At 61.2% G+C, this 57,247-nt stretch carries 49 protein-coding genes (1 of these 49 running past the window's edge); 35 read left to right on the top strand and 14 right to left on the bottom strand.

Features of this window, described 5'->3' with window-relative positions; genetic code table 11:
* The 3 genes in view from tssG to tssE are tightly spaced (at most 2 nt apart) and all read right to left on the bottom strand, a layout consistent with a single transcriptional unit that may run on beyond the window.
* Positions 1-480: the beginning of a type VI secretion system baseplate subunit TssG gene (gene tssG / locus GV068_RS15320; RefSeq protein WP_159699442.1), read on the bottom strand. 615 nt of this gene lie to the left of the window's left edge; only the first 480 of its 1,095 coding nucleotides appear in the window; the start codon lies at positions 478-480; its stop codon lies beyond the left edge, outside the window.
* On the bottom strand, positions 444-2,285 hold the full coding sequence (tssF, locus tag GV068_RS15315; protein ID WP_159699439.1) for a type VI secretion system baseplate subunit TssF: 1,842 nt from the start codon (positions 2,283-2,285) through the stop codon (positions 444-446). Before tssF ends, tssG begins: the two co-directional genes overlap by 37 nt.
* 2 nt (positions 2,286-2,287) lie before the next feature.
* On the bottom strand, positions 2,288-2,788 hold the full coding sequence (tssE, locus tag GV068_RS15310; protein WP_159699436.1) for a type VI secretion system baseplate subunit TssE: 501 nt from the start codon (positions 2,786-2,788) through the stop codon (positions 2,288-2,290).
* A 159-nt stretch (positions 2,789-2,947) separates the two neighbouring features.
* Here tssE and tssK point away from each other — a divergent pair, with 159 nt between their 5' ends.
* The 7 genes from tssK to GV068_RS15275 all read left to right on the top strand — a co-directional run bounded on the left by tssK (position 2,948) and on the right by GV068_RS15275 (position 11,820).
* Positions 2,948-4,288 carry a type VI secretion system baseplate subunit TssK gene (gene tssK / locus GV068_RS15305; protein ID WP_159699433.1) on the top strand — a complete coding sequence of 447 codons (1,341 nt, stop codon included), beginning with the start codon at positions 2,948-2,950 and terminating at the stop codon, positions 4,286-4,288.
* Entirely contained in the window at positions 4,285-7,131 is a 2,847-nt protein-coding gene (locus GV068_RS15300; RefSeq protein ID WP_159699430.1) for a type VI secretion system Vgr family protein, read from the top strand. Before tssK ends, GV068_RS15300 begins: the two co-directional genes overlap by 4 nt.
* A 20-nt stretch (positions 7,132-7,151) precedes the next feature.
* A complete protein-coding gene (locus GV068_RS15295) occupies positions 7,152-8,561 on the top strand; it encodes a hypothetical protein (protein WP_159699427.1) in 1,410 nt (469 codons plus the stop codon).
* Positions 8,548-9,492, top strand: coding sequence for a hypothetical protein (locus GV068_RS15290; RefSeq protein WP_159699424.1), 945 nt, complete (start codon positions 8,548-8,550; stop codon positions 9,490-9,492). The genes GV068_RS15295 and GV068_RS15290 overlap by 14 nt, the downstream gene beginning before the upstream one ends.
* Positions 9,493-9,545: 53 nt before the next feature.
* Entirely contained in the window at positions 9,546-10,067 is a 522-nt protein-coding gene (locus GV068_RS15285; RefSeq protein ID WP_159699421.1) for a hypothetical protein, read from the top strand.
* Between the two features lie 79 nt (positions 10,068-10,146).
* Entirely contained in the window at positions 10,147-10,410 is a 264-nt protein-coding gene (locus tag GV068_RS15280; protein WP_159699418.1) for a PAAR domain-containing protein, read from the top strand.
* A 306-nt stretch (positions 10,411-10,716) separates the two neighbouring features.
* Positions 10,717-11,820, top strand: a complete 1,104-nt coding sequence (locus GV068_RS15275; protein WP_159699415.1) for a hypothetical protein — start codon at positions 10,717-10,719, stop codon at positions 11,818-11,820.
* A gap of 22 nt (positions 11,821-11,842) precedes the next feature.
* Here the strand turns inward: GV068_RS15275 and GV068_RS15270 are convergent, their stop codons facing one another.
* Positions 11,843-13,150 carry a hypothetical protein gene (locus GV068_RS15270; protein ID WP_159699412.1) on the bottom strand — a complete coding sequence of 436 codons (1,308 nt, stop codon included), beginning with the start codon at positions 13,148-13,150 and terminating at the stop codon, positions 11,843-11,845.
* A gap of 4 nt (positions 13,151-13,154) precedes the next feature.
* Positions 13,155-14,246: an NAD/NADP-dependent octopine/nopaline dehydrogenase family protein gene (locus tag GV068_RS15265; RefSeq protein WP_159699409.1), complete on the bottom strand. Its 1,092-nt coding sequence runs from the start codon at positions 14,244-14,246 to the stop codon at positions 13,155-13,157.
* A gap of 505 nt (positions 14,247-14,751) precedes the next feature.
* Between GV068_RS15265 and GV068_RS15260 the strand changes: the two genes are divergently transcribed.
* On the top strand, positions 14,752-15,435 hold the full coding sequence (locus GV068_RS15260; RefSeq protein WP_159699406.1) for a glutathione S-transferase family protein: 684 nt from the start codon (positions 14,752-14,754) through the stop codon (positions 15,433-15,435).
* Between the two features lie 56 nt (positions 15,436-15,491).
* Here GV068_RS15260 and GV068_RS15255 read toward each other — a convergent pair whose 3' ends face one another.
* On the bottom strand, positions 15,492-16,724 hold the full coding sequence (locus GV068_RS15255) for a sensor histidine kinase KdpD (protein ID WP_159699403.1): 1,233 nt from the start codon (positions 16,722-16,724) through the stop codon (positions 15,492-15,494).
* On the bottom strand, positions 16,721-18,274 hold the full coding sequence (locus GV068_RS15250; protein WP_159699400.1) for an ATPase domain-containing protein: 1,554 nt from the start codon (positions 18,272-18,274) through the stop codon (positions 16,721-16,723). The genes GV068_RS15255 and GV068_RS15250 overlap by 4 nt, the downstream gene beginning before the upstream one ends.
* A gap of 554 nt (positions 18,275-18,828) precedes the next feature.
* Between GV068_RS15250 and GV068_RS15245 the strand changes: the two genes are divergently transcribed.
* The 6 genes from GV068_RS15245 (at position 18,829) to GV068_RS15225 (ending at position 25,683) form a co-directional block, all read left to right on the top strand.
* On the top strand, positions 18,829-21,039 hold the full coding sequence (locus GV068_RS15245) for a type VI secretion system Vgr family protein (RefSeq protein WP_308637280.1): 2,211 nt from the start codon (positions 18,829-18,831) through the stop codon (positions 21,037-21,039).
* Between the two features lie 14 nt (positions 21,040-21,053).
* Positions 21,054-21,686, top strand: a complete 633-nt coding sequence (locus tag GV068_RS25425; RefSeq protein ID WP_308637278.1) for a DUF2345 domain-containing protein — start codon at positions 21,054-21,056, stop codon at positions 21,684-21,686.
* 9 nt (positions 21,687-21,695) lie between these two features.
* Positions 21,696-22,562, top strand: coding sequence for a DUF4123 domain-containing protein (locus tag GV068_RS15240; protein WP_159699397.1), 867 nt, complete (start codon positions 21,696-21,698; stop codon positions 22,560-22,562).
* Positions 22,563-22,629: 67 nt separating this feature from the next.
* Entirely contained in the window at positions 22,630-23,049 is a 420-nt protein-coding gene (locus tag GV068_RS15235) for a DUF3304 domain-containing protein (RefSeq protein WP_159699394.1), read from the top strand.
* Between the two features lies 1 nt (position 23,050).
* Positions 23,051-24,691: a DUF2235 domain-containing protein gene (locus tag GV068_RS15230; protein WP_201303295.1), complete on the top strand. Its 1,641-nt coding sequence runs from the start codon at positions 23,051-23,053 to the stop codon at positions 24,689-24,691.
* Positions 24,692-25,020: 329 nt separating this feature from the next.
* On the top strand, positions 25,021-25,683 hold the full coding sequence (locus GV068_RS15225) for a hypothetical protein (protein WP_159699391.1): 663 nt from the start codon (positions 25,021-25,023) through the stop codon (positions 25,681-25,683).
* Between the two features lie 264 nt (positions 25,684-25,947).
* Here the strand turns inward: GV068_RS15225 and glmS are convergent, their stop codons facing one another.
* Positions 25,948-27,777: a glutamine--fructose-6-phosphate transaminase (isomerizing) gene (glmS, locus tag GV068_RS15220; RefSeq protein ID WP_159699388.1), complete on the bottom strand. Its 1,830-nt coding sequence runs from the start codon at positions 27,775-27,777 to the stop codon at positions 25,948-25,950.
* A gap of 160 nt (positions 27,778-27,937) precedes the next feature.
* Here glmS and GV068_RS15215 point away from each other — a divergent pair, with 160 nt between their 5' ends.
* Complete coding sequence (locus GV068_RS15215; RefSeq protein ID WP_159699385.1) at positions 27,938-28,408, top strand: Lrp/AsnC family transcriptional regulator; 471 nt, start codon at positions 27,938-27,940, stop codon at positions 28,406-28,408.
* 113 nt (positions 28,409-28,521) lie between these two features.
* Here the strand turns inward: GV068_RS15215 and glmU are convergent, their stop codons facing one another.
* On the bottom strand, positions 28,522-29,898 hold the full coding sequence (glmU, locus tag GV068_RS15210; protein WP_159699382.1) for a bifunctional UDP-N-acetylglucosamine diphosphorylase/glucosamine-1-phosphate N-acetyltransferase GlmU: 1,377 nt from the start codon (positions 29,896-29,898) through the stop codon (positions 28,522-28,524).
* A gap of 163 nt (positions 29,899-30,061) precedes the next feature.
* Here glmU and GV068_RS15205 point away from each other — a divergent pair, with 163 nt between their 5' ends.
* From GV068_RS15205 to GV068_RS15185, 5 genes are all read left to right on the top strand, one after another.
* Positions 30,062-30,817 (top strand): DUF6279 family lipoprotein, encoded by a 756-nt coding sequence (locus tag GV068_RS15205; protein ID WP_229464223.1) that lies wholly within the window; start codon positions 30,062-30,064, stop codon positions 30,815-30,817.
* Between the two features lie 42 nt (positions 30,818-30,859).
* Entirely contained in the window at positions 30,860-31,501 is a 642-nt protein-coding gene (gene rsmD, locus GV068_RS15200) for a 16S rRNA (guanine(966)-N(2))-methyltransferase RsmD (protein WP_159699376.1), read from the top strand.
* 110 nt (positions 31,502-31,611) lie between these two features.
* Entirely contained in the window at positions 31,612-32,112 is a 501-nt protein-coding gene (gene coaD, locus GV068_RS15195; protein WP_159699373.1) for a pantetheine-phosphate adenylyltransferase, read from the top strand.
* A 22-nt stretch (positions 32,113-32,134) separates the two neighbouring features.
* Complete coding sequence (locus GV068_RS15190; RefSeq protein WP_159699370.1) at positions 32,135-32,395, top strand: YfhL family 4Fe-4S dicluster ferredoxin; 261 nt, start codon at positions 32,135-32,137, stop codon at positions 32,393-32,395.
* 115 nt (positions 32,396-32,510) lie between these two features.
* Positions 32,511-33,062, top strand: coding sequence for a DUF1003 domain-containing protein (locus tag GV068_RS15185; RefSeq protein ID WP_159699367.1), 552 nt, complete (start codon positions 32,511-32,513; stop codon positions 33,060-33,062).
* A 468-nt stretch (positions 33,063-33,530) separates the two neighbouring features.
* Here GV068_RS15185 and GV068_RS15180 read toward each other — a convergent pair whose 3' ends face one another.
* A complete protein-coding gene (locus GV068_RS15180) occupies positions 33,531-33,728 on the bottom strand; it encodes a hypothetical protein (RefSeq protein WP_159699364.1) in 198 nt (65 codons plus the stop codon).
* A gap of 142 nt (positions 33,729-33,870) precedes the next feature.
* On the opposite strand from GV068_RS15180, the gene GV068_RS15175 reads away from it, so the two are divergent.
* Entirely contained in the window at positions 33,871-34,827 is a 957-nt protein-coding gene (locus GV068_RS15175; protein ID WP_159699361.1) for a LysR family transcriptional regulator, read from the top strand.
* A 55-nt stretch (positions 34,828-34,882) separates the two neighbouring features.
* Here GV068_RS15175 and GV068_RS15170 read toward each other — a convergent pair whose 3' ends face one another.
* Positions 34,883-35,338, bottom strand: coding sequence for an Lrp/AsnC ligand binding domain-containing protein (locus GV068_RS15170; protein ID WP_005664065.1), 456 nt, complete (start codon positions 35,336-35,338; stop codon positions 34,883-34,885).
* Positions 35,339-35,554: 216 nt separating this feature from the next.
* Between GV068_RS15170 and putA the strand changes: the two genes are divergently transcribed.
* Both putA and ald read left to right on the top strand, forming a co-directional pair.
* Positions 35,555-39,205 (top strand): trifunctional transcriptional regulator/proline dehydrogenase/L-glutamate gamma-semialdehyde dehydrogenase, encoded by a 3,651-nt coding sequence (gene putA / locus GV068_RS15165; protein WP_159699357.1) that lies wholly within the window; start codon positions 35,555-35,557, stop codon positions 39,203-39,205.
* A 109-nt stretch (positions 39,206-39,314) separates the two neighbouring features.
* Positions 39,315-40,430 carry an alanine dehydrogenase gene (gene ald, locus GV068_RS15160; RefSeq protein WP_159699354.1) on the top strand — a complete coding sequence of 372 codons (1,116 nt, stop codon included), beginning with the start codon at positions 39,315-39,317 and terminating at the stop codon, positions 40,428-40,430.
* Here the strand turns inward: ald and GV068_RS15155 are convergent.
* A complete protein-coding gene (locus GV068_RS15155; RefSeq protein WP_159699351.1) occupies positions 40,400-41,194 on the bottom strand; it encodes a 5'-methylthioadenosine/adenosylhomocysteine nucleosidase in 795 nt (264 codons plus the stop codon). The genes ald and GV068_RS15155 overlap by 31 nt on opposite strands.
* Before the next feature lie 20 nt (positions 41,195-41,214).
* Positions 41,215-41,658 (bottom strand): aminoglycoside 6'-N-acetyltransferase, encoded by a 444-nt coding sequence (gene aac(6'), locus GV068_RS15150; protein WP_159699348.1) that lies wholly within the window; start codon positions 41,656-41,658, stop codon positions 41,215-41,217.
* A gap of 1,431 nt (positions 41,659-43,089) precedes the next feature.
* Between aac(6') and GV068_RS15145 the strand changes: the two genes are divergently transcribed.
* The 7 genes from GV068_RS15145 (at position 43,090) to GV068_RS15115 (ending at position 50,442) form a co-directional block, all read left to right on the top strand.
* Positions 43,090-44,724 carry a GMC family oxidoreductase gene (locus GV068_RS15145; protein ID WP_159699345.1) on the top strand — a complete coding sequence of 545 codons (1,635 nt, stop codon included), beginning with the start codon at positions 43,090-43,092 and terminating at the stop codon, positions 44,722-44,724.
* Between the two features lie 161 nt (positions 44,725-44,885).
* Positions 44,886-45,659, top strand: a complete 774-nt coding sequence (locus tag GV068_RS15140; RefSeq protein WP_159699342.1) for an ABC transporter ATP-binding protein — start codon at positions 44,886-44,888, stop codon at positions 45,657-45,659.
* Complete coding sequence (locus GV068_RS15135) at positions 45,656-46,363, top strand: ABC transporter ATP-binding protein (protein ID WP_159699339.1); 708 nt, start codon at positions 45,656-45,658, stop codon at positions 46,361-46,363. Before GV068_RS15140 ends, GV068_RS15135 begins: the two co-directional genes overlap by 4 nt.
* 34 nt (positions 46,364-46,397) lie before the next feature.
* Entirely contained in the window at positions 46,398-47,600 is a 1,203-nt protein-coding gene (locus GV068_RS15130; RefSeq protein WP_159699335.1) for an ABC transporter substrate-binding protein, read from the top strand.
* 147 nt (positions 47,601-47,747) lie between these two features.
* A complete protein-coding gene (locus GV068_RS15125; protein ID WP_159699332.1) occupies positions 47,748-48,638 on the top strand; it encodes a branched-chain amino acid ABC transporter permease in 891 nt (296 codons plus the stop codon).
* Positions 48,635-49,624, top strand: coding sequence for a branched-chain amino acid ABC transporter permease (locus GV068_RS15120; protein WP_159699329.1), 990 nt, complete (start codon positions 48,635-48,637; stop codon positions 49,622-49,624). The genes GV068_RS15125 and GV068_RS15120 overlap by 4 nt, the downstream gene beginning before the upstream one ends.
* The gene (locus tag GV068_RS15115; protein WP_159699326.1) at positions 49,621-50,442 is read left to right on the top strand and encodes an alpha/beta fold hydrolase; all 822 of its coding nucleotides are present in this window, start codon (positions 49,621-49,623) and stop codon (positions 50,440-50,442) included. Before GV068_RS15120 ends, GV068_RS15115 begins: the two co-directional genes overlap by 4 nt.
* Here the strand turns inward: GV068_RS15115 and GV068_RS15110 are convergent.
* Positions 50,437-51,594 carry an iron-containing alcohol dehydrogenase gene (locus GV068_RS15110; protein WP_159699323.1) on the bottom strand — a complete coding sequence of 386 codons (1,158 nt, stop codon included), beginning with the start codon at positions 51,592-51,594 and terminating at the stop codon, positions 50,437-50,439. The genes GV068_RS15115 and GV068_RS15110 overlap by 6 nt on opposite strands.
* 120 nt (positions 51,595-51,714) lie before the next feature.
* Here GV068_RS15110 and GV068_RS15105 point away from each other — a divergent pair, with 120 nt between their 5' ends.
* The 5 genes from GV068_RS15105 (at position 51,715) to GV068_RS15085 (ending at position 57,023) form a co-directional block, all read left to right on the top strand.
* Positions 51,715-52,485, top strand: a complete 771-nt coding sequence (locus GV068_RS15105; protein WP_159705067.1) for a TSUP family transporter — start codon at positions 51,715-51,717, stop codon at positions 52,483-52,485.
* Positions 52,486-52,674: 189 nt separating this feature from the next.
* Complete coding sequence (gene mnmG / locus GV068_RS15100; RefSeq protein ID WP_159699320.1) at positions 52,675-54,606, top strand: tRNA uridine-5-carboxymethylaminomethyl(34) synthesis enzyme MnmG; 1,932 nt, start codon at positions 52,675-52,677, stop codon at positions 54,604-54,606.
* Entirely contained in the window at positions 54,603-55,250 is a 648-nt protein-coding gene (rsmG, locus tag GV068_RS15095) for a 16S rRNA (guanine(527)-N(7))-methyltransferase RsmG (protein WP_159699317.1), read from the top strand. The genes mnmG and rsmG overlap by 4 nt, the downstream gene beginning before the upstream one ends.
* A 108-nt stretch (positions 55,251-55,358) precedes the next feature.
* A complete protein-coding gene (locus GV068_RS15090) occupies positions 55,359-56,129 on the top strand; it encodes a ParA family protein (protein ID WP_159699314.1) in 771 nt (256 codons plus the stop codon).
* Between the two features lie 21 nt (positions 56,130-56,150).
* A complete protein-coding gene (locus tag GV068_RS15085; protein ID WP_159699311.1) occupies positions 56,151-57,023 on the top strand; it encodes a ParB/RepB/Spo0J family partition protein in 873 nt (290 codons plus the stop codon).
* Positions 57,024-57,247: the final 224 nt, after the last annotated feature.

The following is a 57,247-nucleotide window of genomic DNA, read 5'->3' as shown; positions in this document are numbered from 1 at the left end:
CGCCAGCCGGTACTTGCGCCAGGCCGCATAAAACAGGGCCAGCGAGCGGTTCGAAAAGGTGTCCAGGAAGGCCCGCGCACCTTCCACCTCGGTTTCTCCCTTTTCCAGTGACTGGTGCTCGGCGATGCGCTCCGTGTAGTGCAGCGGCAGCACGCCCTGGCCGCCCAGCAGGCCCATGAAGGCGGGCGTCAGGCGCAGGTACTTGAGCGCCCCATCCTGCAGCGCGGCGGCGAGCGCTTGCGGCTGGGCGCCCAGCTCGCGCGGCTCGGCCTGCACGCTTTCCAACTGGCTGGCCGGGAAGCCCAGCGACACCGAATTCTGGAAGCGCAGGAACTGCGCCACCAGATCATGCGAGGGCTTGCCGCGGCGGCGCAGCCACAGTTCCAGCATGCGCACCGCCTGCACGTACTCGAAGCGGTAGGGCTCGCGGAACAGGCGCTCGATTACAGCAGGCTCAAATCGCCGCTGCGTGGCTGGCATGTGAATAAGTCCTCTCCGGTTTTGCTGGATGCGATCACCAGTTGAGTGAAGCTGTTGGCGTGCACGTACAGGGCCAGGAAACGCTCGACGATCTGGGCGAAGGCGTGGATGCCGCTGCCGACAAACGCCTCCTCGTCGATCGTGAGCCGTACTTCGACCCCGCGCACCAGGCAGGTGAAGGGATTCCCGGCCAGCCAGGCGGTGGTGGGACGCTGCGCGATCGCCTTGATGCCGCCGATCTGGCGCTGCGAGGACGGGGAACGCGGCAGGTCGTACAGCGCCAGCATCTCGCGGAAGGCGTCGACGCCGCCGTCGGCCAGCGACAGGTGATTGAGCGCCAGGTGCGAGATCAGCCGCCAGTGGGCGCCGCGCCCGCGCGCGAAACGGTACGAGGACGAGGGCTTGCGCAGGAAGGCGATCGAACGCAGGCTCGAGCCGCCTTCCAGGAACAGGTCGCCGCCCTGCTGGCCGTAACTGAGGGCGGCGGGCAGGTCGCGGTTGGTGCAGGTCAGCTCGATGTTGAGCGTGTCGGTCTCCACCTCGGCCGGATCGAAGTCGATGTCGACGATCGCCACCTGGGTCTCGAAACCCGGGCTCTTGTCGGCCAGCGATTCGTCGCGCCGGATCGCGTAATAGTGGCCGGCGTCCTCCGGCGTCTGCGCGTGCTTCAGCGCGTAATAGGGGCGGAACTGCACCAGCGCTTCGCCCTGCGGGGTCTGGCGGATCAGGCTCAGGGATTCGATCGCAACTACCTCGTAGGCAAAGGCGCGGCGGGCGTCGGCCAGCACCGGATAGCTGGCGGTGGTGTGGGTGACGCGGATCGGTTCCCCGCGCTGGCGGAACAGGTTGATCACCGGCGTGCAGCCCAGCAGCACGTTGTTGGTGGACAGGGTGCCCAGCATGCGCGCGATGTTCGAATCCGAACGCAGGCCGGTGAGCGCCAGGTGCAGGGTAAGCGTACGTGCCCCGGCCGGCGCCTGCGCGGCCAGCGCGCGCAAGTCGATATCGAAGAAGTTGAACTTCTCGGGGAAGCAGAAGTACTCGGTCAGCAGGCGGTAGGCGGCGTGCGAGCGCGCCGGGAAATCGATCAGGGATTCCTCTTCGCCGAAGCCGGCTGCCTGCACGGGAATCGCGGCCAGCTGGGTCCAGCGCCCGCTGTCGTCGGCTTCGACATAGGCGGCAACGCTGCGCATGAACAGGGCGTCGCGCAGGGCGGCGCAGAACGAGGGTTCGCCATCGATGAAGACGCGTAGCGCCGGCAACTCGAGCTGGGCGATCGCCCCCTGCTCGGCGGTGCAGGACAGGGTGAGGCTGATGCTGGAGGACGCATTGCCCGGCAGGCGCACCGCTTCGGGAGCGTCGATGATGGCCGAGAAGCGTGCGCGCGAGAGCGCCAGCGGCGCCACCGTGACTGGATACACGGTACGGAAGGTGCAGGCCGCGCCGCGCACCGGTCGGGTATTCAGCTGGGTGCCGCGCGCGATCACGCTGCTGCCTGCCTGCTTGGCGGCGCCGCCGAAGTCCATGCGCGCGATCGAGCACGAAGGGAAGGGCCGCAGGTAGTGCGGATACAGCACCTCGAACAGGGCTTCGGTGAATTCGGGATAGTCGTCGTCGAGGCGCTTGGCGATGCGCGCATTGAGCAGCGCGAAGGATTCGATCATGCGCTCGGTGTGCGGGTCTTCGCACACTTCGCCGCTGATCAGGAGGCGTCCGGCGATGCGCGGATAGCGCTCGGCGAATTCGCGCAGGTTGCGGCGCAGGTAACCGAGTTCGCTTTCGTAATAAGGCAGCATCTGTTCCATCGTCACCCTCCGAGCGGCGCGGTGCGCGCGGCCTTGCCGGCCTTGCTGATGCTGTACTGGAGCGTGGACGGCGTCAGCACCGCATCGAAGTTGACCGGCTCCTGCGACACGCTGGCCACCAGCACGGCCGTGATCGAGAAGTTCAGGCGGTTCACCGACTCGCCCTGCAGGTCGAGGTTGGCGCGCACGTTGCGCAGGCGCGGCTCGTGGCAGGCGATGGTCTTTTCGATGCTGGCGCAGATCGACGCGCGGTCGGAAGGACTCGACAGGCAGCGGTCGGCGAAGTCGCCCAGTCCATAGGTCACCATCGAGCGGCTGCATTCGGGATAGGCTTTGAGGGAACCCTCGGGGATGGTGGAGCGCGTGTTGAGCAGGGCTTCGAGGTCGCGCGCGACCGTGTCCTTCAACTCGTCGATGGTCAGGCGCTGCGCAGCGCCTTTTCCAGGTCCGCGGTTCGGCATTCCCAGCAGACGATCGAACAAGCCCGGCGTGTATCCCTTCATTGGCGTCCCCTTCGAGCGGCCGTGTGGATGGCAAAAAACGAAATCCGATGTTGCCACGCACGTTAGCGCCAACGTTTGATCAACTTCACATGGGCAACCCTTTCCCGTTGTTATGGTTTCTGGAGAGTCGTTCCGACCAAACCTTGAGGGAAGGCAGACATGACCAGCAAAGTACTTTGGGGCGAAGGCTTGCTTTTGCGTCCCCAGCACTTCCAGCGGCAAGACCACTACCACGAGCAATGCCTGCAGAAGAGCATCAAGGCCGTGCATCCCTATGCTTGGGGGGTGGAGGCCTTGCAGGTCGACCGCGAGGCGCTGGCCAACAGCGTGCTGCGCCTGCTGGCGCTGTCGGTGCGCTTCCAGGACGGCGAGCTGGTCGATGCGCCCGAGATCGACGCCCTGCCCGAGACCGTGGACCTGAGCCTGCTGCCGCCATCGACCCAGACCGTCACCTATTACATCGCGCTGCCCGGACTGAAGCCCTTCAGCGGCAACTTCGCGCCGCCCGGCCAGGCAAACAACACGGCGCGCTTCGTGCAGGCCAACCAGGACACGCCCGACCTCTACACCCAGGCGGCGCCGGTGCAGCTGGCCTACCTGAAGAAGGCGGTGCGGCTGGTGTCGGAAGCCGAGCCGCGCGACTCCTACATCCACTTCCCGCTGCTGCGGCTGCGGCGCGCCGCCACCGGCGGCTTCGAGGTCGACGAGAGCTTCGTGGCGCCGACGCTGTCGGTGGGCGCCGCGCCGGTGCTGTTCCAGCAGCTGCGCCGCCTGCTCGACGCGCTGCAAGCCAAGACCGCCGCGCTGTACGGGCACCAGCGCGAGCCAAGCCGCAACGTGGTGGAGTTCCGCTCGGGCGACATGTCCTCGTTCTGGCTGCTGCACACGGCCAGTTCCGCGTATGCGACCTTGAGCCACCACTTCCACCATCCGGCGCTGCACCCGGAACGCCTGTACGAACAGCTGCTCGACCTCGCGGGCGGGCTGATGACCTTTTCCAAGAGCTGGACCTTGGGCGACCTGCCGCCCTACCAGCACCATGATTCGGGACCCTCGTTCAGCAAGCTGCACGCGATCATCCGCGAGCTGCTCGACACGGTGATCTCGTCCAAATACTTCGCGATCGCGCTTAGCGAAGTGCGGCCGTCCTACCACATCGGCGCGCTCGACTCGGGCAAGATCGACGAGAAGACCACCTTCTACATCGCCGTGTCGGCGGCGATTCCCGCGGTGGAGCTGGTCGATGTGGTGCCGCTGCGCTTCAAAGTGGGGGCGCCTGACGACGTCGAGAAATTCGTGCTGTCGGCGCTGCCCGGCGTGCGCCTGCAGTATGCGCCGCAGTTACCCGCGGCCGTACCGGTGCGACCGGAGACCTGCTACTTCGTCCTGGAGGCGAAAGGGCCGATGTACGAGCGCATGCTCAAGGCCCAATCGATCTCGATTTACGTCCCGGCCGGCATGAAGGAACTGCGGCTGGAGCTGCTGGCCGTCGCTGCATGAAGCCGGATTTTGCGGCCCTTGGCGCGGCCCTGGGCGTGTTCGGCACGGGTCTGAGCCAGCATGCGCGCCTTATCACCTTGGCCAGCGCCCAGGATAGCGGCCTGCCCGAGTCGCTGGTGGCCGAAAGCTTTGGCGGGAGCGAAGCGGTCAATGAACTGTTCGGCTTCGGCGTCGATGCGCTCAGCACCTCGACCGATCTCGACCTGGGTTTGTTCATCGGCGAGGAACTCACCATCGGGCTGCTGCAGCCCGACGGCAGCCGGCGCATGTGGCACGGCCTGTGCACGGCGGCGTCCTGGCTGGGTGCGGACGGCGGCGTGGCGCGCTACCGCCTGCGGCTCGAACCGGCCCTCGCCATGCTGGCACTGCGCCGCGACAGCTACATTTTCCAGGACAAGAACGTGCGCGAGATCGTCTGTGAATTACTCGCGGATTATCCACAGGTGCGTTTCGATTTCGACATCACGCAGGAGCTGCTGCCGCGCGCGGTCTGCACCCAGTACCGCGAGAGCGACCTGGATTTCTTCACGCGCCTGCTGGCATCGGAAGGGCTGAACTGGCGTTTCGAGCATGACCAGGCCGAGGATGGCGAGGACGGTGTGCACGGGCAGGCGAAGCACCGGCTGGTGGTGTTCGACAGCCGGGCGCTGGCCCCTGCCGTCCCGGGTGGTGAAATGATCCGCTTCCACGGTGTGCGGGCGACCGAGCAGGATGATGCGATCGATGGCTTCCGGGCGCGCCGCAGCGTACGCGCGAATGCCGTCACGATCAGCAGCTGGGACCCGGCGGCCCTGCTGGCGCCTGGGTATGAACATGCGTCTACGCTCGATGCGGGTGAGCTGCCTTCCTTGCAGGTCTTCGATGGCAGTGGCGAACGCATCGCCACCGAGCGCTGCGCCGCGGACACCCACAGCGAGTTGATGCTGCAGGCGCTGGAGTTGGGGAACAAGCTGTTCGAAGGGAGCGGCGCAGTGCGCAGGCTGGCGGCGGGGTACGCCTTCTACTTGAGCCAGCACGACCGTTATCCGGAAGGCGAGAATGCCTTCAAGCTGCTGTCGGTGCGGCACGAGGCGCGCAATAACTTCCAGACCGGGATCGCAGGGGCATCGGCGGCGGTCGACAACGGCGCGTATCGCAATGTGTTCACCTGTGTGCGCGATGTCGTGCCGCTGGCGCCGGCCCTGACGGCGGCGCCGCACCGGACCACGGCGCCGGGCCCGCAGTGTGCGCTCGTCGTCGGCCTGGCGGATGCGGTGTCGACCACCAACCGCGATCATCAGGTGCGGGTGCAGTTTGCGTGGCAGCGGGGTGCAAGGCCGAACGCGGGCGGGATGGCGCACAACACGGACGACCAAGGCTGCGCGCCGGGTAACGAGACCTCAGGGACCTGGGTGCGCGTGGCTGAGGCGCTAGCAGGGCCGAATTGGGGGACGGTGTTCACGCCGCGTATCGGCACCGAGGTCCTGGTCGACTTCATCGAAGGCGATATCGACCGGCCCGTCATCGTGGCGCAGCTGTACAACGGCGCGGACCTGCCGCCATTTTCGGCGGGCGTGGATTCGGGCGCCAATCATCCGGGTGCGCTGTCGGGGATCCACACCCGCAATTTCGATGGCAGCGGCTACAACCAGTGGCAGATCGATGACACGACCGGACAGCTGCGCATGCGCCTGGCCACCAGTGTCGGTGCGACGCAACTCAATCTCGGTTATCTGATTCATCAAGAGCCTGGCACCTCGCAGCGCGGCGCTTACCGCGGGAGCGGGTTCGAACTGCGCACCGATGCCTGGGGTGTGATCCGGGGTGGTGAGGGTGTGCTGCTGTCGACGCGGGCCCGTCCTGCCATTGGAAGCAGCGTCACCTCAACGCAGATGGATGTGGCGGAGGCCGTGGCGCAGTTCAAGAGTGCGCAGGAGTTGACGGCCAAGCTGGGGGACGCGGCGACGGCGCAGCAGGCGCTGTTCAGCAAGGAGGCGGCCAAGGCGCAGGAGGAGTTCATCGAGCAGATCGATCCGCAGGCGAAAGGCAAGTATGAGGGGCCGGTGAATGGCCAGCCGGCGTTCAAGGCCAAGCCGGGGTCGCGCGAACTAGATAACTCGCAGCCTGTGGAAAAGTTCGGCTCACCGATCGTGCTGATGGATTCGGCGGCCAGCATCAATTGGGCGACGCCGGCGTCGACCGTCCTGTACGCCGGGAAGCATCTGCACTGGACCACGCAATCGGACATGCACATGACGGCGGGGCATACCTTCTCATCCGTTTCGGGCGGGGCGACCAGCTTGTTTACGCACGCGGGCGGGATCCAGGCGATTGCAGCGAACGGGCCGGTGTCGCTGCAGGCGCATACGGATCAGCTGGAAATCCTGGCGGACAAGGAGATCACGGTGATCTCAGTGAACGACTGTATCGAGATCAAAGCCAAGGAAAAGATTGTGCTGCAGGCGGGGGAGTCGTCGATCACGCTGGAGGGTGGGGATATTACGTTTGCGTGTCCAGGGACGTTTTCGGTGAAGGGGGGACAGCACCTGTTTGATAAGGGCGAGAGTACTTCAGCCGAACTTCCGCACCTACCTACTTCAGTCACCGAGGTCAGCAATTTCATTGCAGTGAACTACCGCGATGCCAATGGCCATCCCATGGCTGACGTCGGCTACAAGATCAAGTTTGAAGACGGCGTGGTCATTAGCGGGAAGCTCGACAAGGACGGCAATGCGCGTCACGAGAATGTTCCGCCCAAACCAGTAAACGTCGAATACGAAGAACGCCAGCCCTTGAAGGACAAGCCATGGCCAACGCTAAGTGAAGTGGTTGGAAAAGCGGAACAATTTTTCAACCGTTCGTAGCCACGCGAGAGTTCACACGAATGAACGACGACTTCGAAAATGCGCTTGCCTGGTTTACATCGGCCCCGGCTGGATGGCTCGAAAGCGGCAGAAAGAATCTCGAGGCAGCAGCTCAATGGATCTGGGAAGTACTTCAAGGCGACTTCAACGACAACGCGAGTACAGCCCAAATCGCTACAGGAACAATCATTTCGATGATTCCTTTCGTCGACCAGATCTGCGACATACGCGATCTGGTAGCGAACTGCAAGAAGATCAACGACGACGAGTCGGACAATTCTTGGCCGTGGATCTCTCTCGTTCTCACCTTGATCGGATTGTTTCCTGCCCTCGGTTCGCTTCTTAAAGGTTGTTTGAAAGTGATGTTTGCAGCCTGCAGGAAAGGAGCGTCCGCTAGTGGCCTCACACCTCGTCTAGATATCTGTGTGGGTGCCTCAATAGCACAGCTGAACAAATTTTTGGCAAGGCCAGAAGTGGCGAAAACGCTGGTCGCGCTCAAATGGGACAATCCGTATCGGACGCTGGCTAAAGAGATCAATCAGGTCGCAGCCAAGCTCAATGTTTCAGCACTCAAGTCCGCATTAAATGAAGCAGTGGGCGCAGCCCAAAGCGTGTTGGGTCTTGTCCAAAGATGGGGAAGCACCGGAATTTCCAAGAAGGCGCAGAATTTAATCAGCAGCATTGACTCGGTTAGGCAGGGAGCCGATCGTCATCTGGCAAATGCGCTTAAACCCATCAAAGACTATCTGCTTTGCACAGCACGGCGATTGGAAGTTGATGCGGACATGGCACACCGTGCTTACCTTAACAATGTGAATCCGCATGCCTTCAAGAAAATTTCTTCTCCCGCTGAAGAGGTTGAGGCATACAAAAAGCACGGGAAACCAGATTGGGTAAGCGATACAGGAATTGAACCATTTCCTGCGTTGACCAGACGGCCATCACCTAAGAAAGATTGGCCTAACGTAAACGCTTTCGACACGTTCCATTCAATAAAACCCTCAATCATTCCACCAAAAACCAAGCTGTACCGTATTGTCGATCCTACTTCAAAAGATAATAGCATCTGCTGGATGCGTGAGGAAGAATTCCTTAAATTGAAGTCCAAGTCGGACTGGCGAAAGCGGTTTGCAGTGTGGCCAAACTGGAATGCGAATGGAGAATATATTACATACACCGTACCGGATGGTCCTGGGTTAAATGTATGGGAAGGAGTAACCGCTTCGCAAAGGATGAAAGACTCCAAATATGTTCTGGAGGGCGGGGCCACCCAACTGGTGATAGATCCATCAAAATTGGAAAAATCTCATGTCAGCAAACGTATGCGTACTAACTGGAAGTATGACGAACTCGGCACCCAAAATGACATGATCGGCGTACCAACGTTAAAAAATAATTTTGTAGAAGAGAAATCAAATGCCAAAATTTGACGATAAAGAAATAAAACTATTGGAATTATTCTCATCGCCGCATTACTTTGGAAGTATGCGTGATAAGTGGGAGGAAATGATCATCCATACTGAGTCATGTCTCGAAGCGTACATGACCAAATTGGCACCCAATTATCGCTCTAGATCTCTACCTGACCAAGCGGACATCGTCTGGGGCCACCGAGTTCTACCGAACTTTCGATCCACGTTAGAACAGCTGAATAAAGCTTTTATTTTACTGACCCATGGTGACTCAGATGCACTGGGCTATTCGGATAACGTGAGAAGCGACTTTAAAGGCCAATTGGATTACAGTCCAGATTGGATGAACAAAAAAGACCAAAAAATATATGATGACAAGATGTATCGTGCCATGACCATGGCACATAACATCTCGATAACTGAACACGCCTGGTGGGATTCCATCGAACTTTCCTCGCACGCTGAAGAATTCGAAGAATTCTCGGTGCTGTCATCGCCCTCCACTTATCGAGTGAATAAAAGTGTACATGTTCGCTCTGGCGAACAAACAAGGGTTACCGGAATATACGTGCCAGATGTGGAGAACTGTTGCGCGCAATTTTTGGGCAATCATCACGAAATGGCTCCTCTAACGAAGGTGTGGATAGGAACTGAAGACCTCCTCGACCCGAGAACGGGAGAAAAATATGATGAACAAAAAATTTTCAAAGAAACAGAGTGCACCTGGTATTTAATAGAACACAGTGATGATATTCGTACATCTGATGCAAATCCTGGCCGGACTAACCATTCGTTCAGGGTCGCAGAAGGTGAAAAATGTCCGAAAACAGGTTTCTACTTTACGCCTGCACATCCAGATTCACGCAGACGTTTTATCGAAGGACAGGTACTACCTTCTTTAAATTCGATGTATGGCCGAACAATTTGGCAATGGGACGATGTCCAATAGAGATTCAACTCAAGAGTCGGCTTCCAACATTCGCTCGAGCTATCTAAATTGTTATGAAAACTGCTGAATTATTAGCATCCAGTTTCTTATTTATAATTTCACTTTCATTTTCTCTTAACGCAAGAGGCCAAGAAAAAGAAGAGATATCTGTTTCTGTTCAAGGCCATGAGGATTCAAACTCATGCAGTCCAGCAGAAAAGATGAATCTTCAACATAGTTTATATAAAGAGAAAGTTCCAAACAAGAGTGAAGCATGGCGCCTATTAGAAATACTCCTTTGCGCTCCCTCGACAAATGCCAATGTAAGTGAAATTCTGAAGTCAACAAAATCAAAGATAAAAGTTGAAGCCGAAGGAACTGGGGATCCACGGCCTGATACTGGTACAGTTACTGCTACCACGCAGTTTATTCAAACGGTTCTGGCACAGGGACGAGCAAGGAGCGCCAGTATCGTTGTATTACATAACACTATTAAATTGCATTATTTTCCGAATGAAGCATGTGTTGAAGAGCGTGTATTCGAGTTTTCACGAGGTAAATGGAAACTCGTGGAAGCTGGACAGGCATGTGATTGATTAAATTCTGGTGAATTTGTACGGAGCTACATCCATAAAACATTTTTAAAAAAAGGTTAGTATCTTTTCTGGAGGGTTTATGGCAGGTCCATTGATCAGGCTCGGCGATAAAACGTCTCACGGCGGTTCGGTCGTGGAAGCTTCTCCACACAGCGATACGGGTGGAGTTGGCATTGCCCGTATGGGCGACAAGACCATATGTCCGAAACATGGTTCCAATCCGATCGTCAGCGGCGACTCAACGCTCATCATCGACGGCAAACCTGCGGCACGTCACGGAGATAAGACCGCATGCGGCGCTACTTTGATCGCCGGTCAGCAGGCAACGATCGACAACATCTAAGCGACTGACATGACAACAACTACAACAACACCGGCACGCTTGTCTGCCGACTGGTTCAAAATAGCCGCGGTCGTCATCACTACCTTTGTCGTCTGCTGGGCAATCGCACTTTGGTATTGGCACCGGACTGGACGAGATCCTGGGACAGGCGAGCTGGCACTCGGCCTGCTCTTTCTACCCGTGGGCATATTGTTCGCCTTATGGGGTAGTCAGAAAGCCGTTATGGCCCGTGCCGCGTCTATTCCAGCTACTACCTCAAAGCCCGTCTCGTCCGCAGCGCGAACCGATGCCGTAGTGGCGGCGCCCTTGCTTGCAATCGTCGCGACGGCATTGCGTTCTCCACATGGCAGCTCAGCAGACGAGCTAGCCAGCGCCATTGCGGATAACGAAGCGCGTGCGGATCTGGACAAGGAACTTGTCGACGACTATGGATTTCCGGTCATGAGCGCGCGCAGTGAGGATGCGCATGACGACATGCTGCAGGATGAGATTGCCGATTGGATGGAGGGCCATGGCCTGCAAGTTCGCTTATCGGACGAGCAATGGCGCGCGCTCACGCTGGGAACTGCGGTGGCGGCTGAGCTTGGGAGCCTGGCGGCCGGCGATTTGATGCCATCGGAGGGAGCTCCGCCCACACTACAGCTCACGCTGATGTTGCCGCATGACTGGGCTATCGAAATTCGGCGTGCGGTCACAATGTGGTTCAAGCATACCGTGAGCCAGTATGGCTGGCCGGAAGCGAGCATCATCACTACGGACAGGCCCGATCAGGATCAGGTCTCGCCCTCCGCACTACTGGCGCAAATGATGCCAACCAAGCCAGCAGCCGGGACACGGCAAGTAGCACTCGTCATCGCCTGCGCGTCGCTGATCGGACAGGAAAGCGTCGACCGCTTGGCTGCGCAGTCGGCCCTGTTCACGTCCTCCCAAGCGCGCGGCCGGATTCCAGGAGAAGGCGCAGCTGGATTGCTGTTGACGGACCTGCAGCTGGCGCAATCCTGTAGCGCCGAATTCGCGCTGCTGGGTCCCATCAGCGAACGGCGGCGTGACAGCTCGGCCGATGAGACGCGCCGCGCCGACTCGACCCGGCTGCTGGAAATGGTGGAACAGGTGCGCAAGGAAGCGGCTGTGGATATCTCGCAGATCAATATGATCGTCGCCGACACCGCACATCGGCCCAACCGCGTACTCGAGCTGATGGGCCTGAGCGCCCCGGCGATTCCGCAAGTCGATGCTGCCGATGACATCGTTCGCATCGGCCTCGGCAGCGGCAGCTGCGGCGCCGTGCCCTTCGTGACGGTGCTCGCGCTGGCGCGGCACTATGCGCTCGAGCGCGGCGCGCCCGTGCTCTGCGTCGGCAACGAAGATCCGATTCTACGCAGCGTCGCCCTGGTGCGGCCCCCGGCATAAATCGCCGCGGGGCGAGTAACAGTCAACCCTCGAGCGAGTTGACCACCAGCTTGCGTTTGCCGTTCGGCGCCAGCGGGATGTCGTTCTCTTCCTGCAGCGAGATGTCGAAGAAGCCACCCCAGCGGCGCTGCTGGGCGCCCAGCACGAAGGCGCGCTGTTCGTCGTTCAGGCTGCCATGGCGCGGCACCACGGCCAGCGTGATTTCCCCCGCCTTCTTCTGCCGCACCTGGTACAGGCGCACGAAGTCCCAGGTCACCTCGTCGATCACGATCGACAGTCCAGGAATACGCTTGCCGCTGCGGTCGACCAGGTATTCGTGGCCGCGACCGTCGATGCCGGCACAGCGGCCATTCGCATCGATCAGTCCGTAATCATTGGTCCGATAGCGGATCAGCGGCATCACATCATTCCACAGCGAGGTACCAACGATCTCGGGACGGTCGCCATCCATGCGGTTTTCGTTATAGCCGTAGAGGGGCTGGAACTGGTAGTCCGAGGTGCCGCTGTCGTTGACCTGGAGGAAAGCCAGGTTGGTCCGTTCCGACAGGCCATAGTTCAGCGAGACCGGCGAACGGAACAGCCGGCGAATCGATGCCAGCTGCGCCGGGGTGGCTGGTTCCGAGGCCAGCAGCACGGCTTTCACCTGCACGTCGAGCTCGCTTGACTCGACCAGTTCTGCCAGCGCGGACACCGAACTCGGGTAGCCATGCACGTACTCGGGTCGGAACCGGTTGATGGCCTCGATGATGGCCGCCTTATGCTGCCCATGCACGTGGTAGGGCGACAGCATCAGGCGGTTGCCGACCACGCGCACCGGTTCTTCGTGCGCCAGGCGGCGCGCGTCGGCGCCGATGCGCAGGATGCGCGACTTGTCGAACGAGAAGCCGAGCTTGCCCCACTCGTGCGTAAAGAAGGCTTTTTCGATGTCCGCCAGGCGTTTGGTGCGCCACAGGCCGATACCCTGCCCGGACGAGCCGCCGCTGGTGGCGTACATCAGCTTCTCCGGATCCAGCCGGCGGTCGAGGAAGTCGCGCTGCTGCGACATCACTTCTTCCTTGGCCAGGTAAGGGAAGGCAGCCAGCACCTCGTGCAGGGGTTCGTTCTTCGCTTCCTCGATGCTCAGCTTCACGCTGCGCCCGTAGTAGGGCACGTGCTCGAGAGCATGGACGAGGATCTTGCGCAGGCGTTGCTGGGCGTGCGCCGCGATGGCGGCCTGGTCCTGCGACAGCGTATCGAGCACGCTGAAGAAGTCGGGGTGGTACAGGACGCGGCTTGGGATGTAGCGGCGCCAGGCGTAGTAGGGTTTGGCGAGCAGGTCGTGGATGCTCACGTCGTCACCCGTTCAGAATGCGGTTGAGTTCTGCCGGCGACTTGTCGCCCAGCCCCAGCCGTTCCAACGTGCGCGCCTCCGCCAGGAAGTCGCGGTCCAGCAGGCCGCTGGCGATGACGATCAGCGCGTCGGCGGTCGGCGTCGGCACGCCCATCAGGCGTCCGATCGAGGACAGCAGCGCCAAGCCCATCGGCACGTCCTCGGTGATGAAACGGGTCTGCAGGGTGGCCGGTCCCTTCGGGCCGCCTTCGCGCGCATAGCGCCGGAACACGGAAATCGAAGGTTGCGACAGGTCTTCTTCGTTACGGAACTTGCACTCGTCGAAGTAGGGCGAAGGCTTACCGCCGGTGGCCGCGATGACGGCGTTCTTTTCCGCGTCGAGCTTGTATAGCAGGTTCAGCACCGAAGGGGTGAAGGCTTCGCGGTACATCCAGAATTCGCCCTCCGAATGTTCGATGCGGCTGGCCGACAGCAGGGTGCCGATGGTGTGCACGATCAGGTTCGGATTGTGCATGGCCGACTCGACCACGTTGCTGCGCGTCGCGACATAGGTCGGGAACAGGCGTGCGGCGCGTTCCAGGCCCTCGGCGGCGCGCTCGCGCGGCAAGAAGGCCAGCGCATTGCGCGTGTTGCGGAACAGGACGTTGACGACGCCCGGCTCGAGGATGCGCGCGTCATAGGGCAGGCTTTCGCCTTCCGCCAGCAGGAAGCCTTCTTTTTGCTGGTAGGGCAGGAAGTAGCAGGAACCCATGTAGCCCGGCGCCAGCAGGACCAGCTGGTGCGATTTCAGGTAGGGACCGATCAGCTCGGCGATCTCGGCATGGCATTGCGTCTGGGTGGTGATGATGATCGCGTCCGGCGCCACGGCGAAGGCTTCGCCGACATCGCGGGTGGCCAGGGCGATCGTCACGGTGCTGGTCTCGCCCCCTTTCGGATTGCTGATGAGCTTGATCGTGCGGGTCTCGCGTACGGTATCGAAATTCTGGTCGTGCAGCGAGTGCGAAGTTTTCAGCAAAACGACCCGGTGCCCATCCTGTGCCAGGATCGCGCCAAGCGCACACCCGGCATTGCCTGCACCTACCATTAACACATTCATGCGTCCTCCATTCGACCGGCCATTGGCACGACGCGACGAGCGTCAGTGCCAGGCTCCGCTTAGAAGGCGGGCAGCCCGGTCATCAGGTTCATCAAAGGCGGCAACAGGGTGTCATCGAAGGTCGCGCAAACGCTTCCCGGGAGAGCACACAGTGCCTCTCCACGTCACCGCACGAATTGAAAATTATCAAACGAGCACCATCCTAGGCTGCTCATCGATGAAATTAAGATAAGTTTGTTCAAGTTGGAAGTCAAACCAATTCCGCCCCGAAAGACCCCGCAAAAAAGGGAACATGTAAGAGGGAGAATCGCCTGTCTTTGCGGGCGAATTGCTGTGTTAGAGCGGCTGTTGAGGCATGCGTAAACACTGCATTTACTCATACATTTTGTTACAATTTTCACAATTGATGAGCTGGCTGTAACTACCTCTCCATATGTCGATATGCACTGCCCACAATCGTCGAAGGAATACCAGAAAGCGCCGCTCACCCAACACAGGAAAACACATGACCCAGCCGACTATTCCCACCATCACCGCGTTCGAACGCTCGCCCGACGGCGGCAAGGGACTCGCACGCGACACCCGCGTGCGCTGGGCGCTTGAAGAGGCGGGCCAGGCCTACGAGGTGCGCCTCGTCTCCTTTGCCGCGATGAAGCAGGCGGCGCATCGCGCACTGCATCCCTTCGGGCAGGTTCCGACTTATGAGGAAGGCGACTTGGTCCTGTTCGAATCGGGCGCGATCGTGCTCCATATCGCGCAGCAGCACGAAGTCCTGCTGCCGCATGATGCGGATGCACGGGCCCGTGCGATTACATGGATGTTCGCGGCGCTCAACACGATCGAGCCGCCGATCCTCGATCTCCAGACGGCGAAGATTCTGGAGGGCGACAAGCCCTGGTGCGAGCAGCGGATGCCGCTCGTCAAGGACCGCATCCGCCAGCGGCTGGGCGAGTTATCCACACGGCTGGGCGATGCCGACTGGCTCGACGGCGCTTTCAGCGTGGGTGATTTGATGATGGTGTCGGTACTGCTCAGGCTGCGGGCATCGGGCCTGCTGGACGAGTACCCGACGATTGCGGCTTACGTTGCCCGCGGAGAAGGGCGGCCGGCCTACCAGCGCGCCTTTGCGGCGCAGTTGGCGCTGAATACGCGCAAGGAGTCTGTTCCGGCAGGTAACGGTCGCGCCTGAAAAACATCGCCTGCCTTGCTCGTCGGCGCAGCACGCGGGCACACTTGTCACAACATTCACGTCGATGCGACCGGCAGCCTGATGGCGAAGGTCGCGCCCTTGCCGCGTCCCGCGCTGCTGACGCTGAGCGTGCCGGCATGCAGCTCGACGATGCGGCGTGCAATGTACAGGCCGAGGCCCAGGCCGGTGGCGTTGTCGTGTTGCTGCAGCCGGAAGGCGCCGAACACGTGCGGCAAGTCATCCGCTTCGATCCCCTGGCCGGAATCGATGATGTCGATCTCGACCATGCCGTCCAGCCTGCGCAGCTCGATCCGGATAAGGCCTTCGGGCGGCGTGAATTTCACGGCATTGAACAGCAGGTTCCAGATCACTTGCTGCAGGCGCCGCCCGTCGGCCTCAAGGCGGATGTGGTCGCCATAGTCGCTGGGCGTAACCTGCATCCGGATGCGCTTGGCGTGCGCATGGGTTTCCACCGTCGAGATGGCGTCGCGCAGAATCTGGCCCAGCACAGCCGGCGTGCGCGTGATTGACATCTGCCCCGTCAGGGTACGCGCCGCATCGATCAGGTCGTCGACCATGCCGGCCTCCTGGCGCACGTGCACGCGCATGGCTTCAAGGCCGCTGACCGCTTGCTGCGGCAGGTCGGGAATGGTGCGCAACATCAGTTCGATGCGCATCGACAGGGCCGAGAGCGGCGTGCGCATCTCGTGCGAAACGGTGGCCAGGAACAGCTCGCGTGTGCGATTCACGCGCGTCAGGTCGTCGATGGTTTCGCGCTGGCGGTCGAGGGTGCTCGACAGGGTGCCCAACAGGGCCGCGTAGGTGCCCATGCGCTGTTCCGATACGGGCGCGTCCAGGCGCGCCTCGTTCCACAGCAAGTGCCCGGCCACGCCGATCTGCTTGGCGATGCGCTCGCAGGCCAGCGGCGAGCTGAAATCGGCGAAGCGCCAGCCGAACACCAGTACGCCATACACCTCGCCGCGCAGCAGCAGCGGCTGCGCGCACAGCCGGAAGCCCTCGAACTGGGCCGAGGCCGGGCTGCGCTGCGCGCAGGCAGTCTGCGCCAGGCCGCGTTCGAGCGCCGTGCCGGGACCGTCCTCGGCCCACAGGCGCGAGCGCTCGGCCAGCAACTTGGCCAGGCGCGATCCCACCAGGGGGCCGATGCGGCGCACGCCCGCAGTGTCGTAGGCGGACGTGACGAGGCCCGTCGCTTCCGTGAACTGCCGCAGCGGCGTGCACCAGTCGTCCCAGTCGACTGGCGTTGTGTCCGGCAGTTCGGCCTTGATCACTGGTTCGGTTCGGGCGGTAGGCGCGGCGAGTCCGGCAAGGGAGCGCCGCTGGCGAGCGCTTCCTCGACTGCAGGGCTCTGGCGCGAAGGGGAACGCGACAGCAGGCCGTAATACGACGAGAACGGCAGTTGCGGCACGGCCTTGGTATCGCTCTCGGTTTCGTCGAGCAGCAGCAGCCCGCCCGTGCCGATCGTGTATTCGCGTGTGATTTGCTGGTTGCGGCTGCCGCGCACCTTCGGCACGGCGAGCGCCCGACGCAGCACGGTGGAAATCTCGACGTAGTTGAGCAGGATGATGTTGTCGACCAGGTGCGAACCCTTGAGTTCCTCGCTGATCTGCGACACGCCCAGCAGCTCCGGACTCTCATAGTTGAACAGGGTGGTCGCCAGCCGGTTCTTGAAGAAGCTGGCCAGGGCATACAGGTAGTCGGCGACTTCGTTGCGGCTCGTCATTTCATACACCGCAATCGAGTCGAACACGACGCAGTCGATGCCTTCCTGCTCCACCAGCTTGACGATGCGGTCGAAGTGCACGTCCAGCTCGAGCTCCAGCGGCGACTCGTAGTGGATGAACAGCTGGCCCGCATCGACCAGACTCTGCAGGTCGAAGCCGAGCGACCTGGCGTTGCGGATCAGCTGGGCGGGATGCTCGTCCAGGCTCACCAGGAGTCCCTTGCGCCCGGAAGCGACGACATTGGTCAGGAACTGGACGCTCAGCACCGTCTTGCCGGTGCCTGAAATGCCGCTCACCAGGGTCACCGAGCCCTGGTAGATGCCGCCGTCCATCATCTTGTCGATGGCCGGCGAACCGGTCGACAGACGCTGTTCCGAGGTCGGCTGGTTGGGCGAGGCCACCGGGCGCGACTGGGCGCGGCGGTACACGTGCACGCCGACCTGCGGTTCGATGCGCATGGTGTGATCGCCGCCGATGTACTCCTGGCCGCGCGACTTCATGACGGTCAGGCGCCGGCTCTCGCGCCGCCGCGCCTGCTCGCGCGACAGCGAGATGATGGTGTCGAAGACGAAGCGTTCGTGCGCCAGCACGCCGGACAGGGTTTCGTCGCGCTCGGCCGTCACCATGGTAGTCACGCCCAGGCGCGTCAGGCCTTCGATCAGCAGGTGCACGTCTTCGCGGAAGGGCTGGTCGTTGATCTCCGCATACAGGCGCAGCGGCGTCAGGCCGTCGATCAGGAGGCGTTTGGCGCCCATCTCGACGAGGGCGGCGGCGAAGGCGCCGTCCTCGCTGCGGAATTCGCTCAGCAGCACGGCCGGGCTGGTCTGGATGATCTTGATCCGGCCCTGGTCGATCAGGCCCTGCAGGTCCCAATTGAAGCCGGCTGCGTCGCGCAGCAGCTTGGCCGGATCGAGTTCGAAGGAAACGATGGCGCCCGGTTCGTCGTAGTCCAGTGCGCCGTGGTAGATGAAGCCCAGTCCGAATGTGGTTTTTCCCGAGCCGGGCGGCCCTTCCACGATCAGGTTGTTATTGCGGGGAATGCCGCCGTGCAGTACCTCGTCGAGCCCGGCGATGCCGGTTCTTACTAACGCGTTCATTGGCCTGCCTTTAGAATAGTTGTACAGCTTAACATGTGGTAGCGAACCGTTCCCTCAGCACGATAATTTGACACGCGCAATGGCGGTCCCGGTTTGTAGACTAGATGGTTTACAGCTGAATGCCAGTGCCGGCGGCATGGGCGTGGGGCGAACGCCATCCTTGAACTATTCTAGGTGTGGTGCTCATCCTTATCTGTACGCTCAGGGGCATGCCATAAAACAAAAAACGACCCGGATGGGTCGTTCTTGTTGTTGAACCTTAAGCGACAAATATTAGGGAAAATTCTCCCTATTCCCACCGACGCTACGGATAATTTCAGGTCCTCGCCATCGCCTGTCCCGCGACGTTGGCGGTGTTGGACCTGGCGCGGTGGTCTAAACCCAGTCACTAGTTAGCCTGCCACGAGCCGAACATTTCAGTGGCCGATTGATCAGGAACAACAATGTGCGCAGGCAAGCTCGTAACCTGTTCAGGTTGCCGGAGTGCACCCCGAGCACGCGACGAACTCTACCGTCAGAAGTCCAGCCCTGGTTTACCTCAACTAATGGCATGTATGAGCATAGCCCTGACTGCACAGATCACTACCGCATTAACGCAGTTTTCCAGTGCAACTCGACTGTACGCACTCACCTTTCGTGACGACATCACCAACCTTTCAGGGGGCCTGCTAGTCGAAGCTTTTGCCGCAGACGAGGAGGTGCATGGCATCGGTGGCCGTGATGTCATTGTGGTGTCAACCAATGCACATGTTCCGCTCGAACCGCTGCTCGGACAACACGCTGCCCTGGAAGTGACCCTGGCCAGTGGCAGCCGCATCTGTTTTTCAGGCGACGTCACCGAGATTGCGATGCTGGGCAGCGACGTTGGATTTGCGCGCTATCGCTTGCGGCTTTCTCCATGGCTGTGGCGTTTGAGCCAAGTGCGCAACTGCCGGGTATGGCAGGACACGACCATCATTGACATCATCGACTCGGTATTCAAGTCGTATTTGCCGCCGGCACGATGGCGTTGGAGTGACGAGGTGAGGTCCTTCATGGCCGACGCGGTGCCGCGCAGCTACTGCTGCCAGTACCGGGAGTCTGACTTGGACTTCGTCCAAAGGTTGTTGACCGAGGAAGGCCTCGCCTGGCGTTTTGAGCAGGGCGAGGACGGGTTGACTGCTGTGCTGTTCGCAAACAGCACTCAACTAACGGCAATTCCAGAAGATCCCAGTAGCGAAGCCTGCGGTGGTATCCGATTTCACGGTGCGCATGCTTGCGAAGGCCAGGATACTGTGCAGACGTTACGGATGAAACGTTCCTTGGGTGCATCCCTATCTACAGTGCTCAGTTATGACTATAAAACGAAGAAAGTGACAGCCGCGAGCTCGCCGTCTCTCCTGCAAAACGCCAGAAGGCTACCACCTCTTGAGTCGTTCGACGTGCCTGGACAATATGCTTTCGCCACTCCCGATCAGGCCCGACGCTACGCAGATATTCAAATGCAAGAACGTGAAGCACGCACGCAAATGTGGAGCGGCAACTCAACCTTGCGTACCCTGCGAGCCGGTACACGTTTGACGGTTCTCGACACCCCTTTGAAGCACCTCGGCGATGCGCCCGCATTCACGGTGCTTCGCGTGGTTAGCGTCGGCGTGAACAATATGCCGCCGCCGGCACGGCACGCATTAGCGGAACTGTTCGGCCCCATCCCGGAATTGCTGCAAGAAATCGTTCGCTACAACGAGCCGGCCGATTTTTCGCTAGCAGTCGAGCAGGCCAGGAAAACCGGGTATGCAAACTCCTTTGAAGCGATAAAAGCTGACGTCATCTGGCGCCCACAGTTGCCCGGCACCGATGGACGAAGCCGTACCCGCCCTACCGCGCTCGACTCGCAAACCGCAATCGTCATTGGCACCGATGGCAACGACAGCCCCAACGGCGCCGATGAGTTGTATTGTGACCAGCTTGGCCGCGTGCGGATTCGCTTCCATTGGCAGGAATGCACAGCAAGCTGCTGGGTTCGTGTAGCGCAACGATCCGCCGGCGGTGGCATGGGCTTTCAGTTCTTGCCGCGTATTGGAACTGAAGTTCTGGTGAAGTTCCTGGAAGGCGATATCGACCGCCCGATTATTGTCGGCGCTTTGTATAACGGGCAGGGCGAAGGCGGCGTTGTGCGAACACCAGGAGGGCGCCGAGACCGGGAGAACGACATTTCTTGCTTCGCTACGGCACATGACCATGCGCCTTCAGCACAAGGCAATCTCGCGGGCGGCAACAGCCCGGTGTGGCACGGCGCTTCCGGCGACAGCGCAGGCCACCATAATGGCGGGGCCCAGTGGGGGGTGCGGAGCAAAGAGTTTGGCGGCTCGGGATACAACCAGCTCTTGTTCGATGACACCGATGCACAGGGGCGAGTACAACTCAAGAGATCGTACGCTGCCAGCGAACTGAATCTAGGCCATCTAATTCACGCCGCCGATAACTATCGGGGCAGTTTCCGTGGCAGCGGTGCAGAGTTGCGCACCGATGCCTACGGCGCCATCCGCGCCGGTGCCGGCTTGCGCATGACCAGCTACAAGATTCACCATCACGCGGACGCGCGCGATCCAGTGGGTGACAACGAGGCAGGGGTCGCGCTGCTGAAGCAGGGTAACAAACTGGGCGTGGTGCTCAGCAATGCCGCCACCACGCACCAGACCGTCGCCCTCGCGTCCCACGCCGGTACGCAGGCACAGGGAGGGAGCCTGCTCAATGCCACAGCAGCCCTTTCCAAGCATTGCTGACCGCAGCATCGGGAATGGTCAGCGCTCAAGATATCGAGTCAGCCAAAGCTGATGCGGCGGACAAGCTGACCAGCCCTGCTGCAGGCAAGCTGCCGCACACGAGCGACGCCATCATCGCGATCTCCGCCCAGGCAGGCCTTGAGGCGAGTGCCGGCCAAAGCGTGCAATTGGCCAACGGGGAAACGGCGACGATCCTGAGCGACCAAGACATCCAATTCGTCACCGGCGGCCAGATGCGGCTGCATACGGGCCAGGCCATCGGCATCCTCGGCGGCGCCATGAAGGCGGGGGAAAATAACGTCGGCTTGCAGCTGATCGCTGCAAAAGATGCGAACGACTTCCAGACGGTGCGCGACACCGCGAGCATCCAGGCGCGCGATGAGGTCAACGTGATCAGCGCGAACGGCCACACCGACTGGGCTGCCGCGAAAAGCATCCGACTATCGACTGCCAGCGGCGCCAACATCACGATCGAAGGCGGGAATATTACCGTCCAGTGCCTAGGAAAAATCAAGGTCCACGCAGGGAAGAAGAGCTTTATCGGTCCCGCCAAGCTGGACTATCCGCTTCCGCGCCTGCCACGAGACGTCTGCATCGAATGCCTGCTAAAGGCGCTGAAGACAGGCAGTGCCCTGTCGCTTAAGTGAGGTGGATGAATGTACTTCGCATCTGACGCTTCCCATACCGCGACTGTGTGCACAGCCCTGATCGAAAAAATGAGGGCGCACCCTGAACGCAACTGGCTCGCCTTGGTGGACGACGCATTTGACCATGGGCGACCCGGCCCTTCTTTGCCGAACGAACATTATCCCCTCTATGACTGCGATGGCCTGTCGGACCTGCTTGGGGCGTCACCCTTCCTGATCGTGCTGACAGCACACGATGAAGCGCAACTGAGGGTGGAACTGGCCAACCTAGTCCGGCACAGGAAGGAAAGACCGATGCTGAGCTTTATCGGCACCTCCGCATTGGCATCGTCCATCAACGAGAACTTCCGGCTGTTCGCCAACGCGATGACGGACGATGACCAGGAGTTTCTTCTTCGCTTCGCAGACACGCGCGTGCTGGCTGGCCTTCCGCATGCCCTACGGCGGGCGTATTGGGACGGCATGACCTGCTTGCTATCGGACTGGATCGTGATCGGACGCGACGGCATACCGCAAGCGCTGCCGCTCAATCCCAACCGAGCGCCGTTAATAGGCGGGTTTCAACTATCGCGTGCCGAGTTTGCGCGCTTGGTGAGCAATGGCGAAGCCGATGCCGTTCTTGACGCAACCGCGGAGAGCAACCCTGAGGCGCTTCCTGAGGGAAGTCGCGCAGCGATCTACGACAGGGTAGTCGCCTCGTGCTCATATGCGCAGAGCCACAAGGTTCAGGCGTTTCCTGACGTCGTCGCGCTGGCTTATCTGGCACTTCTGAATGATGGGAAAGGTTTGAGGGATCCAAATTTAAGTGACATGTTGTTGCGCTCTCAGTGGACAGCAGGAAGTCTGATCAACGAATTGGCGAATTTTGTCGACTAGGCCGGCAACACAGGTGGGAGAACGGTGTTTCCAAAGCGAAGCGCGCCAGAACACTGATGGAGTTGTCATGAACACGAAATCCTGGATATCAGCTTTGCTGCTTGCATTGACCATTGCCGCATGTTCGGAGTCAGACAAGGCCAGCCTTGAGTTGTCGGGATTGAATTATACGGACGCCTGGATAACGACATTTTCCGTCAATGAGTACGGGGGGCATGGAATTTCACCAAACGGGGGCGGTGGAGCCTTCGTATGTTGCATTACCATTCCACGCAAATGGCATGCCGGCATGAAGGTCACCGTCCGATGGACTGCAGACGATCGTGTTCCTGATTTATGGAAAGAACGGGTTGTGGAAATACCAGAGTACACAAAAGAAGACATGGGTGCCTTTGCGGTCCATTTCTATCCTGACGATAGCGTCAAAGTTCTTGTGACCTCGAAAATGGAAGGTCATCCCGACTACCCCTATCCTAGGCCAAACTAGCATGGCGACACTTTCCCCCCAACCCTTTCCGGCAAATGGTCTTCGAAAACTCACTCCTAAGGAGATCATGCAAAGGGCAAAAGCGTCAAATTGTACGCTAGCAAACAGGGGAAATCCTTCCTGTACGGGACAGCTGAATATTGGAATATTTTTTGATGGTACCGGGAACAACCTGATTGCAGATTACAAAAAACCGACACCCTCGGAACGCAAGCACAGCAATGTGGTGAAGCTTTTTAATACTTATCCTGACCAAAATAAAGACGGATACTTCAAGCATTACATCCCTGGCGTCGGAACACCGTTTCCCGAGATCGGCGATTCGGGGCACGTTTTTGGCGGACCCTTCGCCTGGAATGGGGAGAATAGAATCATATGGGCGTTCACACGTCTGTTAAATGCTCCACAGCGATATGTACTCAACAGCATCCTGTTGGACGAGGAGATGTCAGCTCGCATTTCTAACAACATGGCGTCGATCACGAATACCGGTTACATGCGGCGCAAGGGCTTGCAGCATTGGCAGGAAGTCCTCGCATCCAATCTCAAGGGAAAAAAGCCGCAAATAGAGCTCATCAATTTGTCAGTTTTTGGCTTTTCCCGTGGGGCGGCAGAAGCGAGAGCCTTCGTCAACTGGCTGTTCGAGGTGTGCAAAAAGGTCGGGGACGGATGGGAGTTTGCCGGCATGCCGATCCGGTTGAATTTTCTTGGCATATTCGATACGGTTGCCTCGGTTGGCATTCCGAATTCACTCGGCGATTCAGGTGCGGAGGGGCACCAGTCTTGGGCGGATAACAATATGCAGATCCATCCCGCTGTCGAACAATGCGTTCATTTTGTAGCCGGGCACGAAGTGCGTGCCGCATTTCCCCTGGATTCCGTACGGATAGGCGGCGTTTATCCGGATAATGCAAAGGAAGTAATGTACCCGGGTGCGCACTCTGATCTCGGGGGAGGCTACGCACCAAACGCACTCGGCATTGCGCCGGAAAACGCGAACGAGATGGCCAGGATTCCTGGAGCGCAAATGTATAACGAAGCGCGGACCGCAGGAGTGCCGGTCTTTAGTTGGGATCAATTGCCGGCGCAGTTTCAGGCAGATCTAACGGTCGCGCCAAAGACAGTAGCCGATTTCAATGCATACGTCGAGGCCGCGAACATCGCCGCGGGACCGGTAGAGAAAATGCACCAGCAACACATGGGCCTGTACTTGAGTTATCGGTACAAGTACCGCAATGCCATCGGCTCTTTGCCCTTCTATCAACGCGCCACGGCAAAGCATAAAGGATTTATCAAGGTGACAACGGATACGTTCAACGATCGCATGCGGCACCTGTCCGCCTATCCGATTCCGCCGTCGGACGAGAAGTTCAACTTTGCCGACGCGATTGCGAAGCATCGGAAGTCTCCAAGTGCGGTCCGACTGGAGGGGCCAGAAGCTAAGCAATTACAGCATCTCTACACGATGGCAGATGCCATAAATCCACAGAGCTTGAGTCCGGCAATTGAAGAATTTTTAGGAAATTATGTACATGATTCGATGGCTGGCTTCATCGAAATGGGGGGCGATTTCACCAACGAATACAAGATTAACGGACTAGGAATTCTTAAGTTCCGAAAGATTTTTAAGGGAAATGACTAGAAGCTAAACACGGTTGCGACACAGGGCCATAAAAAAGTCCGGACATGTAGTCCGGACTTTTTGCAATCTGCCCAGCGAGCCTTGGATGAGCAATATTAGCGGAGTTCTTCCTCTTCCTAGCGACGCTGCGGAGATTTCAGGGCCTGCACCATCGCCCATCCCGCTATGTTGGCGTGTTGGGCGTGGCGCGGTGACCAAGACCGATCGGCTAATCAGCCTGCCGTGAGCCGAACATTTAGCGGCTTACTGATCAGACACAACAATGTGTGCGGGCAATTCGTACATGTTCAGGTTCTCGTAGTGACGATGCATCCAGGAAACCACGACCGATGAAAAATGCCAAAGGCAAGTACCTCGAAGGTCTCTTCCATCTCAACGAAAATGCAGGCGATCCCGTCGAGGATGTCACCGAGCTGCATTACAAGGTTAATGACGAACGGCTCGGTCATGCGCGTCACGAGTTGCTCGATGTGGCTTGGCTCATGCCCGGCCGATCGACCCGTGTTCTGCTGACGTTTGTTCGGCCGGACCCAATGCTGCCATCCTTGTGCGTTGGGCGCGAAGTCGACGCTTACCGTGGCACGCGAAAAATTGGTACGTTGCACATCACCGGCGTATCGTCGCCGCCGCTCGAAGACAGTACAGCGGTGTTGGGACAGAATCGGCTGGAGCCGCAGTCGCCTGCCCTGATACGGATCACGATCCTCATCAGCGTTGTCTACTCGGTATTCACCGTACTGACAGTGTATCTGGCAGCCAAGGCCTACGCTCCTTGCGAGTCGAACTTCGAAGGCGGTTGTAGCATGGGCCGCGCCATGATGGCGATTGTGAGTCTGATGTCAGCGGCCGCGGCATTCATCCTCGGCATGCTGGTCAAACGACTAAGGGACAGGTTTTTCGCAGTGGCGCCGCGCATGGTGCTTGCACATAGCCTTCTGTGGGTTGCCCCCCTTGTCTACATTCTAATCACGCTCTACGCCATGTTTAGATGAAGAGCGCTCGGTGAGCTTGAGTCAGGTATTAGAATGCGCTGACGCAGCCATAGTGTGGTCCAATGCCCCCTCCTAACCTTGGCCGTGTTCTCGGAATAATGCATAAGAACACGACCTAGTAACCTTAAGCTTCTAACGACAAGGCTTTCAAACTATCACATTATCTGTGGAAATTTGACAAACTTAGTCCATCGTTGACAAACATAATTTAAGTTTGACAGACATAATTTGACCTTGTCATGTTGAAAGTCGAGGCAGCGGCGCTTATTCCACCGTCACCGACTTCGCCAGGTTGCGCGGCTTGTCCACGTCGGTGCCGCGCGCCAGCGCGGTGTGGTAAGCGAGCAGCTGCAGTGCGGCCACGTGCAGGATCGGCGACAGGTCGCCGTAGTGCTCCGGCAGGCGGATCACGTGCAGGCCTTCGCCCGAGGTGATGCGCGAGTCGACGTCGGCGAACACATACAGTTGGCCACCACGGGCGCGCACTTCCTGCATGTTCGACTTCAGCTTTTCCAGCAGCGCATCGTTCGGGGCGATCGTGACCACCGGCATCTCTTCGGTCACCAGCGCCAGCGGGCCGTGCTTCAGCTCGCCTGCCGGGTAGGCTTCGGCGTGGATGTACGAGATTTCCTTGAGCTTCAGCGCGCCTTCCAGCGCGATCGGGTAATGCATGCCGCGACCCAGGAACAAGGCGTTTTCCTTACGTGCGAATTCTTCGGCCCAGGCGATGATCTGCGGCTCCAGCGCCAGCACCGAGGACAGCGCGACCGGCAGGTGGCGCATCATCTTCAGGTGCTCGGCTTCTTCCGCGTCGGTCAGGCGGCCATTTACTTGCGCCAGGGTCAGGGTCAGCAGGAACAGCGCGGCCAGCTGGGTGGTGAAGGCCTTGGTCGAGGCCACGCCGACTTCGACGCCGGCGCGGGTGATGTAGGCCAGCTTGCACTCGCGCACCATGGCGCTGGTGGAGACGTTGCAGATGGTCAGGGTGTGCGGCATACCGAGGCTGCGCGCGTGCTTGAGCGCGGCCAGGGTGTCGGCCGTCTCGCCGGACTGCGAAATGGTCACGACCAGGGTCTGCGGATGCGGCACGCTGTCGCGGTAGCGGTATTCGCTGGCGATCTCGACGTTGACCGGGACCTTGGCGATGCATTCGATCCAGTACTTCGCGGTCAGGCCGGCGTAGTAGCTGGTGCCGCAGGCCAGGATCAGCACGCGGTCGATTTCCTTAAACACGCCGTAGGCGCCGTCGCCGAACAGTTCCGGCATGATGCCCGTCACGCCCTCCAAGGTGTCGCCGATGACGCGCGGCTGCTCGAAGATTTCCTTCTGCATGTAGTGGCGATACGGGCCCAGCTCGGCCGCGCCGGTGTGGGCGTGCACGGTTTTCACTTCGCGCTCGACCGAACGGCCTTCGCTGTCGACGATCCAATAGCGCGCCAGCTGCAGGTCGACCACGTCGCCTTCTTCCAGGTAAATGATCTGGTTGGTGGTGCCGGCCAGCGCCATCGCGTCCGAAGCGACGAAGTTCTCGCTCTCGCCGACGCCGACGATCAGCGGCGAACCTTGGCGCGCGGCGACCACGCGGTGCGGTTCTTCGCGCGAGAACACGGCGATCGCATAGGCGCCGTGCAGGCGCTTGACGGCCTGCTGGACGGTGTCGAACAGGTCGCCGTTGTACATGTGGTCGACCAGGTGGGCGATGACTTCGGTGTCGGTCTGGCTGGTGAATTCGTAGCCGAGGCCCTTCAGTTCGCTGCGCAGCTCGTCGTGGTTCTCGATGATGCCGTTGTGGACAAGTGCGATGCGGGCATTGCTCTCGTTTGGCGAGAAGTGCGGGTGGGCATTGTGCGAAGCCGGGGCGCCGTGGGTGGCCCAGCGGGTGTGGGCGATGCCGGTGAAACCGTCGAGGTGGGCTTCGCGCACCTGGGTTTCCAGGTCGGCCACGCGCGAGGTGCTGCGCGAGCGGGTCAGCTTGCCGTCCAGGTGGACTGCCACGCCGCAGGAATCATAACCACGATACTCGAGGCGTTTCAGGCCCTCGATCAGGACTGGCGTGATGTTGCGCTTGGCGACTGCACCGACGATACCGCACATGTTTGACCTCGTTTAAAGATTTGCAATAAAACCTATCGTAGAGCAACTAGCCTGAAATAAGCTTTCAGAATTCAGCTTATTTTGATAGATTATTTCATCACGCAAAACGCATGAAATATTCTTTCAAAAGAAGTCGAATTTTTATCATTTATTTCAAACAATGTCAGAACAACTACCTCTCGACGAGCTCGATCGTCGCATCCTGAGTGCATTGCAGACTGATGCATCGCATACGAATGCCGAATTGGCTGAACTCGTCCACGTGTCGCCGCCCACTTGTTTGCGCCGGGTTAAACAGCTCACCGACAGCGGTGTCATCCAGCGCCAGGTCGCGATCGTCGATCCGGACAAGGTCGGCGCGCGCTTGACCGCCATCGTCGAGATCACGCTCGACGTGCAGGCCGCCGAACGCATGGAGGAGTTCGAACAGCTGGTGGCTCAGGAAGCAGCGGTGCTGCAGTGCTATCGCGTCACCCCGGGCCCGGACTTCGTGCTGATGGTGCAAGTGGCCGACATGCCCGCCTACCACGAACTGGCCCACCGCCTGTTCACCGCGCACGCCAACGTGCGCAACGTCAAAGCCTACTTCTCCACCCACCGCGCCAAGTTCGACACCCGCATCGCCGTATAGCGGCTTGTGGATAAGTTTGTGGATGAGCCCACGGAGAACCACAGGATAAGCATGTGATTACCCTGTGTTTTTCCTGTGTCTTTCCTGTTGTTAGCCTGTAGATTGCCAGTGGATTACTTCTTCGTTTTCACTGGGCGCGACCAGCCTTCGATGGTCATTTGCTTGGGCCGCGAGATGGTCAGCTTGCCTGCCGGGGCATCCTTGGTGAGGGTGGTGCCTGCGCCCAAGGTCGCACCCTTGCCCACGGTAACCGGCGCCACCAGCTGGCTGTCGCTGCCGATGAAGGCGTCGTCTTCGATCACGGTGCGGAACTTGTTGGCGCCGTCGTAGTTGCACGTAATGGTGCCGGCGCCAATGTTCACGCGCGAGCCGACGGTGGCGTCGCCCACGTAGGCCAGGTGATTGGCCTTGCTGTGTGCGGCAACCTGGCTGTTCTTGATCTCGACGAAGTTACCCACATGGACGTCCTCGCCCAGCTCGGTGCCCGGGCGCAGGCGCGCATACGGGCCAATCTGCGACTTGTCGCCAACCACCGCGTCTTCGATGTGGCAGAAGGGCTTGATCTGGACGCCGGCGCCGACCTTGGCGTTCACCAGCACGCAGTGCGGGCCGACCGTGACGCCGTCGGCCAACTCGACGCGGCCTTCGAACACGCAGCCGACGTCGATGACGACATCGCGGCCGCAAATCAGTTCACCGCGCACATCGATGCGCGCCGGATCCATCAGGGTCACGCCCTTTTCCAGCAGTGCATTGGCGATGTTCAGCTGGTGACGGCGCTCGAGCTCGGCCAGTTGGACCTTGCTGTTGACGCCGGCCACTTCCCATTCTGCGGAAGGCGAGGCCGACACCACCGGCACGCCGTCCGCGACGGCTTGCGCCACGATGTCGGTCAGGTAGTACTCGCCCTGGGCATTGTTGTTCGACAGCGCCGCCAGCCACTTCTTGAGATGGGCGGTCGGGATGCACATGATGCCGCTGTTGATCTCGCGGATCGCGCGCTCGGCCTCGCTCGCGTCCTTTTCCTCGACGATACGCACGATATTGCCGTTTTCGCGCACGATGCGGCCCAGGCCGAAGGGATTGGCCTGTTCCACGGTCAGGATCGCCAGCTTGTCGGTGCTGGCGGCCTCGACCAGGCGGCCGAGCGAGGCGCTGGTGGTCAGCGGCACATCGCCGTACAGCACCAGGGTCGGCACGCTTTCATCCAGCTCCGGCACGGCCTGCATCACCGCGTGCCCGGTACCGAGCTGCGGCTGCTGCAGCGCGGTGTCGATGGCGACGCCGGTTTCATTCGCCAGCTGGCCCACCATCTCGGGCACCGCTGCGCCCCCGTGTCCGTAAATCACGCATAATTTACTCGGCGATAAGCTGCGCGCTGTATCGATAACATGCCGCAACAGCGGTTTCCCCGCCAGCGGATGCAAGACTTTCGGCAGCGCGGATTGCATGCGTTTTCCCATGCCGGCGGCGAGGATCACAACGTTCATAAGCCGTCCTCAAAAAGTTGAAAATATGAAAAAGTTTAACACGCAAGAGTCCTTGTTCCAGCGCACTATTGCGCTGTGCGCGATCGCGCTGTTTGCATTGTTAACCGCTTGCAGCTCGGTGCGTTTCACTTACAACCAGGGGGATACCTTACTGTATTGGTGGTTGGATTCCTACGCCGATCTGGAAGGCGACCAGGCCGACATCGCCAAGCGCGACATCGATAACCTGTTCAAATGGCACCGCCAGACCCAGTTGCGCGACTACGCGGCCCTGCTCGGCAACATGCAGCGCCAGCTCGCCGGTAACCCGACCCAGGCTGACCTGATCAATCTCTACAAGGAAATCCGCGTCCGCGGCGAGCGCCTGGCCGGCCATGCCGTGCCCGAGATGACCACCCTTGCACTGTCCATCAAACCGGACCAGATCGCCGACATCGAGCGCAAGTTCATCTCGAAAAACGCTGAATATCGCAAGAAATTTATCGAAGGTAGCACCGAGAAGCGCCAGCGCGCCCGCTTCAAGAAGGCCATGGACCAACTCGAGCTCTGGTTCGGCAACTTCAGCAGCGAACAGGAAGATGTCCTGCGCAAGAGCATGGACGCCCGTCCACTCGACAACGAGATCTGGCTGGAAGAACGCGTCTGGCGCCAGCGCCGCATCCTGAGCCTGCTGCGCAAGTTCCAGCAGGAGAAGCCGAACCGCGAGCAGGCCGCCGCCCAGATCACGGCGATGCAGCGCGAACTCTTCGCCCGCATGGAGTCTCCCGAGCGCAAGGCTTTCTACGACACAAGCGTTGACCAGACCACCAAGTTCATCCTGACCGCGATCCGCATTGCCACGCCGGCGCAGAAGAAGCATGCGCAGGACCGCATGCAGGGCTGGATCAACGACTTCAACGCATTGGCGGCAGGGAAGTAGCCTCGAGATGGGCGGCATGATGCACATGCTATAGTGCCGCCCATGCAAAAGAAGTCCTCCAAACCCCCATCCCACGGGGCTCCGCGCCTGGCGCCGCGCCAGGTCCGCATCATCGGCGGCGCCTGGAAACGCGCCCTGTTGCCCGTCCTCGACGCCGAGGGCCTGCGTCCTACTCCCGACCGCGTGCGCGAAACGGTGTTCAACTGGATCCGCCACCAGCTGGGCGGCGATTTCGATGGCGCCAGCTTCCTCGACCTGTTCGCCGGCTCCGGCGCTCTCGGCTTCGAAGCGGCCAGCCGCGGCGCGGCCTCGGTCACGATGGTGGACAACCATGGCGCGGCCGCACGCCAGCTGGAAGCCAACCGCGACAAGCTGAAAGCCGACAACGTCAAGGTGCTGCGCGCCGACGCGCTGACCCTGGTGAAAGACCTGGCCGCACGCGGTCAACGTTTCGACGTGATCTTCCTCGATCCGCCTTACCAGCTGGGCCTGCTCAGCCAGATCCTGCCGCTGTGCCCGGCCATCCTGAACGAAGACGGCCTGGTTTATGCCGAAACCGGTGAGCCGCTACCGCTGGAAGGGGAGGAACTGCCCGACTGGCTGGCCGGCTGGGAAGCAATTCGCGAAGATAAAGCCGGCATGGTTTATTACTACCTGCTGAAATTGCACAAGCACGACGCCTGAGCATTAGAAACTGCACAAGGATTGGGCAAAAGCCGCCCCTTGCTGGGGCGGCTGCCGGATTTTCAGGCATAATGCGCGTTCTGACAGGGTGATTCTCCAAGGGAGCCGCAATGGTTGTAGCCGTATATCCAGGTACTTTCGATCCGCTCACGCGGGGGCACGAAGACTTAGTGCGCCGTGCATCGGGCCTGTTCGACCGCCTGGTGGTTGGCGTGGCCGACAGCAAGAACAAGCGACCCTTCTTTTCGCTCGACGAGCGCCTGGAAATCGCCAACGAAGTGCTCGGCCATTATCCGAACGTGCAGGTGGAGAGTTTTTCCGGCCTGCTCAAGGATTTCGTGCGCCAGCACGATGCGCGGGTGATCGTGCGCGGCCTGCGCGCGGTGTCCGACTTCGAGTACGAATTCCAGATGGCGGGCATGAACCGCTACCTGCTTCCCGATGTCGAAACCCTGTTCCTGACCCCGTCCGACCAGTACCAGTTCATCTCGGGCACCATCGTGCGCGAGATCGCGATGCTGGGCGGCGACGTGTCGAAATTCGTCTTCCCGTCGGTCGACCGCTGGCTGCAAAAGAAGATCGCGGCGATGAAAGCGGCCACCGCGCCCTGAGTAGCAAGGAACGAGTCATACCATGGCACTGATGATTACCGACGATTGCATCAACTGCGACGTCTGCGAACCCGAATGCCCGAACGACGCCATCTCCATGGGCGCCGAGTTCTACCAGATCGACCCGGGCAAGTGCACCGAATGCGTCGGCCATTTCGAACAGCCGACCTGCGCCGAGCTGTGCCCGGTCGCGTGCATTCCCATCAACCCCGAATGGCGCGAAACGCGCGAACAGCTGCAGGCGAAGTACGAACGCCTCACTGCCGAAAAGGCAGACGCCTGATCCCCAAAGCCGGCTTCCATGCCGGCTTTTTCTTTTCCTACTCTTCGCGTCAGCCTTCCCAGCTTGTGTGCGCGCTCGCGCATAAGGCCCGTATGGACGGTGCTATCCTGATTTCATGGATACGCCAGACGACAGCAAGGCGGAGCTTCCTACCGCCTTCCAGGAACACCTCGGCTCGGTGGCCGACTTCTATGCGCGCCATAACCGCGATCTGTCCCCGGCGCAGAAGGCGGTCGAGAAAATCAGCTATTTCCTCGGCAGCCCAAGCTATGTCGTGGGCAACCTGGTGTTCGTCGTCCTTTGGATCGCCTGGAACCTGGCGGCGCCGGAACTCGGCTTCGACCAGTGGGACGAGCCGCCTTTCTTCTGGCTGCAGGGGCTGATCGCCCTGAACGCCTTCGTGATCTCCACCACCGTCCTGATTCGCCAGAATCGCATGTCGACCCTGGCCAGCCAGCACTCTCATCTCGACCTCCAGGTCAATCTGCTGGCGGAGGAGAAGAACAGCAAGATCATCCGGATGCTGGAAGAGCTCCGGCGCGACTTGCCGAATGTCCGGAACAGGGCCGACCCGGAAGCCGAAGAATTGTCCAAACCGACCGATACCGAAACTGTCCTGTCCATCATCGAGAACACCGCGGAGCAGCTTAACTGCGAGCGGAAATAATTCACTGCGCATGGTCCGGAACCGCCGCCGATGGCGGAGCAGGGGCCTGCTTACCCTCTTATTGACCAGTAATCGCGACACGCAATCGCTAGAACGTGAAATGTGTATAACCTGAGATATCTGTTGAGCATATTCCGTCTTCTTATACTCAATTTCGCTCAACAAGCCGATTGCCGAGCAGTTTAGGAAAGCATATGCTGATTGCATAGATGTGTTGCAATCATGCGCGCTTCCGCTGCGAATATGTGCCTTAACTCTGCCATATCGGCGTCTACTTGCCCATTCTTTACGGCGAACTCAAATCCGCCTTGTTAACTCTTCGTGAACTTTGTTAAATCGTGAGGGCGAGAAAAGCCCGGTGACGAAGAGTCACCATGAAGCAAGTCCATATGGTTGATCAGCGAGAGAAGGGACGAAAAAAAACGCGGCGTCCGGATCGGAGGCCGCGTTCAACGGAGGAAGAAGAAATCAGGCGCGCTTGGCCAGGTGTGCCTTCGGCGGGCGCGGGCGCACGGTCAGCAGCGCGGCGCGACCGAGTCCGACCAGCAACGGGCGGAAGAACATGGCGACACCGCCCAGCAGCGCGACGCCGGTGGCGGTGCGGAGGACCTGGCCGACCGGAACGGCTGCAACGGTGGTCTGGATAAGGGCGAGCGATGCGGACATGATGTTGGTAAATGTTCAGTTATCCACAATATAGTGCGATGCAACATATAAATCTAATTTTGTTCACTGATGACGCTTATGCATTTCATGAATACTTGAGGTACACTGGGCATACCTACCGTATTGCCATCAATAAGTTCCTATGAGCTTTCTGACGCTTGACCTGAACCTGCTGCGCGTCTTCGACGCAGTGATGACCGAGCAAAACCTCACCCGCGCCGCGGGCCACCTTGCGATGACCCAACCGGCGGTTTCCAATGCCATCAAACGGCTGCGCGAAAGCCTCGGGGACGAACTCCTGATCCGCACCGCCTACGGTGTGAAGCCGACGCCGCGCGCCGAAGCCCTGTGGCCGGCCGTGCGCCAGGCCCTGGCCGCGCTGGAAGCGGCCGTGATGCCGGAAACCTTCGACGTCTCCAAGGCGCAGGCGACCTTCCGGATGGCGATGGCCGATGCCACCGCCGCCCTGTGGCTGCCTTCGCTGATGCGCTCGATCGAACGCGAGGCGCCGGGTGTCAACATCCGCATGGTGCCGCTGACGACGCGCGAGCCGCGGCCGATGCTGCTGCGCGGCGACATCGACCTGGCGGTCGGCTTCTTCCCGGGCGTCGCGGCCCAGCTGTCCTACGAGACCGGCTCGCCGATCCGCCACGAGCGCCTGTACTCGGGCGTCTATGTCTGTGTGATGCGCAAGGACCACCCGCTGGCCAAGGAAAAACTCGACCTCGACACCTACTGCAAGGCGAATCACCTCCTGGTGAGCTTCTCCGGCCGTGCGCATGGCCTGGTCGACGAAGCGCTGGCCCAGATCGGACGCGAGCGCCGCATCCTGCTGACGGTGAACCAGTTCTTCACTGCCGGGCGCGTGGTGGCGAATTCGGACCTGATCACCGTGCTGCCGAAGCACTTAATGGTATCGACCGGCATGACCGATGCGCTGGTGTGGCGCGAGCTGCCCTTCCAGCTGCCGGCCGTGCACCTGGACATGCTCTGGCACGAACGCGACGGCCGCAGCCCGGCGCACCGCTGGCTGCGCAATAACCTGGAAGGTATGGCGGAAAGCGCGTCGCCGAAAACCGGCGCGCGCAAAGTCGTCTGACTGGTTTAAGTAGGGTGGGCAGGTCTCCTGCCCACGCGTTCAACCAGAAAACGCTTTACCTGATCGGCAGCTTGGTGGTGTTCTTGACCTCTTCCATCACCGCATACGTGTGCGTCTCGCGCACACCTTTCTGCAGCAGGGTCTTGCCGAGGAATTCGCGGTAGGCAGCCATGTCCTTCACGCGCGCCTTGACCAGGTAGTCGAAGCCGCCCGCCACCATGTGGCACTCGAGCACTTCCGGAATCATCTGGACGCTCTGTTTGAATGCATCGAAGACTTCGGGAGTGGTACGATCGAGCACCACTTCGATGAACACCAGCAGCGACACGTCGAGCAACTGGGGGTTGAGCTGGGCCGTATAGCCCATGATGTAGCCGGATTCGTGCAGCTTGCGCACGCGCTCCAGGCAGGCCGCGGGGGAGAGGTTGACCCTGGCTGCCAGCTCGACGTTGCTGATTCGTCCGTCGTTCTGCAGTTCTGCCAGAATTTTCTTACTGATCTTGTCGAGCATGGTCCGTCTCCCGCCATGTAAATATTATTCGGTAAGATTGTCTCACCAAAAACTATCTTTTGCTAGTCTGTCTTAAAAACAGAATTAATCCAGAAGATTTCCTTCTACAATCGAATCATTCCATTGTGTTCCGGAGCACGCCGGCCGCCTGTAAGCGGTGCGGCGTTTTTGCTGTGTGGAGCACCGTGTCCGATTTCCATTTTAGAAAAAGTTACCATGCAGATTGCAGCATCGGCTACCGCCCCGGCCCCCTACGTTCCCTTCGAGGCGCTCCAGCTTGAAGTCAAGCGCGACCAGACTCCCCTGCGCGAAGCCATCACCAATGCCTACCGCCGCGACGAGACCGAAGCGGTGCAATGGCTGCTGGCGCAGGGCGCCAGCGCCAATGGCGACGCTTACATGCTGGCGCACCGCCTGGTCTCGAGCGTGCGCGAAAAGCGCACCCGTTCCTCGGGCGTGGACGCGCTGATGCACGAGTTCTCGCTGTCGTCGGAAGAAGGCGTGGCGCTGATGTGCCTGGCCGAAGCGCTGCTGCGCATCCCGGACAGCGAAACCGCCGACCGTCTCATCGCCGACAAGATCAGCAAGGGCGACTGGAAAAAGCACCTGGGCGAATCGCCCTCGCTGTTCGTCAACGCGGCGACCTGGGGCCTGCTCATCACCGGCAAGCTGGTCTCGACCAACAGCGAAAAGGGGCTGGGCTCGGCCCTCACGCGCCTGATCGCCAAGGGCGGCGAACCCCTGATCCGCAAGGGCGTCGACATGGCGATGCGCATGCTGGGCAACCAGTTCGTCACCGGCCAGACCATCGATGAAGCGCTCAAGAATAGCCGCGACAACGAGACCCGCGGCTACCGCTACTCATACGACATGCTGGGCGAAGCCGCGCTGACCGAGCTCGATGCAAAGAACTACTACGCGTCGTATGAAGCCGCGATCCATGCGATCGGCAAGGCCTCGAACGGTCGCGGCATCAAGGACGGCCCGGGCATCTCGATCAAGCTGTCGGCCCTGCATCCGCGCTACAGCCGCGCCCAGTACACCCGCGTGATGGGCGAACTGCTGCCGCGCGTGCGCAGCCTGGTCCTGCTGGCCAAGCAGTACAACATCGGCATCAACATCGACGCGGAAGAAGCGGACCGCCTCGAGATCTCGCTCGACATGCTGGAGTCGCTGGCCTTCGATCCTGAACTGGCCGGCTTCGAAGGCATCGGCCTGGTGGTGCAGGCTTACCAGAAGCGCTGCCCCTTCGTGATCGACTTCGTGGTCGACCTGGCGAAACGCAGCGGCCGCAAGTTCATGGTGCGCCTGGTGAAGGGCGCCTATTGGGACGCTGAAATCAAGCGCGCCCAGGTCGAAGGCATGCCGGGCTATCCGGTCTACACCCGCAAGGTCTACACCGACGTGTCCTACCTCACCTGCGCGCGCAAGCTGCTGGCTGCGAGCGACATCATCTACCCGCAGTTCGCGACCCACAATGCGCATTCGCTGTCGGTGATCTACACCTGGGCCAAGGCGGACGGCATCAGCAACTACGAATTCCAGTGCCTGCATGGCATGGGCGAGACCCTGTACGACCAGGTGGTCGGCCCGAACAAGCTGGGCAAGGCCTGCCGCATCTATGCGCCGGTCGGTTCGCACGAAACCCTGCTGGCCTACCTGGTGCGCCGCCTGCTGGAAAACGGCGCCAACTCCTCGTTCGTGAACCAGATCGTGGACGAGAACGTCGCGATCGACACCCTGCTGGCCGATCCTTTCGAGCAGGCGCGCGCCGCCGGCGGCAAACCGCATCCCGCGATCGCCCTGCCGCTGCAGATGTTCGGCGCCGAGCGCAAGAATTCGGCGGGCCTCGACCTGGTCAACGAGAACATGCTGACCACGACCGCGGAAGGCCTGGCCAAGCAGCGCCAGCACAGCGCGGCGCCGCTGATTGCGGGCCCGGTGGAAGGCAGCCAGCCGGCAAACATCGTCAATCCGGCGATGTCGAGCGACGTCGTCGGCCAGGTGGTCGAGGCTTCGCGCACCGACGTCGAGACCGCGCTGGCCGCGGCCACCGCCTTTGCCGGCGAATGGGAAAGCACGGGCATCGAAACCCGCGCCGCCATCCTCGAGCGCACCGCCGACCTGTTCGAACAGAACGGCACCGAACTGATGGCGCTGGCCGTGCGCGAAGCCGGCAAGTCGCTGCCGAACGCGATCGCCGAACTGCGCGAAGCGGTCGACTTCCTGCGCTACTACGCGGTGCAGGTACGTGAATCGAAAGCGGATGGCGCACTCGGTCCCGTGACCTGCATCAGCCCATGGAACTTCCCGCTGGCGATCTTCACGGGCCAGGTCGCCGCCGCCCTGGTGGCCGGCAACGTGGTGCTGGCCAAGCCGGCCGAGCAGACCCCCTTGATCGCGCACCGCGCCGTCGAGCTGTTCATCGAAGCGGGCACCCCGCGTGCAGCGCTGCAGCTGCTGCCTGGCCGCGGCGAAGTGGTGGGCGCTGCACTGACTTCGGATGCGCGCGTGAAGGGTGTGATCTTCACCGGCTCCACCGAAGTGGCGCAGCTGATCAACCGTACGCTCGCTGCGCGCGCCGAAAAAGAAGGCATCGACATTCCGCTGGTGGCGGAAACCGGCGGCCAGAACGCCTTGATCGTCGATTCCTCGGCGCTGCCGGAACAGGTGGTGCAGGACGTGCTGTCATCGGCCTTCGACTCGGCCGGCCAGCGCTGCTCGGCGCTGCGCGTGCTGTTCCTGCAGGAAGACGTCGCCGACAAGACCATCAAGATGCTCAAGGGCGCGATGCAGGAACTGCGCGTCGGCGCCCCGGACCGCCTGGCCACCGACATCGGCCCGGTGATCGATGCCGAGGCCCAGCGCAACCTGCTGGCCCACATCGAGCGCATGCGCGCCACCGCGCGCAGCCACTTCGCGCTCGAGCTGCCGGAGAGCGTGAACGCGAACGGCACCTTCGTGCCGCCGACCGTGCTGGAAATCGGCTCGCTGGCGGAACTCAAGCATGAAGTCTTCGGCCCGGTGCTGCACATCGTGCGCTACCGCCGCGCCGACCTGCCGAAGGTGATCGACACCATCAACGCCACCGGCTACGGCCTGACGCTGGGCGTGCATTCGCGCATCGACGAGACCATCGACTTCATCGTCTCGCGCGCGCATGTGGGCAACATCTACGTCAACCGCAACATCGTCGGCGCGGTCGTGGGCGTGCAGCCGTTCGGCGGTGAAGGCAAGTCCGGCACCGGCCCGAAGGCGGGCGGTCCGCTCTACCTGAAGCGCCTGCAGCGCAATGCCACGCCGCTGATGGAACACAGCCGCGTGTTCGACGCCGGCCTCGATGCGCTGCTTGGCTGGCTGCGCTCCAACAGCCCTGCGGAACTCGCCCCTCTGGCCCAAGGCTACGGCCGCACCGCGCTGACCAATGTCGAGATTGCGCTGCCGGGTCCGACCGGGGAGCGCAACACGCTGGCCTTCACCAAACGCGGCACCGTGCTGTGCGCACCGAAGACGGCCAATGGCCTGCTCAACCAACTGGCAGCGGCGCTGGCTACCGGCAACCGCGCCCTGGTGCTGGCGGCGCCCGAGCTGATTCCGGCCAACCTGCCGGCGCTGGTGAAAGAGCGCGTGCGTTTCATCGCCGACGACGAACTCGATGCGGACGAGTTCCAGATCGCGCTGCTGGAAGCGGGTCTTGGCGGTTCGCTGCGCGCGAAACTCGCGGCGCGTACGGGGCCCATCGTCGGCATTGTCGACACCACGGCCTTGGCGCCGGTGGCGCTGTGGCGCCTGGTGGCCGAACGGGCCGTCTGCGTCAACACGACGGCGGCTGGCGGCAACGCAAGCCTCATGACGCTGGGAGTGTAATCATCACGGGGGAACGCAAGTTCCCCTTTTTTTCGACCGTCTTCAGTGCAGTAGGAGTACCGTAGGAGCCGTAGCAGGAGTCACATTCTTATAAAACTTGGAGGTAGACATGCTTGTTGGCGTACCAAAGGAGATCAAGAATCACGAGTACCGTGTCGGGCTCACCCCGCCCTCGGTACGCGAGTTGACGTCGCGCGGACACGAAGTGATCGTGCAGCAGGGCGCCGGCGAGCAGATCGGGCTGTCGGACGAGCAGTACGTGGCGGCCGGCGCCAGCATCGTGGGCACGGCGAAGGAGATCTTCAGCCGCGCCGACATGATCGTGAAGGTCAAGGAGCCGCAGCCGGTCGAATGCGCAATGCTGCGCGAAGGGCAGGTGCTCTACACCTACCTGCACCTGGCGCCGGATCCGGAACAGACCGCGGCGCTGGTGAAATCCGGTGCGGTCTGCATCGCCTACGAAACCATCACCGGCCCGGGCGGCGGTTTGCCGCTCCTGGCGCCGATGAGCGAAGTGGCAGGACGCATGTCGATCCAGGCCGGCGCGGCGCACCTGGAAAAGTCCAAGGGCGGCATGGGCCTGCTGCTGGGCGGCGTGCCGGGTGTGGCGCCGGGACACGTGGTGATCATCGGCGCCGGCGTGGTCGGCACCAATGCGCTGCAGATGGCCGTCGGCGCGGGCGCGCGCGTGACTGTGCTCGACAAGAACGTCGACCGCCTGCGCCAGCTCGATCTCGTGTTCGGCAACCGTATTTCGACGCTCTACTCCAACGCGCATGCGATCGAGGAAGCGGTGCTGGATGCCGATCTGGTGATCGGCGGGGTGCTGGTGCCGGGCGCCGCGGCGCCCAAGCTGGTCACCCGCGACATGATCTCGCGCATGAAGAAGGGCGCGGTGGTGGTGGACGTGGCGATCGATCAGGGCGGCTGCTTCGAGACCTCGCATGCGACCACCCATGCCGACCCGACCTTCGTGGTCGACGGCGTGATCCACTACTGCGTCGCGAACATGCCGGGCGCGGTGGCGCGCACTTCCACCTTCGCGCTGAATAACGCCACCATCGGCCACGCCGTGGCGCTGGCCACCAAGGGCTGGCGCCAGGCGCTGTCGGATGACGCCCACCTGCGCAATGGCCTGAACGTCTGCCAGGGCAAGGTCACCTACGAGGCGGTGGCGAAGGACCTGAACTACGACTACGTACCAGCCGAATCGCTCCTTGGCTGAAACGGCGCGTCTTTCAGATCCCGGCACAGGCGCCGGGTGATGTGGAAGGCATACTGCGCGGCCACCGATTTCACGAATCGCATGAAATCGGTGGCCGCGTTTTCATTGGCGTTGTCGGACACGGTGCGAATCACGGCGCAGGGCACGCCGAGCTCATAGCACACCTGCGCCACCGCGGCGCCTTCCATTTCCACCGCCACCAGGCCGGGAAGAGCGGCGTTCAAGGCGTTCAAATGTTCGCGGTCGTTCATGAACTGGTCGCCGCTCGCCACCAGGCCGCGGTGCACGCGCGGCTGCGCCAGGCGGAATTCCTGCCGTTCTCCCTCATTGATGGCATCCAGGAAGTCCAGCTCGAGGAAGTCATGGGCCGCGCGCGACAGGCGCAGCGAGAGCTGCTGGTCGGGCTGGAAGTGCGTCAGGCCCGTCAGCGGCACCTCGAAGCGCGGAAACAGCGGGCTCGCATCCATGTCGTGCTGGACCAGGCTTTCTGCGACCACGATATCGCCGACCTGAACCGTTTTATCCCCTGCACCGGCCACGCCGGTAAACAGGATGTGGGTAACTCCGAACTTTTCCACAAGCGTGGTGGCTGTCATGGCAGCCGCAACCTTGCCAATTCGCGATAGGACGCACACAGCGTCGATTTCCCACAGTGTTCCTGCCCAGTACTCACGCATGCCATGGATGAGCCTGGCGGGCCCTTCCATGGCCTCCACGAGCCCCAGCTGTTCTTCGTACAGCGCGCTGATGATCCCCAGTCGCATGTTTTCCCTGTTTTTTGTTGTCAAAGTAGCTTGCGGAAGTAGACCACGCGCTCAGTTTCTTCGAATCCGAGGGCCTGGTGCATGGCATGGCTGGCCGTATTGTCGAGCAATGCATCGGATGCCATCTCGGTGCAGCCTTGTTCTCTGACCCATTGTTCGGCAGTTTTGACGAGCAGGGCGGCAATGCCCTGATGCCTGGAAGCCGGATCGACGTACAAGCCTTCCAGGAAGCCGACAGGCGAGGACTCGGTGCCGTTCACGTAATCGCTGCGCAGCGCGACTTCGACCAGTCCCTGGGGCTCTCCAGTGCTTGAGAAGGCAATGAACTGTGCATAACGGCCGGGTTGTTCACACAGCTCCTGCATTTCGGTCAGGTGTTCAGCGGGATCTTCAGGCCACAAGGCCATGCGCAGCTGCAGCCAGCCGGCTTGTTCAGTACTTGTACAGGGTTTGATCGAGCTCATTCGTGAGTTTTTTCGTACGGATGAGTGTTCATTTTGCTTGTCTTACCAGCGAGAGGCCAGAGAAACCGCGTTTTTTGGCCTGTTTCCGGCTTTCCAGTGCTGCGAAGCTTCCACGGTATTAGTTAACTAAGACGTATATATAAATCTGATAGTAGATAGTAAACGTGAGCTCTTCTGTTGATAAGTCGCGTTTACTCCACAGCATCAATGACTTGCAGTCGCGTTTACCGGCTGCACAAACCTTGTGTGGAGCTTGCACGAAACTTGGACAGATTTCAGTAAGCCTAGGAATTGCCGTGTTCTGCACATCCGATCCTGTGGATATACCTCGGCTTTTCCACAGCCGAGCTGTCAAGAAATGCTGAAAAGGCAGTTTTGCAGGTAGTTCAGCCAGCTGCCGGGAGTGAAAGGCAGCTTCCAGGTGATGTGATAGCGACCGGTTCTGGATGCGGTGATCCGTTTTGTCGACGTTCCGGGTTGGCAGTGAAGGCAGCTTCGACGCGTTGTTGGTTTTGTTGTTGTAGTAAACAAGTTTGTATACAAACTGGTAGTAATAGTAAACGCACATCCTTCTGTGGATAAGAGCAATTTTCTCCACAAGCTCAATGGTTACGCTTGCGTTAAGGCGCTGTACAAGACTTGTGTTTGAACTGGAGGAAACTTGGACAGATTTTGGGCTTACCAGCTTAAGGAGCTGTTCTGCACATTCGATCCTGTGGATATCCCAGAGGTTTTCCACAGCTGACCAAGCTTCCAGATGTGCTGACGCGTGTGCAGCCCGAACGCGCAGTGCGATCAGCCAGCAGGGATTCGATGACCGAAGTGCTCGCCAAGATGCGATGACGAGGCAGCGAAGTCGTGGTCGACAGTTTTGGAGAAGCTTGCCGGCCAGGATGTTCGCACGTTGGAACTGGCAGCGAAGCAGCGACGTGGAGCTTGCAAGTGCTCGTATGGCGATCCTCCGCAGGCTTGTCGGTTTGCTGCGACGACGGTCAAAAAAAATTTCAGAAAAGATCTGCAGGGTTTACAAACAAAGTTTGTATACAAGGATAGTAGTAGTGGTTAACGGTGCACCTCGTCTGTGGACAAAGCGGTTAACGCCCGAGAAATCATCAACTTACTGTTCGGATAAAGCGGTGCACCACTGGCGCGTGGAGGAGACGGAAAAACTGGACAACATTTTGACTACCCGAAAACACCCCCGGTTCTGCACAAATCAGACCTGTGGATATCAAGAGGGTTATCCACAGATGGGCTCTAGACTTCCGTTTACGATCTGGTAAGCTTGCCTCAACGAATGACAAACGGAGGCCTTGTGGATCTCGACGCGCTGTCCCGTAAGCCCATGCCAGGTGAGCCGGAGGACGGCGGCTTGCCTCCGTGTGCCGGCTTTGATTGCGGCGGTGTTGGCGTCGTTCGGGAACGCTAGCCTTGGAATCGGCAGGCGAGTATGACTACATCATCGTTGGCGGCGGCACGTCGGGCTGCGTACTGGCGAACCGGCTGACGCGTCATCCGGACATCGAGGTCTTGCTGATCGAGGCGGGCGGTCGCGACGACTACATGTGGATCCATATCCCGGTCGGCTACCTGCATTGCATCGGCAATCCGCGCACGGACTGGCTGTTCCGTACCGAGGCTGAGCCAAGCCTGAACGGGCGGGCGCTGATCTACCCGCGGGGCAAGGTGCTGGGCGGTAGCTCGTCGATCAACGGCATGATCTACATGCGTGGCCAGCCGGCGGATTACGAGCGTTGGGCCGAGGTTTCGGGAGACGATTCCTGGCGCTGGGAGCAGGTGCTGCCGCTCTTCAAACGTAGCGAAGACCATTACCTGGGCGCGAGCGAACTGCACGGCGCCGGCGGCGAGTGGCGCGTGGAACAGCAGCGCCTGTCGTGGAAGATCCTGGATGCCTTCCGCGAAGCCGCGGCCGAGACCGGTATTCCGAAGATCGACGATTTGAATGCCGGCCTGGGAGAAGGCTCTGCCTATTTCGAGGTCAACCAGCGGCGCGGCATCCGCCTGAATACGGCGAAAGCCTTCCTGAAGCCGGCGGCGAAACGTCCCAACCTGACGATCATGACTGGTTGCCACGTCGAGTGTCTGCTGTTTGAGGACACGCCGCAGGGGAAAGTTTGCACCGGTGTCCAGTTCAGCGGCGGCGGCCGGATGTACAGCGCGATTGCGCAGCGCGAAACCCTGCTGGCGGCGGGGGCGGTGGGTTCGCCCCAGATCCTGCAGCTGTCCGGCATTGGGGCTGCGGAAGAACTGCAGCGCCACGGCATCGAGCCCGTGGCGGAGGTGCCGGGCATCGGCGCCAACCTGCAGGACCACCTGCAGCTGCGCATGATTTTCAGGGTAGAGGGCGTGCCGACCCTGAACACGCGCGCCACCAACTGGTTCGGCAAAACCCTGATCGGGCTCGAATACGCCCTGTTCCAGAGCGGTCCGATGTCGATGGCGCCGTCCCAGCTGGGCGCCTTCGCCCGTTCTTCGCCGGACTTGCCGTCTCCGAACCTGCAATACCACGTGCAGCCGGTGTCGCTGGACAAGTTCGGCGACCCCCTGCACCGCTTCCCGGCCTTCACGGCCAGCGTGTGCAACCTGCAGCCGACCTCGCGCGGGCATGTACGCATCGCGTCGAGCGACAGCTATGCGCCGCCGAAGATCACGCCGAACTACCTGAGCACCGACGCGGACCGCAAGACAGCCGCCGCGGCGCTGGCTCTGACGCGCCGCATCGTGGCCGCGCCAGCCCTGGCGAAGTACCGTCCGGAAGAGTTCATGCCGGGCCCGCAGTACCAGACCGAGGAAGAACTTGCCCAGGCGGCGGGGCTGGTCGGCACCACGATTTTTCATCCGGTCGGCACTTGCCGCATGGGACGCAGCGATGATCCGCTGGCGGTCGTCGACAGCCGACTACGCGTGCGCGGCATCGGGAAACTGCGCGTGGTGGACGCCTCGATCATGCCCTTCATCACCTCGGGCAATACGAATTCGCCGACCATCATGATTGCCGAGAAGGCGGCGAAGGACATCCTCGCGCAGCACCAGGCGCAAGCTTAGCGCCCCGGCGTGCAAAAACGCACAAGCGGCTTGCGCCGATGTGGCGCATCCACAGCGCGCACGCCAGCTCGGCCGTATTGTGAGGCTCAGGGCTTGTATGTATCATCGGGCAAGCAGTCCTTGCAGTTCTGTCACTCACAGCAGCACATGTTGGAGAGCCAATGGCGGATGTCATCCTGGAGACGAGAAAGCTCACCAAGGAATTCAAGGGATTCACGGCAGTCAGCGAGGTCAGCCTCCAGGTCGAACGCGGCCATATCCATGCCCTGATCGGTCCCAACGGCGCCGGCAAGACCACCTGCTTCAACCTGCTCACCAAGTTCCTGGCGCCGAGCTCCGGCCAGATCCTCTTTAACGGCCGCGACATCACCGCCGCCAGGCCGGCCCAGATCGCCCGCATGGGCATCATCCGCTCCTTCCAGATTTCGGCCGTCTTTCCGCACATGACGGTGCTCGAGAACGTGCGCATCGGACTGCAGCGCCAGCTCGGCACCAGCTTCCAGTTCTGGCGCAGCAGCCGTTCCCTGGCGCAGCTGGACGAACGCGCACTGTCCCTGCTGGCCGAGGTGGGCCTGGACGGCTTTGCCGGCAGCATGACGGCCGACCTGCCCTACGGCCGCAAGCGCGCGCTGGAGATCGCCACCACGCTGGCGATGGAACCGGAATTGATGCTGCTGGACGAGCCGACCCAAGGCATGGGCCACGAAGATGTCCACAGGGTGACCGAGCTCATCAAGAAGGTGTCGGCCGGACGCACCATCCTGATGGTCGAGCACAACATGAACGTGGTCGCCGGCATCTGCGACCGCATCTCGGTCCTGCAGCGCGGCGCGGTGCTGGCTGAAGGCAGCTATGCCGAGGTGTCGCGCAATCCGCAGGTGATGGAAGCGTACATGGGCACCAGCAGCGGCACGCTCGCGGGAGCACACCCATGACCCTTGCGCTCGAGATCAAGGACCTGCACGCCTGGTATGGCGAATCGCACATCCTGCACGGCATCAGCCTGGACGTGGCGCCGGGCGAAGTCGTGACCCTGCTCGGCCGCAATGGCGCCGGGAGGACCACGCTGCTGCGCGCCATCATGGGCCTGACGGGCCGGCGCAGCGGTTCCATCCAGGTCAATGGCATCGAATCGATCGGCCTGCCGACGCACCGGATTGCGCACCTCGGCATCGGCTACTGCCCGGAAGAACGCGGCATTTTTTCCTCGCTGTCGGCAGAGGAAAACCTGCTGCTGCCGCCGCAACTGAAGGGGGCAGGGAAGGGATTGAGCCTCGACGAGATCTACGCGATGTTCCCCAACCTCTACGAGCGCCGCCACAGCCAGGGCACGCGCCTGTCCGGCGGCGAGCAGCAGATGCTGGCTGTCGCCCGCATCCTGCGCACCGGCGCGCGCCTGCTGCTGCTGGACGAGATTTCCGAAGGCCTGGCGCCGGTCATCGTGCAGAGCCTGGCGCGCACCATCATGAGCTTGAAAGCCAGGGGCTACACCATCGTCATGGTCGAACAGAACTTCCGCTTCGCCGCGCCGCTGGCGGACCGCTTCTACGTGGTCGAGCACGGCCAGGTGGTGGAAACCATCGCGGCCCGCGAACTGGACAGCAGGATGCCGGTCCTCACCGAGCTGCTCGGCGTTTGAGCAGATACATAACCGCCAACACAACGGAGACAACATGAAACGTACAGCGATCGCCCTTTCCCTGGCCGCCAGTCTCGGCCTGTCCATGCCGGCCCAGGCCCAGATCTCGGGCGACGTGATCAAGATCGGCTTCATCACCGACCTGTCCGGCGTCTATTCCGACGTCGACGGCAATGGCGGGGCAGAAGCGATCCGCATGGCGATCGCCGACATGGGCGGCGCCATCAACGGCAAGAAGATCCAGCTGGTCGTGGCCGACCACCAGAACAAGCCGGACATTGCCGCCTCCAAGGCGCGCGAATGGTTCGACCAGCAGGGCGTCGATCTGCTGATCGGCGGCACCAATTCCGGCGCCAGCCTGGCCATGGCCAAGGTTGCCGCGGAAAAGAAAAAGGTCTTCATCGCGATCGGCTCCGGCACCGCGCAACTGACCAACGAACAGTGCACGCCCTACACCGTGCACTACGCCTACGACACCGTGGCGCTGGCGCGCGGCACCGGCGCTACCATGCTCAAGCAGGGCGGCAAGTCCTGGTACTTCCTGACCGCCGATTATGCCTTCGGCCAGTCGCTCGAGAAGGACACGGCGGACGTCGTCAAGGCGGGCAGCGGCACGGTGCTGGGCAGCGTCAAGCATCCGCTGTCGGCCTCGGATTTCTCGTCCTTCCTGCTGCAGGCGCAATCGTCCAAGGCGCAAGTGCTGGGCATGGCCAACGCTGGCGGCGACCTGATCAATGCGGTGAAGGCGGCCAACGAATTCGGCCTGACCAAGAAGATGAAGGTGGCCGGGCTGCTGGTGTTCATCAACGACGTGCACACGCTGGGCCTGAACACGACCCAGGGCATGTACCTGACCGACGGCTGGTACTGGGACCGCACGCCGGAAAGCCGCGCCTGGGCCAAGCGCTATTTTGCCAAAATGAAGAAGCAACCATCGATGGTACAGGCGGGCGACTACTCGGCAGCGATGCAGTTCTTGAACGCCGTCAAGGCGACGGGCACCGACAATGCCGACAAGGTGATGGCGCACCTGAAAGCCACCCCGATCAACGACATGTTCGCCAAGAATGGTGTCATCCGTCCGGACGGCCGCATGGTCCACGACATGTACCTGATGCAGGTGAAAACGCCGAAGGAATCGAAGGGCGCCTGGGATTACTACAAGGTCGTGGCTACCATCCCGGGCGACCAAGCCTATACGAAGCAGTCCGAAACCAAGTGCGCGCTGTGGAAGTAGGCGTCATCGCTAGCTTTTATCCACAGCTAGCCCGTCATCTCGGCGAAGGCCGGGATCCAAGTTTGTCGCGCAGACGATGTGCATGCAGAAATTGGGTTCCGGCCTTCGCCGGAACGACGTGCTTAGGCAGCGGGAGTGACGGATAACATGGACATCTTCGGCATCCCCCACCAAGCCCTGCTGAGCCAGCTCCTGCTCGGCCTGGTCAACGGCTCCTTCTACGCCATGCTCTCCCTGGGCCTGGCCGTCATCTTCGGCCTGCTCAACGTCATCAACTTCTCGCACGGCGCCCTCTACATGATTGGCGCCTTTGCCGCCTACATTGGCGTCACCAGCTTCGGCCTGAACTACTGGATGATGCTCCTGCTGGCGCCCCTGCTGGTCGGCCTGTTCGGCATCCTGGTCGAGCGCTCGATGCTGCGCTGGCTGTACAAGCTCGACCACCTCTATGGCCTGCTGCTCACCTTCGGCATCACACTGCTGCTGGAAGGGGTATTCCGGTCCTTCTTTGGCGTCTCCGGCCAGACCCTGGACGTGCCCGAACAGCTGGCGGGGGCCACCGACCTCGGTTTCATGGTCTTGCCGAACTACCGCGCCTGGGTAGTCGCCGCCTCGCTCGTCGTCTGCCTGTCGACCTGGTTCGTGATCGAGAAGACCCGCCTGGGCGCCTACCTGCGCGCCGGTACCGAGAACCCGAGGCTGGTCGAGGCCTTCGGCATCAACGTGCCGCTGATGGTCACACTTACTTATGGCTTCGGCGTGGCGCTGGCAGGCCTGGCGGGGGTGCTGGCGGCGCCTGTCATTAACGTCACGCCGCTGATGGGCTCGAACCTGATCATTGTCGTGTTCGCGGTGGTCGTGATCGGCGGCATGGGCTCGATCCTCGGTTCCATCCTCACCGGCCTGTGCCTGGGCGTGATCGAAGGCCTGACCCGGGTGTTCTATCCGGAAGGCTCTGAAGTGGTCGTGTTCGTCATGATGGTGATCGTCCTGCTGCTGCGTCCGGCCGGGCTGTTTGGCAAGGAGATGCGCGCATGAACAAGAAAACGGCTTATCTGGCGGCGCTGCTGCTGTTCCTTGCGGCGCCCTTCTTTGCCTATCCGGTGTTCCTGATGAAGCTGCTGTGCTTCGCCCTGTTCGCCTGCGCCTTCAATCTCCTGATCGGTTTTACCGGCCTGCTCTCCTTTGGCCATGCCGCTTTTTTCGGCAGCGCCGGTTATGTGACCGGGCACTTGCTGGCGGTGGTGGGGCTGCCGACCGAGCTCGGCATCGTATTGGGCGTGGCCGCCTCCAGCCTGCTGGGGCTGCTTATCGGCATGCTGGCGATTCGCCGCCAAGGCATCTACTTCGCCATGATCACGCTGGCAGTGGCCCAGATGGTCTATTTCGCGGCCCTGCGCGCGCCTTTCACCCATGGTGAGGATGGCCTGCAGGGCGTGCCGCGCGGACGCCTGGCGGGCCTGCTGGACCTGTCCAATGACCTTGTCATGTACTACGTGGTGCTGGCGATCGCGGTCGCTGGTTTCGCACTGATTGTCCGCACCGTCCATTCGCCCTTCGGCCAGGTGCTCAAGGCGATCAAGGAAAACGAGCCGCGAGCCATTTCTCTGGGTTATGACGTGGACCGCTACAAGCTGCTCGCCTTTGTCCTGTCCGCCGCCCTGGCAGGGCTCGCAGGAGCCACCAAAACGGTCGTGCTGGGCTTCGAGACGCTGACCGACGTCCACTGGACCATGTCGGGCCTGGTAGTCCTGATGACCCTGGTAGGGGGCCTGGGAACGATGGCCGGACCGATCCTCGGCGCCTTCCTCATCATCGCGCTGGAAAACAAGCTGGGCGACTTCGGCACGATGTTGGCGGAGCAGCTCGAGATCCCCTGGTTTGCCAGCCTGGGCGAGTCGGTCGGCATGGTCACGGGGCTGATCTTTATTGTCTGCGTTCTGTTGTTCCGCCGTGGTATCGTGGGGGAAATGGGTGCGCTGCTCGAGCGGGGCAGCCGCACGGCGCAAGCGGAGCGAACATGAATCTGGAATCCCATTACGTCGACGTACATGGCCTGCGCAAGTTCTACGTTACGGCGGGAAGTGGCCCGGCCGTGATCCTGATGCACGGCTTCCCGGATACCCATGAGATCTGGCGCAACCAGATTCCGGTGCTGGCGGCCAATGGCTTCCGGGTCATCGCCCCCGACATGCGCGGCTATGGCCGTACTGATGCGCCGGCCGGCACCGGCGCCTATGCCATCGAATTCTTGTGCGCGGACATCCTAGGCTTGATGGACCAGCTCGGCCTGGCGACGGCCTCGATCGTCGGACACGACTGGGGCGGGCTGGTTGGCTGGCAGCTGTGCATGAATGCGCCGCAGCGCTTCGAGCGCTTTGTGGCGCTATCGACCGGCCATCCGGCGGCGATTGCCAATGCCGGCGTCAGCCAGCAGATGCGCTTCTGGTACATCCTCGGTTTCCTGATGCCGGTCGTGGCCGAACACGCGATTCGCGCCAACGACTGGTTCTTCCTGCGCCAGATGACACGCCGTCCCGAACAACTGGCGATCTGGCGCGCAGCGCTGGAGCCTGAAGGGCGCCTGACCGCTGCGCTGAACTACTACCGCGCCAACCTCAAGCTGGGCCGACCGCATCACTGGCGCCCGGTCGAAGTGCCGGTGATGGGCGTCTGGAGCGACCGCGATCCGGCGTTGGGCGAAAAGCAGATGCTCGATTCGCTGCACCACTGCCGCGCCGGTTTCCGCTATGAGAAGCTGAGCGGGGCGGGGCACTGGATGCAATTGTCCGCCACGGACCGCCTTAACGCCCTGCTGCTGGACTTCCTTCGCGCCTCATAAAGCGGCAGCGTAGATCGCCCGTGCGTCCGCGCGGGTGAGTTCGCGCGGGTTGTTGCCGAGCAGCCGGGTCTGAAGCATGGCGTCATCCGCGAGTCGATCCAGGTCGGCCTCGCCAATACCCACCTGCTGCAAGGTCGTTTCGATCCCCGTCATCTTGCCTATTTGTTGCATCGCAACAATGAGCGCTTCCGCCCGTACTTCTTCACTGCCACTCGCATGCGGCACCACGACTCCTGCCAATTCCGCATACAGGTCGGCTGCCTGCGGCAGGTTGAAACGCAGGACGTGCGGCAGGACCAGCGAGTTCGATAGGCCATGCGGCACATGGAAAATGCCGCCGATCGGATACGCCAGCGCGTGCACGGCGGCGACCGGCGCATTCGAAAATGCTTGGCCGGCGAGACAGGCGCCGAGCAGCATGGCCTGCCGCACTTCTAAGTTATCACCCTGCTCGCAGGCGCGGATCAGGTTGCGCGAGAGCAGCCTCAGGGCTTCGCGCGCCAGTGCGTCGGACAGTGGATTCTTCTTGTGCTTGCTCGTGTAGGCTTCGATGGCGTGGACCATGGCGTCGATGCCGGTGGCCGCTGTGACCATCGGTGGCAGGCCGAGCGTCAGGGCCGCGTCGAGCACCGCCAGGTCCGCGTACAGCCGGGGCGCCACGACGCCGGTCTTGGTGGTGGCGCCGGTCGTGACGATGGCGATGTTGGTCACCTCGGAACCGGTCCCGGCCGTCGTCGGAACCTGTACCAGCGGCAGGCGCTTGCCGCTTACCTTGCCGATGCCATAGATGTCGCCGATGGCCTGGCGCGAGTCCGCCAGCACGGCGACCAGCTTGGCCACGTCCATCGAGCTGCCTCCACCGAAGCCAATGACGAGGTCGGCTTCATGGCGGCGCGCCGCGTCGACCGCTTCCAGGACCACCGCTTCCGGCGGGTCGGCGACTACGCCGGAAAACACCGCTGCCGCCATATCTTCCTGTTCCAGGCTGAGCCGCGGAAGGTCGAGCAGGCCGGTGCGCAGGAAGCCGGCATCGGTCACGATAAAGGGGCGGTGCGTTCCTGGGAAACGTTCGGCGATGAGTGCACCGAGGTGCTTGGTAATGCCAGGCTCGGACAGTATATGGGCGACGGTGCTGAAAGCGAAGGCGGTCATGGTGTCTCCGTAGGTGTTGTCAATCCAAGCTTACCCTATCCCTTGCGATGCTTGGGGCAACAGTTCGCCGAGGGGCTGCCGTACAATGCAGCCTCTACATTCGTACTGTGTTTCTTTTCCATGATTGATTTTGCTTGGCTCGGCGCGGCTGCTTTTACCGCCGGCTTGGTCGATGCCGTTGTCGGTGGCGGCGGCCTGATCCAGATTCCCGCAATCTTTTCCGTATTGCCGAAAGAGGTGCCTGCAACTCTGCTTGGCACGAACAAGTTCGCAAGCATCTTCGGCACCAGTGCGGCGGCGGTGAATTACGCCCGCCGGGTGAGGGTGGCCTGGAGCACCGCCGCCCCGGCTGCCATGGCAGCATTCATCCTCTCCTTTGCTGGCGCCTGGACCGTGACACGTGTGCCGGCAGACTTTGTACGTACCTTGCTGCCGATTATTCTGGTCGCGGTTGCGGTCTACACCTTCAAGAAGAAAGACCTGGGTGCGGTGCACGCACCGGTCCACAGCGGCTTGGCCGAGCGATACTGGGCCATCGGCATCGGAGCGGCGATTGGTTTCTATGACGGCTTCTTCGGTCCGGGTACCGGCAGCTTCCTGATCTTCCTGTTCGTGCGCTTCTTCGGATTCGATTTCCTTAGTGCCTCGGCCGCAGCCAAGATCGTCAACGTCGCTTGCAACTTCTCGGCCCTGCTGTGGTTCGGTTATAGCGGACATCTGCTGTGGCAGCTCGGCCTGATGATGGCGGTGTGCCAGGTTGCCGGTTCACTGGTCGGGACGAGGCTGGCGCTGAAGCATGGTAGCGGTTTCGTACGCAAACTCTTCCTGGTGGTGGTGTCCGGCTTGATCCTGAAAACGGCGTACGATGCCTTTACCAAGATAGGGTGGTGATTGTTCCACGTGAAACAGCAAAGCCGGGTTCGCCCGGCTTTTGTTTTTTGTTCCACGTGGAACATTGTTTGAATAGTCGAGCTAACTGTTCCACGTGGAACAATTTCTGTCGTTTTCAGCTGCCCGCAGAGTCCTGCAAGAAAAAAGAATCTATAATCGCGCATTAGACTCCTCGCTTCACTTTCCATCATGCTATTTCCAACTGAATTCGACGTCATCGTCGTCGGCGGCGGCCATGCCGGTACCGAGGCCGCGCTCGCGTCTGCTCGCACGGGTCAGAAGACCCTGCTGCTGACCCACAACATCGAAACCCTGGGTGCGATGTCGTGCAACCCGTCAATCGGCGGCATCGGCAAGGGCCACCTCGTCAAGGAAGTCGACGCCCTCGGCGGCGCCATGGCCATCGCCACGGACGAGGCTGGCATCCAGTTCCGTATCCTGAACTCGTCCAAAGGCCCGGCCGTGCGTGCGACCCGCGCCCAGGCCGACCGTGTGCTGTACAAGGCAGCGATCCGCTCGCGCATCGAAAACCAGCCGAACCTGTGGCTGTTCCAGCAGGCCGTCGACGACCTGATGGTGGAGGGCGACCGTGTCGTCGGTGCCGTGACCCAGGTCGGACTGAAGTTCCGCGCCCGCGCCGTGGTCCTGACTGCGGGTACTTTCCTGGACGGGAAGATCCACGTCGGCCTGCAGAACTACGCGGGCGGCCGCGCCGGTGATCCGCCGGCGGTCTCGCTGTCGAGCCGCCTGAAGGAACTCAAGCTGCCGCAGGGCCGCCTGAAGACCGGCACGCCACCGCGCATCGACGGCCGTAGCATCGACTTCTCGGTCCTGGCTGAACAGCCGGGCGACCTCGATCCGGTGCCGGTGTTTTCCGTCATGGGCAACACCGCCATGCACCCGCGCCAGGTACCGTGCTGGGTCACGCACACCAACGAGAAAACGCACGACATCATCCGCAACGGCCTGGACCGCAGCCCGATGTACACCGGCGTGATCGAAGGCGTGGGCCCGCGCTACTGCCCGTCGATCGAAGACAAGATCCACCGTTTCGCCTCGAAAGAATCGCACCAGATCTTCCTGGAGCCGGAAGGCCTCACGACCAACGAGTTCTACCCGAACGGGATCTCGACCAGCCTGCCGTTCGACGTGCAGCTGGAACTGGTGCGCTCGATGCGCGGCATGGAGAACGCCTTTATCCTGCGCCCGGGCTATGCGATCGAATACGACTACTACGATCCGCGCGGCCTCAAGGCTTCGCTGGAAACCAAGGCGATCAAGGGCCTGTTCTTTGCTGGCCAGATCAACGGCACCACCGGCTACGAAGAAGCGGCGGCCCAGGGCTTGCTCGCCGGCCTGAACGCCGCGCTGCAGACCCAGGGCAAGGACGCCTGGACCCCGGGCCGCTCGGAAGCCTACCTCGGCGTACTGGTCGATGACCTGACCACGCAGGGTGTGGCCGAGCCCTATCGCATGTTCACCAGCCGCGCGGAATACCGCCTGTCGCTGCGCGAAGACAATGCCGACATGCGCCTGACCGAAATCGGCCGCCAGCTCGGCATCGTCGGCGACGCCCAATGGGCTGCCTTCGAAACCAAGCGCGAAGCGGTCGCCCGCGAGCTCGAGCGCCTGCGCTCGACCTGGGTGAACCCGCGCATCCTTGCTGCCGCCGAATCCGAGCGCGTGGTGGGGCAGGCGATCGAACGCGAGTACAACCTTGCGGACCTGCTGCGTCGTCCTGGCGTGCAGTACGACACCTTGATGAGCATGAGCGGCGTCGAAGGCCAGCCGCTGGCCGGTCCAGGCGTGGAAGACCCCGCGGTCAAGGAGCAGATCGAGATCCAGCTGAAGTACGCCGGCTACATCGACCGCCAGGCCAAGGAAGTCGAGCGTCATGACCACTACGAGAATCTGAAGCTGCCCGAAAACCTGAACTACCTGGACATCCAGGCCCTGTCCTTCGAAGTACGCCAGAAACTCGACAAGCAGCGCCCGGAAACCCTGGGCCAGGCTTCGCGTATCTCGGGCGTGACTCCGGCGGCGATCTCGCTGCTGCTCGTGCACTTGAAGAAGCGCGGCGCCAAAGGTTTTACCAATGCACCCGCGGAGCAGGCCGAATGAAGTATTTCGACCGCGCCGCGCTGGCACAGGTGCTGGCTGACGGCATCCAGGAGATGCAGCTCGACGTGTCGGCAGCCCAGCAGGAACAACTGCTGGACTACCTGGCGCTGATGAACAAATGGAATAGCGTCTACAACCTGACTTCGCTGCGCGACCCGATGCAGATGGTGACCCACCATCTCCTCGATTCGCTCGCCGCGGTGCCGGCATTCGCCGGTGCAGGCAATGTGCTGGACGTCGGGGCAGGGGGCGGCTTGCCCGGCATTGTGCTGGCCATCTGCAGGCCGGACATGAAGCTGTCGATGATCGACACGGTGCACAAGAAAACCGCTTTCCTCAAGCAGGTGAAAGCCGAGCTCGAACTGGCCAACGTCATCGTGCACACGATGAAAGTGCAGGATCTTGCGGTGAGCGACAAATTCGACGTGATCACCTCGCGTGCTTTCGCCGACCTGTCCGATTTCCTGGAGTGGTCGGGGCACCTTTTGGCGGAGGGCGGGAAATTCATCGCCCTCAAGGGCACGGCGCCGGCGGAAGAGCAGGAGCGGGTGCCGGCGGAATGGAAAATCAGCGGTTTGCAGCCATTGCAGGTTCCAAGGCTGGGGGCGGAGCGCCACCTGATCTTTGTCGAGCGATCGGCATAAACAAAATAAACCGTATAAACAGTTTATATCGTTTATAAAGTACGAACCATTAAAATGGTTTGTACGGTATGAACGGTATACCACCTTGGCTTCCACGGATAAGAATAGATGGCGAAGATTTTTTGCGTAGCGAACCAGAAGGGCGGGGTCGGCAAGACCACCACCACCGTCAACCTGTCGGCAGGCCTGGCCAAGCTGGAGCAGCGCGTGCTGCTGGTCGACCTCGACCCGCAGGGCAATGCGACCATGGGCGCGGGCATCAACAAGGCCGAGCTCGAGGCTTCGATCTACCAGGTGCTGCTGGGAGAGGCTGACATTTCCACCGCCCGCATGCGCTCGGAGGCAGGGCGCTTCGACGTGCTGCCCGCCAACCGCGAGCTGGCCGGCGCCGAGGTCGAGATGGTCTCGCTCGAGAACCGCGAACGCCGCCTGAAGGACGCGCTGGCCGCGGTCGACAAGGACTACGACTTCATCCTGATCGACTGCCCGCCGGCGCTGTCGCTCTTGACGCTGAACGGCCTGTGCTCGGCGCACGGCGTGATCATCCCGATGCAGTGCGAGTACTACGCGCTGGAGGGCCTGTCCGACCTGGTCAACACGATCAAGAAGGTGCACGCCAACCTGAACACCGACCTGCGCATCATCGGCCTGCTCCGCGTGATGTTCGATCCGCGCATGACGCTGTCGCAGCAGGTCTCGAGCCAGCTCGAGCAGCACTTCGGCGACAAGGTCTTCAAGACCATCATCCCGCGCAACGTGCGCCTGGCCGAAGCACCGTCTTATGGCATCCCCGGCGTAGTGTTCGATCCGTCTTCGAAGGGCGCGCAGGCGTACATCGCCTTCGGCGCCGAGATGGTCGAACGTATCAAGACAATGTAATTACAGAGAGCTGACATAGAAATGGCAACGAAAAAACTGAAAGGCCTCGGACGCGGCCTCGACGCACTGCTCGGCGGCGACAGCCAGCCGGCCCCGGTAAAAGCGCCCTCGTCGCTGAAGGTCGACCAGATCCAGGCCGGCAAGTACCAGCCGCGTACCCGCATGGATGAAACCTCGCTCAGCGAGCTGGCCGCCTCGATCAAGACCCAGGGCATCATGCAACCGGTGCTGGTGCGTCCGCTGGGAGAAGGGGCGCCGGTCCCTTACGAGATCATCGCCGGCGAGCGCCGCTTCCGCGCGGCCCAGATGGCCGGCCTGGAAGAGATCCCGGTGCTGGTGCGCGACGTCGACGACCAGTCGGCCGCGGCCATGGCCCTGATCGAGAACATCCAGCGCGAAGACCTGAACCCGCTGGAAGAGGCGCAGGGTATCCAGCGCCTGATCAACGACTTCAGCTTCACCCACGAACAGGCGGCCGCAGCTGTTGGCCGTTCGCGCAGCGCGGTGTCGAACCTGCTGCGCCTGATTAACCTGGCCCAGCCGGTGCAGACCATGCTGATGGCCGGCGACATCGACATGGGCCATGCCCGGGCCTTGCTGGCGGTGGACAGCGCAAACCAGATCACCCTGGCCAACCAGGTGATCGCCAAGCGCCTGTCGGTGCGCGAGACCGAAAAGCTGGTCGCGCGCGCGCTTGAAGAGCAGTCGAGCCCGGCAGCATCGGCGCGCGCCAAGGACAAGCCGGGCGACATCGTGCGCCTGGAAGAGGAACTGTCGGATAAGCTCGCGACGCCGGTGATGTTCAAGATGGGAACGAAGGGCAAGGGACAGCTGATCATCGACTTTGCCGATCTCGACATTCTGGATGGCGTGCTGGCCCGCCTGCGCGCCTGAATTGTGTCTTTCTCGTAGGGTGCGCGAGTGACGTATGCATGCCACGCTGCATGCTCGCCAGCACGATGTCAACGCGCGGTCGGCACACCCGATCACCCTACTGACCCATCAGTTAAGTAACTGAAAACATGGGAATTTTACTCATTCCCATGTTGCTCCCATCACATCTTTACGAGCCAGTTATAAGCGCGGAATCGTTTGACTCGCGTCCGTATAACCACTTA

It is taken from the genome of Massilia sp. 9I, assembly GCF_902506415.1.
GTDB lineage: Bacteria > Pseudomonadota > Gammaproteobacteria > Burkholderiales > Burkholderiaceae_D > Telluria.
This window is presented reverse-complemented; position numbering and strand designations above follow the sequence as displayed.

What these genes read in the sequence shown, in the direction of transcription:
- tssF (WP_159699439.1), bottom strand. Translation starts at nt 2,285, where the DNA reads ATGGAACAGATGCTGCCTTATTACGAAAGCGAACTCGGTTACCTGCGC.
- tssE (WP_159699436.1), bottom strand. Translation starts at nt 2,788, where the DNA reads ATGAAGGGATACACGCCGGGCTTGTTCGATCGTCTGCTGGGAATGCCG.
- tssK (WP_159699433.1), top strand. Translation starts at nt 2,948, where the DNA reads ATGACCAGCAAAGTACTTTGGGGCGAAGGCTTGCTTTTGCGTCCCCAG.
- GV068_RS15300 (WP_159699430.1), top strand. Translation starts at nt 4,285, where the DNA reads ATGAAGCCGGATTTTGCGGCCCTTGGCGCGGCCCTGGGCGTGTTCGGC.
- GV068_RS15295 (WP_159699427.1), top strand. Translation starts at nt 7,152, where the DNA reads ATGAACGACGACTTCGAAAATGCGCTTGCCTGGTTTACATCGGCCCCG.
- GV068_RS15290 (WP_159699424.1), top strand. Translation starts at nt 8,548, where the DNA reads ATGCCAAAATTTGACGATAAAGAAATAAAACTATTGGAATTATTCTCA.
- GV068_RS15285 (WP_159699421.1), top strand. Translation starts at nt 9,546, where the DNA reads ATGAAAACTGCTGAATTATTAGCATCCAGTTTCTTATTTATAATTTCA.
- GV068_RS15280 (WP_159699418.1), top strand. Translation starts at nt 10,147, where the DNA reads ATGGCAGGTCCATTGATCAGGCTCGGCGATAAAACGTCTCACGGCGGT.
- GV068_RS15265 (WP_159699409.1), bottom strand. Translation starts at nt 14,246, where the DNA reads ATGAATGTGTTAATGGTAGGTGCAGGCAATGCCGGGTGTGCGCTTGGC.
- GV068_RS15260 (WP_159699406.1), top strand. Translation starts at nt 14,752, where the DNA reads ATGACCCAGCCGACTATTCCCACCATCACCGCGTTCGAACGCTCGCCC.
- GV068_RS15250 (WP_159699400.1), bottom strand. Translation starts at nt 18,274, where the DNA reads ATGAACGCGTTAGTAAGAACCGGCATCGCCGGGCTCGACGAGGTACTG.
- GV068_RS15245 (WP_308637280.1), top strand. Translation starts at nt 18,829, where the DNA reads ATGAGCATAGCCCTGACTGCACAGATCACTACCGCATTAACGCAGTTT.
- GV068_RS25425 (WP_308637278.1), top strand. Translation starts at nt 21,054, where the DNA reads ATGGTCAGCGCTCAAGATATCGAGTCAGCCAAAGCTGATGCGGCGGAC.
- GV068_RS15240 (WP_159699397.1), top strand. Translation starts at nt 21,696, where the DNA reads ATGTACTTCGCATCTGACGCTTCCCATACCGCGACTGTGTGCACAGCC.
- GV068_RS15235 (WP_159699394.1), top strand. Translation starts at nt 22,630, where the DNA reads ATGAACACGAAATCCTGGATATCAGCTTTGCTGCTTGCATTGACCATT.
- GV068_RS15230 (WP_201303295.1), top strand. Translation starts at nt 23,051, where the DNA reads ATGGCGACACTTTCCCCCCAACCCTTTCCGGCAAATGGTCTTCGAAAA.
- GV068_RS15225 (WP_159699391.1), top strand. Translation starts at nt 25,021, where the DNA reads ATGAAAAATGCCAAAGGCAAGTACCTCGAAGGTCTCTTCCATCTCAAC.
- glmS (WP_159699388.1), bottom strand. Translation starts at nt 27,777, where the DNA reads ATGTGCGGTATCGTCGGTGCAGTCGCCAAGCGCAACATCACGCCAGTC.
- GV068_RS15215 (WP_159699385.1), top strand. Translation starts at nt 27,938, where the DNA reads ATGTCAGAACAACTACCTCTCGACGAGCTCGATCGTCGCATCCTGAGT.
- glmU (WP_159699382.1), bottom strand. Translation starts at nt 29,898, where the DNA reads ATGAACGTTGTGATCCTCGCCGCCGGCATGGGAAAACGCATGCAATCC.
- rsmD (WP_159699376.1), top strand. Translation starts at nt 30,860, where the DNA reads ATGCAAAAGAAGTCCTCCAAACCCCCATCCCACGGGGCTCCGCGCCTG.
- coaD (WP_159699373.1), top strand. Translation starts at nt 31,612, where the DNA reads ATGGTTGTAGCCGTATATCCAGGTACTTTCGATCCGCTCACGCGGGGG.
- GV068_RS15190 (WP_159699370.1), top strand. Translation starts at nt 32,135, where the DNA reads ATGGCACTGATGATTACCGACGATTGCATCAACTGCGACGTCTGCGAA.
- GV068_RS15185 (WP_159699367.1), top strand. Translation starts at nt 32,511, where the DNA reads ATGGATACGCCAGACGACAGCAAGGCGGAGCTTCCTACCGCCTTCCAG.
- GV068_RS15180 (WP_159699364.1), bottom strand. Translation starts at nt 33,728, where the DNA reads ATGTCCGCATCGCTCGCCCTTATCCAGACCACCGTTGCAGCCGTTCCG.
- GV068_RS15175 (WP_159699361.1), top strand. Translation starts at nt 33,871, where the DNA reads ATGAGCTTTCTGACGCTTGACCTGAACCTGCTGCGCGTCTTCGACGCA.
- GV068_RS15170 (WP_005664065.1), bottom strand. Translation starts at nt 35,338, where the DNA reads ATGCTCGACAAGATCAGTAAGAAAATTCTGGCAGAACTGCAGAACGAC.
- putA (WP_159699357.1), top strand. Translation starts at nt 35,555, where the DNA reads ATGCAGATTGCAGCATCGGCTACCGCCCCGGCCCCCTACGTTCCCTTC.
- ald (WP_159699354.1), top strand. Translation starts at nt 39,315, where the DNA reads ATGCTTGTTGGCGTACCAAAGGAGATCAAGAATCACGAGTACCGTGTC.
- GV068_RS15155 (WP_159699351.1), bottom strand. Translation starts at nt 41,194, where the DNA reads ATGCGACTGGGGATCATCAGCGCGCTGTACGAAGAACAGCTGGGGCTC.
- GV068_RS15140 (WP_159699342.1), top strand. Translation starts at nt 44,886, where the DNA reads ATGGCGGATGTCATCCTGGAGACGAGAAAGCTCACCAAGGAATTCAAG.
- GV068_RS15135 (WP_159699339.1), top strand. Translation starts at nt 45,656, where the DNA reads ATGACCCTTGCGCTCGAGATCAAGGACCTGCACGCCTGGTATGGCGAA.
- GV068_RS15130 (WP_159699335.1), top strand. Translation starts at nt 46,398, where the DNA reads ATGAAACGTACAGCGATCGCCCTTTCCCTGGCCGCCAGTCTCGGCCTG.
- GV068_RS15125 (WP_159699332.1), top strand. Translation starts at nt 47,748, where the DNA reads ATGGACATCTTCGGCATCCCCCACCAAGCCCTGCTGAGCCAGCTCCTG.
- GV068_RS15120 (WP_159699329.1), top strand. Translation starts at nt 48,635, where the DNA reads ATGAACAAGAAAACGGCTTATCTGGCGGCGCTGCTGCTGTTCCTTGCG.
- GV068_RS15115 (WP_159699326.1), top strand. Translation starts at nt 49,621, where the DNA reads ATGAATCTGGAATCCCATTACGTCGACGTACATGGCCTGCGCAAGTTC.
- GV068_RS15110 (WP_159699323.1), bottom strand. Translation starts at nt 51,594, where the DNA reads ATGACCGCCTTCGCTTTCAGCACCGTCGCCCATATACTGTCCGAGCCT.
- GV068_RS15105 (WP_159705067.1), top strand. Translation starts at nt 51,715, where the DNA reads ATGATTGATTTTGCTTGGCTCGGCGCGGCTGCTTTTACCGCCGGCTTG.
- mnmG (WP_159699320.1), top strand. Translation starts at nt 52,675, where the DNA reads ATGCTATTTCCAACTGAATTCGACGTCATCGTCGTCGGCGGCGGCCAT.
- rsmG (WP_159699317.1), top strand. Translation starts at nt 54,603, where the DNA reads ATGAAGTATTTCGACCGCGCCGCGCTGGCACAGGTGCTGGCTGACGGC.
- GV068_RS15090 (WP_159699314.1), top strand. Translation starts at nt 55,359, where the DNA reads ATGGCGAAGATTTTTTGCGTAGCGAACCAGAAGGGCGGGGTCGGCAAG.
- GV068_RS15085 (WP_159699311.1), top strand. Translation starts at nt 56,151, where the DNA reads ATGGCAACGAAAAAACTGAAAGGCCTCGGACGCGGCCTCGACGCACTG.